This window comes from Streptomyces sp. NPDC029526, from assembly GCF_040637405.1.
GTDB lineage: Bacteria > Actinomycetota > Actinomycetes > Streptomycetales > Streptomycetaceae > Streptomyces.
Genome location: NZ_JBEZWE010000006.1, coordinates 229,704 through 287,374, shown reverse-complemented (window position 1 = coordinate 287,374; position 57,671 = coordinate 229,704). Strand labels below are relative to the sequence as shown.

48 protein-coding genes and 2 pseudogenes (2 of these 50 cut by a window edge) are annotated in these 57,671 nt (G+C 73.2%); 33 read left to right on the top strand and 17 right to left on the bottom strand.

Annotated features, from left to right (window positions below; translation table 11 throughout):
- Positions 1–211 carry the start of an ATP-dependent DNA ligase gene (locus AB0F01_RS17425; protein WP_362095860.1) on the bottom strand. 857 nt of this gene lie to the left of the window's left edge, so 211 of the gene's 1,068 nt are visible here — the first part of the coding sequence; its start codon is at positions 209–211; its stop codon lies beyond the left edge, outside the window.
- A 74-nt stretch (positions 212–285) separates the two neighbouring features.
- Between AB0F01_RS17425 and ligD the strand changes: the two genes are divergently transcribed.
- Positions 286–1,308 (top strand): non-homologous end-joining DNA ligase, encoded by a 1,023-nt coding sequence (ligD, locus tag AB0F01_RS17420; RefSeq protein WP_362095858.1) that lies wholly within the window; start codon positions 286–288, stop codon positions 1,306–1,308.
- 24 nt (positions 1,309–1,332) lie between these two features.
- Here ligD and AB0F01_RS17415 read toward each other — a convergent pair whose 3' ends face one another.
- Together AB0F01_RS17415 and AB0F01_RS17410 are read right to left on the bottom strand one after the other, a co-directional pair.
- Complete coding sequence (locus AB0F01_RS17415) at positions 1,333–3,549, bottom strand: family 16 glycoside hydrolase (protein ID WP_362095855.1); 2,217 nt, start codon at positions 3,547–3,549, stop codon at positions 1,333–1,335.
- Positions 3,546–5,942 carry a ThuA domain-containing protein gene (locus AB0F01_RS17410; protein ID WP_362096053.1) on the bottom strand — a complete coding sequence of 799 codons (2,397 nt, stop codon included), beginning with the start codon at positions 5,940–5,942 and terminating at the stop codon, positions 3,546–3,548. The genes AB0F01_RS17415 and AB0F01_RS17410 overlap by 4 nt, the downstream gene beginning before the upstream one ends.
- Positions 5,943–6,276: 334 nt before the next feature.
- On the opposite strand from AB0F01_RS17410, the gene AB0F01_RS17405 reads away from it, so the two are divergent.
- The 4 genes from AB0F01_RS17405 (at position 6,277) to AB0F01_RS17390 (ending at position 9,922) form a co-directional block, all read left to right on the top strand.
- Positions 6,277–7,464, top strand: a complete 1,188-nt coding sequence (locus AB0F01_RS17405) for a multicopper oxidase domain-containing protein (RefSeq protein WP_362095852.1) — start codon at positions 6,277–6,279, stop codon at positions 7,462–7,464.
- A gap of 158 nt (positions 7,465–7,622) precedes the next feature.
- On the top strand, positions 7,623–8,678 hold the full coding sequence (locus AB0F01_RS17400; RefSeq protein ID WP_362095849.1) for a LacI family DNA-binding transcriptional regulator: 1,056 nt from the start codon (positions 7,623–7,625) through the stop codon (positions 8,676–8,678).
- A gap of 105 nt (positions 8,679–8,783) precedes the next feature.
- A complete protein-coding gene (locus AB0F01_RS17395) occupies positions 8,784–9,581 on the top strand; it encodes a VOC family protein (protein WP_362095847.1) in 798 nt (265 codons plus the stop codon).
- A 95-nt stretch (positions 9,582–9,676) separates the two neighbouring features.
- Complete coding sequence (locus AB0F01_RS17390; RefSeq protein ID WP_362095844.1) at positions 9,677–9,922, top strand: WhiB family transcriptional regulator; 246 nt, start codon at positions 9,677–9,679, stop codon at positions 9,920–9,922.
- A 187-nt stretch (positions 9,923–10,109) separates the two neighbouring features.
- Here AB0F01_RS17390 and AB0F01_RS17385 read toward each other — a convergent pair whose 3' ends face one another.
- From AB0F01_RS17385 to AB0F01_RS17370, 4 genes are all read right to left on the bottom strand, one after another.
- On the bottom strand, positions 10,110–11,084 hold the full coding sequence (locus AB0F01_RS17385) for an acyl-ACP desaturase (protein WP_362095841.1): 975 nt from the start codon (positions 11,082–11,084) through the stop codon (positions 10,110–10,112).
- 236 nt (positions 11,085–11,320) lie between these two features.
- Entirely contained in the window at positions 11,321–12,097 is a 777-nt protein-coding gene (ddaH, locus tag AB0F01_RS17380; protein ID WP_362095838.1) for a dimethylargininase, read from the bottom strand.
- 192 nt (positions 12,098–12,289) lie between these two features.
- Complete coding sequence (locus AB0F01_RS17375; protein ID WP_362095835.1) at positions 12,290–14,596, bottom strand: excinuclease ABC subunit UvrA; 2,307 nt, start codon at positions 14,594–14,596, stop codon at positions 12,290–12,292.
- Positions 14,597–14,606: 10 nt separating this feature from the next.
- Positions 14,607–16,232, bottom strand: a complete 1,626-nt coding sequence (locus AB0F01_RS17370) for an ATP-binding cassette domain-containing protein (RefSeq protein WP_362095832.1) — start codon at positions 16,230–16,232, stop codon at positions 14,607–14,609.
- A gap of 388 nt (positions 16,233–16,620) precedes the next feature.
- Between AB0F01_RS17370 and AB0F01_RS17365 the strand changes: the two genes are divergently transcribed.
- Complete coding sequence (locus AB0F01_RS17365; protein WP_362095829.1) at positions 16,621–17,316, top strand: GPP34 family phosphoprotein; 696 nt, start codon at positions 16,621–16,623, stop codon at positions 17,314–17,316.
- 547 nt (positions 17,317–17,863) lie between these two features.
- On the opposite strand, the gene AB0F01_RS17360 is transcribed toward AB0F01_RS17365, so the two are convergent.
- Complete coding sequence (locus AB0F01_RS17360; protein ID WP_362095826.1) at positions 17,864–18,280, bottom strand: SsgA family sporulation/cell division regulator; 417 nt, start codon at positions 18,278–18,280, stop codon at positions 17,864–17,866.
- Positions 18,281–18,762: 482 nt separating this feature from the next.
- On the opposite strand from AB0F01_RS17360, the gene AB0F01_RS17355 reads away from it, so the two are divergent.
- Together AB0F01_RS17355 and AB0F01_RS17350 are read left to right on the top strand one after the other, a co-directional pair.
- On the top strand, positions 18,763–19,086 hold the full coding sequence (locus AB0F01_RS17355) for a plasmid stabilization protein (RefSeq protein ID WP_362095824.1): 324 nt from the start codon (positions 18,763–18,765) through the stop codon (positions 19,084–19,086).
- Between the two features lie 126 nt (positions 19,087–19,212).
- Positions 19,213–19,914 (top strand): endonuclease V, encoded by a 702-nt coding sequence (locus AB0F01_RS17350; protein WP_362095822.1) that lies wholly within the window; start codon positions 19,213–19,215, stop codon positions 19,912–19,914.
- Positions 19,915–20,120: 206 nt separating this feature from the next.
- Here AB0F01_RS17350 and AB0F01_RS17345 read toward each other — a convergent pair whose 3' ends face one another.
- Positions 20,121–21,299 (bottom strand): saccharopine dehydrogenase NADP-binding domain-containing protein, encoded by a 1,179-nt coding sequence (locus tag AB0F01_RS17345; RefSeq protein ID WP_362095819.1) that lies wholly within the window; start codon positions 21,297–21,299, stop codon positions 20,121–20,123.
- 110 nt (positions 21,300–21,409) lie between these two features.
- Between AB0F01_RS17345 and AB0F01_RS17340 the strand changes: the two genes are divergently transcribed.
- The 4 genes from AB0F01_RS17340 (at position 21,410) to AB0F01_RS17325 (ending at position 26,528) form a co-directional block, all read left to right on the top strand.
- Positions 21,410–21,820, top strand: a complete 411-nt coding sequence (locus AB0F01_RS17340; RefSeq protein ID WP_362095816.1) for an MmcQ/YjbR family DNA-binding protein — start codon at positions 21,410–21,412, stop codon at positions 21,818–21,820.
- Positions 21,821–21,929: 109 nt separating this feature from the next.
- The gene (locus AB0F01_RS17335) at positions 21,930–23,090 is read left to right on the top strand and encodes a CaiB/BaiF CoA-transferase family protein (RefSeq protein ID WP_362095813.1); all 1,161 of its coding nucleotides are present in this window, start codon (positions 21,930–21,932) and stop codon (positions 23,088–23,090) included.
- On the top strand, positions 23,087–24,301 hold the full coding sequence (locus tag AB0F01_RS17330; RefSeq protein WP_362095810.1) for an acetyl-CoA C-acetyltransferase: 1,215 nt from the start codon (positions 23,087–23,089) through the stop codon (positions 24,299–24,301). Before AB0F01_RS17335 ends, AB0F01_RS17330 begins: the two co-directional genes overlap by 4 nt.
- Positions 24,302–24,350: 49 nt before the next feature.
- On the top strand, positions 24,351–26,528 hold the full coding sequence (locus AB0F01_RS17325) for a 3-hydroxyacyl-CoA dehydrogenase NAD-binding domain-containing protein (protein ID WP_362095807.1): 2,178 nt from the start codon (positions 24,351–24,353) through the stop codon (positions 26,526–26,528).
- Between the two features lie 108 nt (positions 26,529–26,636).
- Here AB0F01_RS17325 and AB0F01_RS17320 read toward each other — a convergent pair whose 3' ends face one another.
- Positions 26,637–27,377, bottom strand: coding sequence for a MerR family transcriptional regulator (locus tag AB0F01_RS17320; RefSeq protein WP_362095804.1), 741 nt, complete (start codon positions 27,375–27,377; stop codon positions 26,637–26,639).
- A 191-nt stretch (positions 27,378–27,568) separates the two neighbouring features.
- Here AB0F01_RS17320 and AB0F01_RS17315 point away from each other — a divergent pair, with 191 nt between their 5' ends.
- Positions 27,569–29,293, top strand: a complete 1,725-nt coding sequence (locus AB0F01_RS17315) for a BCCT family transporter (RefSeq protein ID WP_362095801.1) — start codon at positions 27,569–27,571, stop codon at positions 29,291–29,293.
- A gap of 81 nt (positions 29,294–29,374) precedes the next feature.
- Here the strand turns inward: AB0F01_RS17315 and AB0F01_RS17310 are convergent, their stop codons facing one another.
- From AB0F01_RS17310 to AB0F01_RS17300, 3 genes are all read right to left on the bottom strand, one after another.
- A complete protein-coding gene (locus tag AB0F01_RS17310) occupies positions 29,375–31,762 on the bottom strand; it encodes a Tex family protein (RefSeq protein WP_362095799.1) in 2,388 nt (795 codons plus the stop codon).
- A 135-nt stretch (positions 31,763–31,897) separates the two neighbouring features.
- Positions 31,898–32,023: an LPFR motif small protein gene (locus tag AB0F01_RS17305; protein WP_362095796.1), complete on the bottom strand. Its 126-nt coding sequence runs from the start codon at positions 32,021–32,023 to the stop codon at positions 31,898–31,900.
- Between the two features lie 53 nt (positions 32,024–32,076).
- Positions 32,077–32,946, bottom strand: coding sequence for a hypothetical protein (locus AB0F01_RS17300; RefSeq protein ID WP_362095793.1), 870 nt, complete (start codon positions 32,944–32,946; stop codon positions 32,077–32,079).
- A 137-nt stretch (positions 32,947–33,083) separates the two neighbouring features.
- On the opposite strand from AB0F01_RS17300, the pseudogene AB0F01_RS17295 reads away from it, so the two are divergent.
- A pseudogene (locus AB0F01_RS17295) lies at positions 33,084–33,197 on the top strand (DJ-1/PfpI family protein); the annotation flags it as partial.
- Between the two features lie 111 nt (positions 33,198–33,308).
- On the opposite strand, the gene AB0F01_RS17290 reads toward AB0F01_RS17295, so the two are convergent.
- On the bottom strand, positions 33,309–34,061 hold the full coding sequence (locus tag AB0F01_RS17290) for an enoyl-CoA hydratase-related protein (protein WP_362095790.1): 753 nt from the start codon (positions 34,059–34,061) through the stop codon (positions 33,309–33,311).
- A 139-nt stretch (positions 34,062–34,200) separates the two neighbouring features.
- Between AB0F01_RS17290 and AB0F01_RS17285 the strand changes: the two are divergent.
- Both AB0F01_RS17285 and AB0F01_RS17280 read left to right on the top strand, forming a co-directional pair.
- A pseudogene (locus AB0F01_RS17285) lies at positions 34,201–34,764 on the top strand (DUF308 domain-containing protein); the annotation flags it as partial.
- Between the two features lie 441 nt (positions 34,765–35,205).
- Positions 35,206–35,721 (top strand): ATP-binding protein, encoded by a 516-nt coding sequence (locus tag AB0F01_RS17280; RefSeq protein ID WP_362096050.1) that lies wholly within the window; start codon positions 35,206–35,208, stop codon positions 35,719–35,721.
- Positions 35,722–35,925: 204 nt separating this feature from the next.
- Here the strand turns inward: AB0F01_RS17280 and idi are convergent, their stop codons facing one another.
- The 3 genes from idi to galE form a co-directional block, all read right to left on the bottom strand.
- Positions 35,926–36,519, bottom strand: coding sequence for an isopentenyl-diphosphate Delta-isomerase (idi, locus tag AB0F01_RS17275; RefSeq protein WP_362095787.1), 594 nt, complete (start codon positions 36,517–36,519; stop codon positions 35,926–35,928).
- Between the two features lie 447 nt (positions 36,520–36,966).
- Positions 36,967–37,905, bottom strand: a complete 939-nt coding sequence (locus AB0F01_RS17270) for a cation diffusion facilitator family transporter (protein WP_362095785.1) — start codon at positions 37,903–37,905, stop codon at positions 36,967–36,969.
- Positions 37,906–38,127: 222 nt separating this feature from the next.
- Entirely contained in the window at positions 38,128–39,099 is a 972-nt protein-coding gene (galE, locus tag AB0F01_RS17265) for a UDP-glucose 4-epimerase GalE (protein ID WP_362095782.1), read from the bottom strand.
- 294 nt (positions 39,100–39,393) lie between these two features.
- Here galE and AB0F01_RS17260 point away from each other — a divergent pair, with 294 nt between their 5' ends.
- The 17 genes from AB0F01_RS17260 to dxs form a co-directional block, all read left to right on the top strand.
- On the top strand, positions 39,394–41,271 hold the full coding sequence (locus tag AB0F01_RS17260; RefSeq protein WP_362095780.1) for a DUF5941 domain-containing protein: 1,878 nt from the start codon (positions 39,394–39,396) through the stop codon (positions 41,269–41,271).
- Positions 41,268–42,020 carry a phosphocholine cytidylyltransferase family protein gene (locus tag AB0F01_RS17255; protein ID WP_362095777.1) on the top strand — a complete coding sequence of 251 codons (753 nt, stop codon included), beginning with the start codon at positions 41,268–41,270 and terminating at the stop codon, positions 42,018–42,020. The genes AB0F01_RS17260 and AB0F01_RS17255 overlap by 4 nt, the downstream gene beginning before the upstream one ends.
- Complete coding sequence (locus tag AB0F01_RS17250; RefSeq protein WP_362095774.1) at positions 42,008–43,069, top strand: iron-containing alcohol dehydrogenase family protein; 1,062 nt, start codon at positions 42,008–42,010, stop codon at positions 43,067–43,069. The genes AB0F01_RS17255 and AB0F01_RS17250 overlap by 13 nt, the downstream gene beginning before the upstream one ends.
- Positions 43,047–43,826: a CDP-alcohol phosphatidyltransferase family protein gene (locus AB0F01_RS17245; protein WP_362095771.1), complete on the top strand. Its 780-nt coding sequence runs from the start codon at positions 43,047–43,049 to the stop codon at positions 43,824–43,826. Before AB0F01_RS17250 ends, AB0F01_RS17245 begins: the two co-directional genes overlap by 23 nt.
- A complete protein-coding gene (locus AB0F01_RS17240; RefSeq protein WP_362095768.1) occupies positions 43,823–44,713 on the top strand; it encodes a glycosyltransferase in 891 nt (296 codons plus the stop codon). Before AB0F01_RS17245 ends, AB0F01_RS17240 begins: the two co-directional genes overlap by 4 nt.
- Before the next feature lie 96 nt (positions 44,714–44,809).
- Complete coding sequence (locus AB0F01_RS17235) at positions 44,810–45,745, top strand: ABC transporter permease (protein ID WP_362095765.1); 936 nt, start codon at positions 44,810–44,812, stop codon at positions 45,743–45,745.
- Entirely contained in the window at positions 45,738–46,526 is a 789-nt protein-coding gene (locus AB0F01_RS17230; RefSeq protein ID WP_362095762.1) for an ABC transporter ATP-binding protein, read from the top strand. The genes AB0F01_RS17235 and AB0F01_RS17230 overlap by 8 nt, the downstream gene beginning before the upstream one ends.
- 357 nt (positions 46,527–46,883) lie before the next feature.
- On the top strand, positions 46,884–47,783 hold the full coding sequence (gene hpnC / locus AB0F01_RS17225) for a squalene synthase HpnC (RefSeq protein WP_362095759.1): 900 nt from the start codon (positions 46,884–46,886) through the stop codon (positions 47,781–47,783).
- Complete coding sequence (hpnD, locus tag AB0F01_RS17220; RefSeq protein WP_362095756.1) at positions 47,780–48,730, top strand: presqualene diphosphate synthase HpnD; 951 nt, start codon at positions 47,780–47,782, stop codon at positions 48,728–48,730. Before hpnC ends, hpnD begins: the two co-directional genes overlap by 4 nt.
- Complete coding sequence (locus AB0F01_RS17215) at positions 48,727–48,870, top strand: DUF6380 family protein (RefSeq protein WP_362095753.1); 144 nt, start codon at positions 48,727–48,729, stop codon at positions 48,868–48,870. The genes hpnD and AB0F01_RS17215 overlap by 4 nt, the downstream gene beginning before the upstream one ends.
- Entirely contained in the window at positions 48,867–50,291 is a 1,425-nt protein-coding gene (gene hpnE / locus AB0F01_RS17210; RefSeq protein WP_362095750.1) for a hydroxysqualene dehydroxylase HpnE, read from the top strand. The genes AB0F01_RS17215 and hpnE overlap by 4 nt, the downstream gene beginning before the upstream one ends.
- 71 nt (positions 50,292–50,362) lie before the next feature.
- A complete protein-coding gene (locus tag AB0F01_RS17205; protein ID WP_362096047.1) occupies positions 50,363–51,427 on the top strand; it encodes a polyprenyl synthetase family protein in 1,065 nt (354 codons plus the stop codon).
- A gap of 119 nt (positions 51,428–51,546) precedes the next feature.
- Positions 51,547–53,694: a squalene--hopene cyclase gene (gene shc, locus AB0F01_RS17200; protein ID WP_362095747.1), complete on the top strand. Its 2,148-nt coding sequence runs from the start codon at positions 51,547–51,549 to the stop codon at positions 53,692–53,694.
- Positions 53,694–54,335, top strand: coding sequence for a 1-hydroxy-2-methyl-2-butenyl 4-diphosphate reductase (locus AB0F01_RS17195; protein WP_362095744.1), 642 nt, complete (start codon positions 53,694–53,696; stop codon positions 54,333–54,335). Before shc ends, AB0F01_RS17195 begins: the two co-directional genes overlap by 1 nt.
- A gap of 5 nt (positions 54,336–54,340) precedes the next feature.
- Entirely contained in the window at positions 54,341–55,363 is a 1,023-nt protein-coding gene (gene hpnH / locus AB0F01_RS17190; RefSeq protein WP_362095741.1) for an adenosyl-hopene transferase HpnH, read from the top strand.
- 5 nt (positions 55,364–55,368) lie between these two features.
- Complete coding sequence (gene ispG, locus AB0F01_RS17185) at positions 55,369–56,523, top strand: flavodoxin-dependent (E)-4-hydroxy-3-methylbut-2-enyl-diphosphate synthase (protein ID WP_362095738.1); 1,155 nt, start codon at positions 55,369–55,371, stop codon at positions 56,521–56,523.
- A gap of 37 nt (positions 56,524–56,560) precedes the next feature.
- On the top strand, positions 56,561–57,671 hold the 5' portion of the coding sequence (gene dxs, locus AB0F01_RS17180; RefSeq protein ID WP_362095735.1) for a 1-deoxy-D-xylulose-5-phosphate synthase. The gene runs 884 nt beyond the window's last position; only the first 1,111 of its 1,995 coding nucleotides appear in the window; it begins with the start codon at positions 56,561–56,563; its stop codon lies beyond the right edge, outside the window.

The window sequence follows — 57,671 nt, the reverse complement described above, 5'->3', positions numbered from 1 at the left end:
CGGGCAGCCGCTCCCGCACGGCCGCCACCACCTCGGGGAAGTACCTGGTCAGCGGCTTGCCGGTGCGGCTGCCGAGCTCCACCTCGTCCCCGTCGCGGAACACGATCGCCCGGAAGCCGTCCCACTTCGCCTCGTACTGCATGCCCGGCGGGATCTTCGCCACGGACTTGGCGAGCATCGGCTTCACGGGCGGCATCACGGGAAGATCCATGCCCCGATTCTGCGCGTTCCGTCCCGTTGCCGCCCGGTGTGCGAGGTGTGCGTGCAGCCCTTAGCGTGGCTCGCATGGCGGAAGCGGTGGAACTGGACGTGGCCGGCCGGACCGTACGGGTGTCCAGCCCGGACAAGATCTTCTTCCCGGAACCCGGCTACACCAAGCTGGACGTGGCCCGCTACTACCAGGCGGTCGCCCCCGGCCTGCTGCGCGCCCTGCGCAACCGCCCGACCACGCTCCAGCGCTACCCGGACGGCATCGACGGCGAGTGGTTCTACCAGAAGCGCGCCCCCAAGGGCATGCCCGACTGGATCCCCACCGCGCACATCACCTTCCCCAGCGGCCGCAGCGCCGACGAGATGTGCCCCACCGAGGAGGGCGCCGTGGTCTGGGCGGCGCAGTACGGCACACTCACCTTCCACCCGTGGCCGGTGCGCCGGGACGACGTGGACCACCCCGACGAACTGCGCATCGACCTCGACCCGCAGCCCGGCACCGACTACGACGACGCCGTCCGCGCCGCCCATGAACTGCGGGCCGTGCTGGAGGAGTTCGGCCTGCGCGGCTGGACCAAGACCTCCGGCGGCCGGGGCCTGCACGTCTTCGTGCCGATCGAGCCGCGCTGGACCTTCACCCAGGTCCGCCGCGCCGCCATCGCCGTCGGCCGGGAGCTGGAGCGCCGGATGCCCGAGCAGGTCACCATCAAGTGGTGGAAGGAGGAGCGCGGCGAACGCATCTTCGTCGACTACAACCAGACCGCCCGCGACCGCACCATCGCCTCCGCCTACTCCGTGCGGCCCCGCCCGCACGCGCCCGTCTCGGCGCCGCTGCGCTGGGAGGAGGTCGGCACCGCGCGCCCGGAGGACTTCGACCTCGTGACGATGCCCGCGCGCTTCGCCGAACTCGGCGACGTGCACGCGGACATGGACGACCACGCGTTCTCGCTGGAGCCCCTGCTGGAACTCGCCCGGCGCGACGAGCAGGACCACGGGCTGGCCGACCTGCCGTACCCGCCGGAGTACCCGAAGATGCCCGGCGAGCCGAGCCGGGTCCAGCCGAGCCGGGCCAGGAAGCCGAAACCCACGGCCACCTGACGCCGACCCGGCCGGACCGGTGGATCAGGACAGGTCCTTGATCCTGATGTCGCGGTACGAGACCACGTCACCGGTGCCGTGCACCTGGAGCCCGATGTAGCCGGAGGCGAACCGCCGCCCGTCGGTGCCCGGGTCGTCCGAGCGCGGCGGGGTGAAGTCCTGGCCGCCGGTGTTGTGGAACTCGTTGATCAGCACACCGTTGCGGTAGACCGAGTAGTGCTGGTCCACCACGCGGATCTCGTAGTCGTTCCAGGTGCCCTTCTGTGTGACGCCCGCCCCGGCGAGGCCCACCCGGTCGAAACCGTAGACCGAGCCCGTCTTGTACATGTCGCCGGTGGGGGAGTCGAACACCTGGATCTCGTGCCCGTACTTGATGGCCGCCCACTCGGGGCGCGGCTCCTCCGGGTGGTCGTGGATCTGCGGGAACCGTACGAACACACCGGAGTTGGCGTTCTGGCCGCCCGGCGCGTCGTCACGCCACTGGAGCTTCAGCGAGAAGTCGCCGTACTTCCGCTCGGGGAACCACAGCATGCCGAGCCCGCCCCGGGTGGTGCCCGAGGTGATGGAGCCGTCCTCGTTCAGCGCGAACGAACCGCCGCCCACGTGCTGCCACTTGGCGAAGGACGCCTCGGTGCCGTCGAGGATCGTCCGGTAGCCGTCGGTCTGGCCGGGCGTGCCGATGCCCGACTGCCGGGCGGCCTGGTTCACGGCCCGGTACTCGCGCTGGTCGACGACCCCTTCCTTCTTCAGGCGGTCCAGGACGGTCCGCACGTGCTTGAGGAACAGCGCGTGCGAGGTCCATTCCTTCTCGTCCTCGATCAGCTCGCCGATCCGGCACCGGTTGTCGGTGACCCGGTTGGGCACGCCGGTGTCGACCGTGCCGACGAACACCGTCCGCCGCTCGTCGTACTCCGGGCAGTTGGGCGCGGGCACGCCGCCGCCCGCCACCACCGTGAAGCCCACCGAGAGTGCCTCGGAGGTGTTGCCCGCCTTGTCCGTCGCCCGGTAGGCCACGGTGTGCCGGCCGGCCCGGTCGACCAGGACCGGCCGGGAGTAGGCGAGGTACGGGCCGCCGTCGAGCGAGTACTCGATCCCGGCGACGCCGGAACCGCCCTCGTCGGTGGCGCTGACCGTGACCCGCGCGCTGCCCACGTAGGCGCCGTCGGAGTTCCTGGTGCCCTCGACGCCCACTCCGGTCACCGGGGGCGTGGTGTCCTGCGGGGGAGCGGCGACGACCGTGAATTCCACGCTCTTCATGGCGGCAACGTTGCCCGCCCGGTCGGTGGCGCGGTAGCGGACGGTGTGCGTGCCGACCCGGTGCACCATGACCGGGCCGGTGTACGTCTGCCAGGCGCCGTCGCCGATCGCGTACTCGATGGTGTTGACGCCGGAACCGGTGTCGGAGGCGGAGACGGTCACCGTCGCCATGTCGACGTAGGCGCCGTCCTGGTTCCGTTCACCGTCCACGGTCGCCGACGTCTCGGGCGCCGTGGTGTCGTCGGTCGGCGGGGCGACGACGGTGAAGGCGACGCTCCCGGGCTCGGAGACGTTGCCCGCCCTGTCCAGTGCCCGGTAGCGCACCGTGTGGTCGCCCACCTGGTCGATCACCACCGGCGCGGTGTACGGCTGCCAGGTCTCGTCGTCGCCGACCGCGTACTCGATGCGCTCGACGCCGGAGCCCTCGTCGGTGGCCGCCAGCACGACGCTCGCCGAACCCACGTACTGACCATCGGCGTTGCGGGTGCCGGTCACCTCGGCGGTGGCCTCGGGCGCGGTGGTGTCGTCCTCGCCGCCGCCCTCGGTCACCACCAGGATGCCCTGCATCTCGCCGTGGCCGGGGATCGTGCAGTGGTAGAAGTAGCGGCCCGGGGTGAGGGTCACCTCCGCGGTGTGCCGGCCTCCCTGGGCGTCCCCCGGGTTGGCCAGGATGTTCAGCTGGACGTCGTTGTTGAACTCCGGGTCGGACGTGACGAACGTCAGGGTGTGCGGCATGCCGGTGGTGTTGCCGGTGGCCGCGCTGTTCTCGAAGACGATCGTCGCCCTGCCCGCCACCGCGGTCGTCGGCGCCGACAGGTACTTGTCGATGTCGTTGCCCGCGGTCCAGGTGAGGACCTGCTCCGCGGCCCGCGCCCCGCCCGTGCCGCGGCCGTCGGCCACGGAGGCGGTCTGCAGGCCGAGCGCCATCAGCAGGGCGGCCAACAGGGCCGCCCACAGGCGCCGTTGTCGTGTCACCGGTGTCATCCGGTCCTCCTCGCGAGATCGCCGGCGGCCGGGGTCGGCCCGCCACCGGTGTAGGTGACCCGCCACAGCGCCGACCTGGCGTCCGAGGTGAAGAAGCCGCGGCCGTAGTCGAGGACGTACAGGGCGCCGTCCGGACCGAACTTCCAGTCCATGAGGTTCTTGATGCCGTCGTTGCCGACCGGCACGATCTTCTTCAGCGATTCCGCGTGCACCGGAAGCCCGCCGCTCCCGACCGTCTTCGGGTCCAGGAGCACCGCGTGGCGCGGCTGGTCGGCGTCGTAGAAGTCGCCGACGAACCACGTGCCGTCCCAGTACGCGGGCCACTTGACGGCGCTGTCGCTGCGGGCGTCGAAGCGGTACACCGGACCGTTCATCGCGGCCTGGCCGCCGCCCTTGAGCCAGGGCAGCCCGTAGGTGGCCTCGTCGGCCTTGTAGGAGGGCACGCCGTTCGCGTCGCGCGGGAAGTCGGGGGCGCCGCCCTGGGGCGAGTACCAGATGGTGTTGGGGGTCACCGGCGGGAGGTTGACCAGGCCGTCGTTGTTCGGCGACTCGTTCTTCGGCCGGTCGCAGTCGTACCAGCCCAGCGGCTGGGACGGGTCCGGCAGGTTGCGGTCCCGGTAGGGCTGCTTGTTGCCCATGCAGTACGGCCAGCCGTGGTTGCCCGCCTTCGTGATGGCGGCGAAGGTGTCGTACTTGGCCGGCCCCCATGTGGTCGACGGCTGCCCGGCGTCCGGGCCGACCCAGCCGGCGTACAGCACGTCGGTCGCCGGGTCGACGGAGATCCGCGCCGGGTTGCGCACGCCCATCACGTAGATCTCGCCGCGGGTCTTCCCACCGCCCTCGGCGGTCTCCTCACCGGTGAAGAGGTTGCCCTCCGGCAGGGTGTACGTGCCGTCCGGCTCCGGGTGGATGCGCAGGATCTTGCCGTTGAGGTTGTTGGTGTTGCCGGCGGTGCGGCGCGCGTCCGCGAAGGAGACGCCCTTGTACTGCGGCTCCGGGTTGTTGCCGGAGTAACCGCCGCTGAATCCGCTGGAGTTGTTGTCCCCGGTGGCGATGTAGAGGTTGCCCTTCGAGTCCCAGGCCATGCCGCCGCCCGCGTGGCAGCAACTGTGGATCTGCACCGGCCACTTCAGCAGCACCTTCTCGCTGCCGGGCAGCAGCCTGTCCGTCTCCCGGTCCAGCGTGAACCGGGAGACGCGCCGCTCGGCCATGCGGGTGTCGCGGTCGATCTCCGAGTGGGGTGTGTAGTGCAGGTACACCCACCCGTTGCGCGCGAACCCGGGGTCCAGCTCGATGCCGAGCAGACCCTCCTCGTTCTTGCGCAGCTCGTCGCCACCGCCCTTGTTGCCGAACACGTCGAGCGCCCCGGCGAGGGTGACCTTCCCGGTCTTCGGATCGTAGACGTGGATCTCGCCCCGGCCCTTGCCGATGTCCGGGTCGTTCCAGTCGGTGACGACCGGGCGGGAGGAGTCGGCGCCGCCGCGGCCGATGTAGAACACGCGGCCGTCGGGGGCGGTGACCAGGCCGTGCGGCTCGCCGATCTGGTCGTTCTTCCCCGGTTGGTTGGGTTCGGTGAGCCGCTCCGCCTCGTAGTTGCCGTCGATCGTCGCCTTGCAGTCGGCCTGCACCAGTCGGGTGGCCCACAGCAGGGCCCCGCGCAGGTGGTCGCGGAAGTCGGTCTCGTCGTAGGACGACACGGTGCCGCCCATGCCGGTGTAGAAGGACCGGCCGCCGTCGTAGTCCCGGCACCAGCTGACGGGGTGGTCCGCGCCGTGGGCGCCGGCCCCGGGCTGGTACGTCGACTCCCGTACGCGGGCGACCGTGTGGACGTCACCCGAGGGGTTCTTCGCCCAGTTCAGCCACTTGTCCGGCCGCTTCCACTCCAGCGGCAGGTCCTTCGTCGCCGGGTGCCGGCGGTCGCCGACCTCGACGGTCGCCCGCTGCACCCGGTCCGGGGAGGCCGCCGGACGGGCGCCGATCAGCCCGGTGAACCAGTCCGAGTACGGCTCGGCGCGCGCCGCGTCGTGGATGCCGACGAACCCGCCGCCGGCCTCCATGTACGCCTCCAGACCGGCCTCCTGGTCCGGGTCGAGGACGTCACCGCCGCCGGTCAGGAACACGACGGCGTTGAAGCGGCTCAGCCGCTTGTCGTTGGTGAAGACGGCGGCATTGTCGGTCGCGGTCACCGAGAAGCGCTGCTCGGCGGGGCCGGTCAGCCCGATCCGCTCGATGGCCGCGATCCCGGCGTTCACCACCGGTGACTCCTCGCCGCCCGCGGCGGAGCCGTGGAACAGCAGCACCCGCACGTCGGCGCCGCCGGGCGGCGACGTGATGGACATCGTTGTCACGGACGGATCCGTGTCCGGGCGCGCAGTCGCCGCGGGGCCGGACATCAGCCCGGCGGCCACGACCCCCGCGGTGACGGTGGCCGCCCAGGCCCGCCGTCTCCTCCGTGCGGCCCGCGTCGTGTTCTGGCCTGTGGTGTTCAACCCGCGTAAGACGTCAGGTTGTTGGTGCGAGGGGAACCGCATGTGGTCACCCACCCCTCCTCGGTCGCAGCAACGGCGTCAAGGAAGCTAGACCTCTTTGCCTCACCCGCCAATACCTATGGCCGCAACGAAACGAACTTTGTCCTGAGTGTGGATAAACGGCGGGGCGGTCAGTACGGTTTCACAGGTTCATGACAGCCACGGGCCCAACGCACGCCCGCATCCAGGGGAGTTCGGCATGGACAGACGCGGCTTCAACCGACGGGTACTGCTGGGCGGAGCGGCCGTCGCGACATCGTTGTCGCTGGCACCCGAGGCCGCCGTCGCGGCCGGTCCGGTGCGCACCGCGCCCGCCGGGGGAGAGGTCCGGCGCATGAAGATGTACGCCGAGCGCCTGCCCGGCGGGCAGATGGGCTACGGCCTGGAGAAGGGCAAGGCGTCCGTCCCCGGCCCGCTGATCGAGCTCAACGAGGGCGACACGCTGCACGTCGAGTTCGAGAACACCATGGACGTCCCCGTCAGCCTGCACGTCCACGGCCTGGACTACGAGATCTCCAGCGACGGCACCAGGCAGAACAAGAGCGACGTCCCGCCGGGCGGCACCCGCACCTACACCTGGCGCACCCACCGCCCCGGCCGGCGCTCCGACGGCACCTGGCGGTCCGGCAGCGCCGGCTACTGGCACTACCACGACCATGTCGTCGGCACCGAACACGGCACGGGCGGCATCCGCAACGGGCTCTACGGCGCGGTGATCGTGCGCCGCAAGGGCGACGTCCTGCCCGACCGGACGCACACCATCGTCTTCAACGACATGACCATCAACAACCGGCCCGCGCACACCGGTCCGAACGTCGAGGCCACCGTGGGCGACCGCGTGGAGATCGTCATGATCACGCACGGCGAGTTCTACCACACGTTCCACATGCACGGGCACCGCTGGGCCGACAACCGCACCGGCATCCTGACCGGCCCCGACGACCCCAGCCGGGTCATCGACAACAAGATCTGCGGACCGGCGGACTCCTTCGGCTTTCAGATCATCGCCGGCGAGGGCGTCGGCGCGGGGGCCTGGATGTACCACTGCCACGTCCAGAGCCACTCCGACATGGGCATGGTCGGCCTGTTCCTGGTGAAGAAGCCGGACGGCACCATCCCCGGGTACGACCCGGACCACCCCCACCACGACGGCTCGGGCGCGACGAAGCAGGGCGCCGACGGCCCCGGGGGCGGCCCGGGAGCGGAGAAGTCGTCCGCGCGGGACGCGGACGGCGGGCCCCCGCCCACCGGGCCCCTGGACACCGGGTCTCCGGACACCGGGTCTCCGGACACCGGGTCCCCGGCAGCGGAGAAGACCGCCGGACCCCCGGCCGCGGAGAAGGCCGGCTCCGGGGCGAAGGCGGCCGAGGCCCATCACCACCACTGACGGCGCCGTCGCTCCCCTCGCCGCCCGTGACGGGCCCGTCACCGTCCCAGCCGGGTCCCGTCGGTCCCACCGCCGGTGTCCCGGCCCAAGGAAGCGCTCTCGCCCGCCCGCGCACCGGGGCTATCCTGTCCCGGAGCCGCAGGTGAGGAGCCCCAGACGTGACGGAGACTGTGCCGCGCCCCACGCTGGAGGCCGTGGCCGCCCGGGCCGGGGTCTCCCGGGCCACCGTGTCCCGGGTGGTCAACGGCGGCGACGGCGTCCGGGAACCGCTGGCCGAACGGGTGCGGCAGGCCGTGGAGGAACTCGGCTACGTGCCCAACCAGGCGGCCCGGAGCCTGGTGACCAAACGCCACGACGCCGTGGCCGTGATCGTCGCCGAACCCGAGACCCGCGTCTTCTCCGACCCGTTCTTCGCCCGGCAGTTGCGCGGCATCAGCAAGGAGCTGACCGCCCACGACAACCAGTTGGTCCTGCTGCTCACCGAGGGCCGCCACGACCACGCCCGGGTCGGCCGCTACCTGGCGGGCGGGCACGTCGACGGAGCACTGGTGTTCTCCCTGCACCTGGCCGACCCGCTGCCGGAACTGATCCAGCGCGCGGGCCTCCCCACCGTGTTCGGCGGCCGTCCCGGCTGGACCGGCGGGCGCGGCGCCGACGACGTGCGGTACGTGGACAGCGACAACCGCGGCGGGGCCCGGGACGCCGTGCGCCACCTGCTCGGCCTCGGCCGCGAGCACGTCGCGCACATCACCGGCCCCCTGGACCAGACCTCGGCGGCGGACCGGCTGGCCGGCTACCGGGACGTCATGGCGGGCGCCGACCCGCTCCTCGTCGCGGAGGGCGACTTCACGGCCGGCGGCGGCGAACGCGCGATGCGCGAGCTGCTGGACCGACGGCCCTCGCTGGACGCGGTGTTCGCCGCCAACGACCTCACCGCCGCTGGCGCCCTGCGGGCCCTGCGCGAGCACGGGCGCCGGGTGCCGGACGACGTCGCCGTGGTCGGCTTCGACGACATGCTCCCCGTCGCCGAACAGACCGACCCGCCGCTCACCACGGTCCGCCAGGACATCGAGGAGATGGGCCGGCTCATGGCCCGCCTGCTCCTGCGCGACCTGGACCGCGGGACCCCGGAGGCGGAGGCGGAGGCGGAGGCCGGCGGTTCCCCCGCCGGCGTGGTCCTCCCGACCACCCTGGTCCGGCGGGCATCGGCCTGACCCTCGGGCCGCTCCGACCGGCCTCCGGCCGCGTCCCCACGGCCGTTGTCAGTGGGGGGTGGAAGACTCGGCGGAGTCGGTGACGAGACCGCCCGGAGGAGACCGATGCTCACCACCCGCTTCGTCGACGGCGCCCCCGACTGGATCGAGGTCGCCGCCCCCGACACCGACGGCGTCACGTCCTTCTACGGGCGGTTGTTCGGCTGGACGTACCGATCCGCGGGACCCGAGGGCGGTGGTTACGGCTTCTTCGAACGGGACGGCGGGATCGTCGCGGCCGCCACCCGCGTCCCGCCCGGCCAGGGGCCGCCCGCGTGGACCGTCTACTTCCAGACCTCCGACGCGGACGCCACGGCCGAGGCGGTCCGGGCGGCGGGCGGCGGTGTCACCTCCCCGCCCGAGCAGGTGATGAGCCAGGGGCGGTCCGCGATCCTCACCGACACCGCCGGGGTGCCCTTCGGCGTCTGGCAGCCCGAGCGGCGCATCGGCCTGGACCGGGCCGGGGACGTGGGCTCGCTGTGCTGGGCCGAACTGCACACCCCGGACGTCGCGCGCGCCGCCGCCTTCTTCCACCGGGTCCTCGGCTGGGAGACGACCGGGGTGACGTTCCCGGGCGGGGTCTACACGTCCGTCAACCCGGCGGGCACGGGCGAGGACGGCGCGTTCGGCGGCCTGGTCCCGCTGGCCGACGACCCCGAGGACGCGCGGTCCGGTGCCCGGGCCCACTGGCTCCCCTACTTCGGCGTCGACGACCCGGACGCGGTGGTCGCCGAGGCCACCGCCCTGGGCGGCCGGGTACGGATGCCGGCCACCTCGATCCCCGGCGTCGGCCGCCTGGCCCGCCTGGAGGACCCGTACGGCGCGGTGTTCGCCGTGCTCCGGGGGGACCCGGGGGAGCGGTGACCCGGTGGCGGGTGCCGGGCAGACCCGCCCCTCGCCGTCCCGGCGTTGATCCGGCGTTGAGCGAACGTTTCGCGCCGCGGGAGACGCTTCTGGCCATGCACACCGAAACGTTCCCGGCGCCCGACCTCACCTGGCAGGAGGAGGCGCTGTGCGCCCAGACCGGGGGAGACTTCTTCTTCCCCGAGCCCGGCAGCTCGGTCCGCGACGCCAAGCGGATCTGCGGGATGTGTCCCATCCGTGCCGCCTGCCTGGAGTACGCCCTGACGCACGACATGCGCTTCGGGGTCTGGGGCGGGCTGTCGGAGAAGGAGCGGCTGTCGCTGCGCCGCACCTCCCGGTAGGCCGCCGCGGCACCTCCCGGTAGGCCACAGCCCCTTCCGGCAGGCCGCAGCCCGTCCTTGCGGGCCGCAGCCCCTTCCGGCAGGCCGCGCAGTGCTCTGCCGGTGGGTCCGTGCACAAGCCGGGAGGTCCGGCGCGCGCCTGGCGGGAGGCGCGCGCCGGACCTCCCGGAGGAACGTGGTGCGGCGGTCAGCCGGCGGCGCGGGCCGCCATGCGGGCCTTGCGGGCGGCCAGCTTCTCGTCGAACTTCGCGGCTTCGGCGTCCAGGCCGTTCATGAACAGTCCCAACTCCTCCTGAGCCTTCAGGCCCTCCGGGCCCAGACCGTCGATCTCCATGACCTTCAGGAAGCGCAGCACCGGCTGCAGGACGTCGTCGTGGTGGATGCGGAGGTTGTAGACCTCGCCGATCGCCATCTGCGCGGCGGCGCGCTCGAAGCCGGGGATGCCGTGGCCGGGCATGCGGAAGTTCACGACCACGTCGCGGACCGCCATCATGGTCAGGTCGGGGGCGATCTCGAAGGCGGCCGCGAGCAGGTTGCGGTAGAAGACCATGTGCAGGTTCTCGTCGGTCGCGATGCGCGCCAGCATGCGGTCGCAGACCGGGTCCCCCGACTGGTGGCCGGTGTTGCGGTGGGAGATGCGGGTGGCCAGCTCCTGGAAGGAGACGTAGGCGACCGAGTGCAGCATCGAGTGCCGGTTGTCCGACTCGAAGCCCTCGCTCATGTGCGCCATGCGGAACTGCTCCAGCTTGTCCGGGTCCACCGCGCGCGAGGCGAGCAGGTAGTCCCGCATCACGATGCCGTGGCGGCCCTCCTCCGCGGTCCAGCGGTGCACCCAGGTGCCCCAGGCGCCGTCGCGGCCGAACAGGGTGGCGATCTCGTGGTGGTAGCTGGGGAGGTTGTCCTCGGTCAGCAGGTTCACCACCAGGGCGATGCGGCCGACCTCGGTGACCTTGGACTGCTCCTTGTCCCAGGCCTCGCCGTCCTCGAAGAAGCCGGGGAAGTTGCGGGCGTCGCTGAAGGGGACGTACTCGTGCGGCATCCAGTCCTTGGCGACCTTCAGATGCCGGTTGAGTTCCTTCTCGACCACTTCCTCCAGGGCGTACAGCAGCCGTGCGTCCGTCCATCCGGTCGAACTGGCGAGGTGGGGAGAAGTAAGCGTCACGGGGACTCCAGGGGGACGGGGGTGGGACGGGATCCGGCGAGCGGTGCCGGAACCTACGGCATCGTAGGCTACGAATCCGTAGGTTACGAAACCGTAGGTTAAGTGCGCCGTAAAGCCCCCCGGCCAGAGGGAAGAGGACGGCCGCGGGCGGCCGCGGTGGCGCGGCCCGAGTCCCCCCGGCCGCGCGGCCCATGCCGGTGTCCCGGCGGGGCGGTCCGCCGGCCGGCCGCAGCCGGTCAGGCGTACAGGTCCCGCAACCGGACGGACAGGCAGGTGACGCAGCCCTCCAGCTTCTCGAACTCGCCGATGTCCACCAGGACCGGCGCGTACCCGAGATCCGCGTACAGTTCCGCGGTCTTCGGGGCGCTCGCCGCCATCAGCAGCCGGTCCCCGCCGAGGAGCACGACGTGGGCCCCCGACGGCTCCGGCACGGGCAGGAACCGGGGGAACAGCGACGGCACGTCCACCGTCGGCAGGTGGCCGACGACCGTGCCGTCCGGCAGCGCCGTGACCGCCGACTTCAGGTGCAGCACGCTGCTCACCGGCACGGACACCACCCGCGCGCCGAGCGGCTCGAAAGCGGCCCGCAGCTGCTGCACCCCGGCCGCGTTGGTCCGCCCGCCCCGGCCGACGTAGACCGTGTCACCGATCTTCAGCACGTCGCCGCCGTCCAGGGTGCCCGGCTCCCACACCCAGTTCACCGAGCAGCCCAGCGCGGCCACGGCCTCCTCGATCCCGGCCGTCTCGGGGCGCCGCGACTCGGCGCCGGGACGGGCGATCAGCGCCACGTTCCGGAACATCACCACGGTGTCCTCGACGAACACCGCGTCCGGGCAGTCGTCGGCCGGGTCCACCTCCACCGTCTCCCAGCCGTGGTCGAGCAGCGCCTCCGTGTACGCCTCCCACTGCTCCAGCGCGCGGCCGGCGTCGACCGGCTCGCGTTCGATGTGCGTGACCAGCCCTTCGGCGAGCCGGGGACCGGGACGGCGGACGAGGGCCTTCTTGCTGGACACGGGCGGGACTCCGAATCGGACGGGGCTGTGGGACCACGGGCCGGGGGAGCCGCGCGGCACACGCGGACGCCCCCGGCCGTCGGCGGACCATCATGCAGGGCGAATCGGGGCAGGACCACCCCTGACGGCGATGAGATGTACCACCGGTAACGCGGTGTCCGCGCGGTCGTCCGGCCGGCCGGAGGCGGGCGGTCAGCGCCCCCGCACCACCCGGCGCAGGTGCTCCCCGGTGAACGTGCCGTCGGCGCGCAGGAGTTGCGCGGGCGTGCCCTCGAAGACCACCCGGCCGCCCTCCCGGCCGCCGCCCGGACCGAGGTCCACGACCCAGTCGGCGCGGGCGACGACGTCCAGATTGTGTTCCACCACCACGACGGTGTTCCCCCGGTCCACCAGCCGGTCCAGCAGGGTGACGAGACCGTCCACGTCCGCCATGTGCAGGCCGGTCGTCGGCTCGTCCAGGACGTAGACCACGCCCGTGCGGTGCAGCCGGGTGGCCAGCTTGATCCGCTGGCGTTCCCCGCCGGACAGCGTGGACAGCGGCTGTCCGAGCGTGAGGTAGGTCAGCCCGACGTCCCGCAGGGCGCGCAGGCGCCGGCCGATGGCCGGGTCGTCGAAGAAGCCGAGCGCCTCGTCGGCCGTCATGTCCAGCACGTCGGCCACGGACCGCCCGGCGACGGTGAGCGCGAGGACCTCGTCGCCGAAACGCCGGCCCGCGCAGTCCGGGCAGGTCGTGGTCACCGGGTCCATGAACGCCAGGTCCGTCCGGATCGTCCCCCGGCCCTCGCAGGCCGCGCACGCCCCCGCGGAGTTGAAGCTGAACAGTCCCGGGTCCCGGCCGGTCTCCCGGGCGAAAAGGCCGCGCACCGTGTCCATGACCCCGAGGTAGGTGGCCGGGGTGGACCGGGCCGAGATGCCGATCGAGGACTGGTCCACCACGACGGCGTCCTCGTGCGCCGCGGTGAACTCGGCGACCAGCGTGCTCTTGCCGGACCCGGCGACCCCGGTCACCGCGGTGAGGACCCCGGCGGGGAACCGTACCGTCAGCGAGCGCAGATTGTGCCGGTCGGCGTCCTTCACCCACAGCGCGCCCGACGGTTCCCGCACCACCTCCTTGACCGTCGGCCGCCGCCCCAGGCACCGCCCGGTGACGGTGTCCGCCGCGGCCAGGGCGTCCGGGGTCCCCTCGAAGACGACCCGGCCGCCGCCCGCGCCCGCGCCCGGCCCCATGTCGACGACGTGGTCGGCCAGCGCGATCACGTCCGGGTCGTGCTCGACGACCAGGACCGTGTTGCCCTGGTCGCGCAGCCGCAGCAGCAGGTCGCCGAGCCGGTGCACGTCCCGCGGATGCAGCCCGACGGTGGGCTCGTCGAAGATGTACGTCATCCCGGACAGGCTCGACCCGAGGTGCCGCACCGTCTTCAGCCGCTGGCCCTCGCCCCCGGACAGGGTGGCCGTCTCCCGGTCCAGGCTGAGGTAGCCGAGACCGATCGCCTCGATGCGCTCCAGCGCCGTGACGGCGGCCCGGGCGACCGGTGCGGCGACCGGGTCGTCGATCCCGCGCAGCACCGGGATCAGGTCGCCGACCTGCATCCGGGTGCAGTCGGCGATGGACAGTCCGCCCACCCGGGTCGCCAGCGCCGCCGCGTTCAGCCGGGCGCCGCCGCAGTCCGGGCAGGTGCCCTCGGTCAGGAACCGCCGCACCGTGTCACGGGTCCGGGGGCTCATCGCGGCCAGGTCCCGCTTGAGGTACAGACGCTCGAACCGGTCGGCGAGCCCTTCGTACTCGGTGGTCCAGGTGCCGCCCGTGCCCCGCACGGTGACCTTGCTGCCCGGCCGTCCCCGCATCAGGAAGTCCCTCTCGGCCGCGGTGAACGCGCGCACCGGTTTGTGCGGGTCCAGGTCGTCGCTGTTGGTGTACGCCTGCCCCTGCCAGGTCCCCGGCGCGAACGGCGGGAAGCGGACCGCGCCGCCGGCGAGTGAGAGGTCCCGGTCGAGGATGCGGTCCCAGTCGGGCGCCACCGTCCGGCCCAGCCCGTCGCAGCGGGGGCACATCCCGGCCGGGTCGTTGAACGAGTACGCCGTCGCCGGACCGGCGCTCGGCGTACCGTGCCGGGAGAACAGCACCCGGATCACGGCGTACACGTCCGTCATGGTCCCCACCGTCGACCGGGAGTGACCGCCGACCGGCCGCTGGTCGACGACGATCGCGGGCGTCAGGTCCTCCAGGGCGTCCGCGTGCGGCCGCTCGTACTTCGGCAGCCGGTTGCGGACGAACGAGGTGTACGTCTCGTTCAGCTGCCGCTGCGACTCGACCGCGAGGGTGTCGAAGACGACGGACGACTTCCCCGATCCCGAGACGCCGGTGAACACGGTCAGCCGGCCCTTCGGGATACGGAGGGAGACGTCCTGGAGGTTGTTCTCCCTGGCCCCGACGAGGGTGAGGAAACCCCCGCAGTGACAGGACCCGGTGGAACGTTCGCGTGTGCTGTTCGGCCTCATGCCGCCGACGCTAGGCGGGATACCCGACAGCCTCTGACGTGATTTCCTTCAGCTCTCCCTCCTCCATCAGCATCCACCGGGTGATGCCGACCGACCTGAGGAAGCGCAGGTCGTGGCTGGCCACGATGAGCGCCCCCTCGTACGACTCCAGCGCGGTGGTGAGCTGCCGGACGCTCGCCATGTCCAGGTTGTTGGTGGGTTCGTCCAGCATCAGCAGCTGCGGCGCGGGCTCCGCGAGCATCAGTGCGGCGAGCGCGGCGCGGAACCGCTCGCCGCCGGACAGCGTGGCCGCCGGCTGGTCGGCCCGGCCGCCCCGGAACAGGAAGCGGGCGAGCCGCGCCCGGATCCGGTTGTCGGTGGCCTCGGGAGCGAACCGGGCCACGTTCTGCGCGACCGTCAGCTCCCCGTCGAGGACGTCCAGCCGCTGCGGCAGGAACCGCAGCGGGACGTGGGCCGTCGTCTCGCCCGCCACCGGGGCCAGCTCCCCGGCGACCGTGCGCAGCAGGGTCGTCTTGCCCGCCCCGTTGCGCCCGACCAGCGCGACCCGCTCCGGACCGCGCAGCTGGACCTCGCCCCTCACCCGGGAGCCGTACGCCAGCTCCAGGTCCCGCAGGGTCAGCACGGTGCGCCCCGGCGGGACCGCCGTGTACGGCAGCTCCACCCGGATCTCGTCGTCGTCCCGCACGGCCTCCGCCGCCTCGTCGAGGCGCTCCTTCGCCTGGGCCAGCCGCTCCTCGTGCAGGATCCGGTGCTTGCCCGCCGACTCCTGCGCCGCCCGCTTGCGGGCCCCCATCACGATCTTCGGCTCGCGCTTGGTGTCCCACATCTTCTGCCCGTACCGTTTGCGGCGGGCCAGTTTGACCTGGGCGTCGGCCAGTTCGCGCTTCTGCTTGCGCACGTCCGACTCGGCGACCCGCATCATCCGTTCGGCCGCCTCCTGCTCCACGGCCAGGGCTTCCTGGTAGGCGGCGTGGTTGCCGCCGTACCAGACGATCCGGCCGGAGCGCAGATCGGCGATCTGGTCGACCAGTTCCAGCAGTTCGCGGTCGTGGCTGACCACGACCATGACCCCGGACCAGTCCCGCACCGCCCGGTACAGCCGTCTGCGGGCGTACAGGTCCAGGTTGTTCGTGGGCTCGTCCAGCAGCAGCACGTCCGGCCGGCGCAGCAGCAGCGCGGCCAGCCGCAGCAGCACCGACTCGCCGCCGGACACCTCGCCGACGGTCCGGTCCAGGCCGAGGTGCCCCAGGCCCAGCTCGCCGAGGGTCGCCAGGGCACGCTCCTCCACGTCCCAGTCGTCGCCGACGGTCTCGAAGTGCTCCTCGGCGGCGTCACCGGCCTCGATCGCGTGCAGCGCGGCCCGGCGCGCGGCGACACCGAGGGCCTCGTCGACGCGGAGCGTCGTGTCGAGGGTGACGTTCTGCGGCAGATGGCCCACCTCGCCGACGGCCCGGACGGCGCCGCCGACGGGTGCCAGTTCGCCGGCCATCAGCTTCAACAGGGTGGACTTGCCGGACCCGTTGACGCCGACGAGCCCGGTGCGGCCGGGGCCGAAGGCGGCGTCCAGCCCGTCGAAGACCGGGGTGCCGTCGGGCCACGAGTAGGACAGGGAGGTGAGAGTGAGAGAAGAAGACATACGGGTCTCCGGGGTTGCTCGATGCGGTCGGGGGCACACGCGTATCGAGACACCGCGGGGCGACGACCGGAAGCACCGGACACCCGGGAGGAAGGACGGGCCGAGAAGGACAACCCGGTTCCCTGGGGACGGCTCGAACGCCGAGGTCGCACGCAGCGCACACCCGCACGGGGTGTGACGCGGTGTCCCAGAACCTCAGACGAGCAACGTCCCTCTCCCTTCGACGGCAACAGATCCACGTCACACCGTAGGAACGGCCGTGGCGGCCGTCAACGCGTTTTCCGCCGCCGTCCCGCTGAGCCCGTCCCCCTGTGCCACCGTCCCCGTGTCCCCCCGTCCCCCTGTCCCTCCGTCCGAGTGCCCCGACCCGTCCGTCCGAGGAGGCCCCGTGCCCAACGGTCCGCTCACGTTGCCGGCCCGGCTGTTCCTGCTGGCCTGGGACACCGACCGGCTCACCGTCGACGAACCGGCCCGCCTGCCGCCCCTGGTCCGGGCCGGCGCCCTCGCGGAGCTGGCCCGGCGCGGACTGCTGGTCGACGACGACGGCATCGTCACGCCCGTCGGCCTGGACGCCCGCACGGGTGACGCCGTGCTCGACGGGCTCCTGGAAGTGGTCAGCGAGTCCTGCCCGCACCGGTGGAAGACCTGGGTGACGCTCAGGGCCCGCCACACCTGCGACGCGGTGCGCGAGCAACTGGTGGCCGAGGGCCTGCTGAGGGCCCGGCGGCGACGAGTGCTGGGGGTCTTCCCGTCGGTCGAGTACGCCCTCGCCGGCGTCGCCCGCGCCGCCGCCCTGCAGGAACGGGTCCGGACCGTGCTCGACGGCCGGGAACCGGCGGGGGACACCTCGCCCGCGGACGCGGTCGCCGCCCTCCTGGGCGCCGCGGCCGGGCTGCCTACGCTGCGGACCGCCGGCGACCGGGCCGGCCGGGAGCGGCGGGTGGAGGAGCTGCTGGCCGGGCTGACCGCACCGGGGGCCGCTCAGGCGGGCACCGGGACGGGCCCGGCCCTCGGGGAGATCGTGCGCGCACTGCGGTCGGCGGCCTCCACGGCCCCCGCCCCCTCCCTCAGCACAGGACGCTGACGCCGCGCGTCCCGGGAGGCGGACGCCCTCGCGCACCGGGGAGCCACGGGGCCGCCCGGCGTGCGGTGGCGGTGAGGCACCCTTTGCCTCGGCCGCCGTCTACCGGGGCCGTTGTGCGCCGGGTAGCTGTCCGTCGGGGCCGTCGTTCGCCGGGGCGTCCGTCCGCCCTCGCCTCGGGGCCGCCATCAGCCATCCATCGGGGCGGCCCTCCGCCGACGGTCGCCGGGGAGGTCACCGCCGGGACGTACGGCTTCCGCCCGCCACCTGTCACCCGGACGCATCCGCCGGGCACCCGGACCGCCACCCGGGCTCGGGCTCACGCCCAGCCGCCGGGCCCCACCCGAGCCGCCGGGCTCCGCGCGGCCGGCCGTCCGTCCGTCGCTACGGCGAGCACGGCGTAACGGCGAACCGCAGCCGTGCGCACCACGGTGCGCACCGCCGTGTGCGCGGTGGTGCACTTCCGGCCGCGGGACAGGACCGCCGCGAGGCTCGCGCCCCGGCCGCCTCCCGCCGGGCCGCCCTGGCTCCCGGTTCCGCGAGCTGCGCCTCAGCAGGCGTCGCGCATCAGTTCCGCGAGGCCGTGGTCCAGGTCGAGCTGGAGGTGCTCCCGGCCGGCCGGCACGAGTTCGCTCGTGGCCTGCAGGAACCGCCGCACGTCACCCGAGCGCACGTGCACCACGGCGGTGCCCTCCGGGGCGTGGAACTCCAGCACCGTGCGGTCGTAGCCGTAGGGCCGTACCCGGACGTCCCCGTGACCCTCCGGGCCCTGGAGCCCCGCGGCGAGGAGCTCGCGGGAGAAGGTCCAGCACACGTCGACGCCTTCCAGCGTGGCGGGCGCCGGGAAGGTCATCCGGACGGCGAACGGGTCGCTGCGGTCGTAGTGCAGCATGGCGGGGATGTTCGGCATCCGTGGCGCGGCGGCGACGAGTCGGGCCTCGACGGGTTGCTCGATGACGGTGGACAACGCCTTGCTCCCTCGTGACGGCTGGGCGGGCTTCCGGGGCGGATCGGGCCGGCTACTGGAAGAGACGACGGAATCAGCCAATCCGTGCACACCGGAACCGAGTGACCTCTGTCACCGCCTTCATGCACTCGAGTGACACGGCTCTCGCCCGGCGGGCGAGCACGCCCCACGCCGTACGTCCGCCGGAGGTCCTCCTGGAACCGTCAGCCCACCTCCGGCCCGCCGCTCCGTGCTGAACGCACCGGCGGTGACACCGCCACGGAGCCGGACAGCCGTGACCCGGGCGGAGCGGGGTACCCGTGGCCCGAGAACCAGAAGGCCCCGATGGGCCCGATGGACCCGACGGGCCCCGCCGGGATCCGTAGGGATTCGACGGGACCTGGACGGATCCGAGGGGATTCGACGGAGGGTCGCACAAGGGTCCGAAGAAGCCGGACGGGACTCGAAGGGGCCCGGAAGGACCCGGAAGGAAGGGAGCGGAGATGCCACGCGGTTCCAGCCCCAAGCGGGAGCGCCAGTACGAGCACATCAAGGAGAGCGCGGAGGACCGGGGCGAGAGCACCGGCCGCGCCAAGGAGATCGCCGCGCGGACGGTCAACAAGGAACGCGCCCGCTCCGGCGAGTCGAAGACCGCCAGCCGCACCTCCACCGAGGACATGTCGTCCGGCAAGCGGGGTGGTCAGCGTTCCGGGAAGGGCTCCCAGGGCCCCACCTACGACCAGCTGTACGAGGAGGCCAAGCGGCGCAACGTGGAAGGCCGTTCGAGCATGAACAAGAGCCAGTTGCAGCGGGCCCTCGACAAGTGACCCCTCAAGCCGGCCCTCGACCAGTGAGCCCCGGGCCGACGGTCGGCAGGTGACCCCGCGGCGGGGTGCCCGGAGCCCTCCGGGCACCCCCGCCGCGTGCGGGCGACGGTCTAGGCTGACGCCATCATGACGACGGTTCACCTCCCGCCCGGCTGGCCCACCACCGAGGACGAGGCGCGCGCGGTCCAGGACGCGCTGCGCACGCGGGTGGTGCGCGACGAGCCGGGCCCGCCGCCCGGCACCGGCCGGGTCACCGGGGTGGACGTGGCCTACGACGACGCCCGGGACGTGGTCGCGGCGGCGGCCGTGGTCCTGGACGCCGCGACCCTCGACGTCGTCGCCGAGGCCACGGCCGTCGGCCAGGTCGCCTTCCCCTACGTTCCCGGCCTCCTGGCCTTCCGTGAACTCCCCGCGGTCCTCGCCGCGTTGGACGCCCTGCCCGTTCCGCCCGGCCTGGTGGTGTGCGACGGCTACGGCCTCGCCCACCCCCGCCGCTTCGGTCTCGCCGCCCACCTGGGCGTACTCACCGGGCTGCCGGCCATCGGCGTCGCGAAGAACCCGTTCACCTTCACCCACGCCGACCCGGCCGCCCCGCGCGGCAGCAGCAGCCCGCTGCTCGACGGTGCCGAGGAGGTGGGCCGCGCCCTGCGCACCCGGGACGGTGTCAAACCGGTCTACGTCTCGGTCGGCCACCGGGTGGACCTGGACAACGCCTGCGCCCACACCCTGGCGCTGACCCCCGCCTACCGTCTCCCGGAGACCACCCGGCGGGCGGACGCCCTGTGCCGCCGGGCGCTGGCACGGGCGCGGGACACCGCGGGCGCGTAGCGTTCCGGCCGGCGGCGGACCCCGGTGCGCGACCGCGGACGGGTGATCCGAGGCCGCCCTGCCGCCGGGGAGGGGACGATGCGGGGTGCATGGGGGCCGAGGGCGGTCGCCGCACGGTGGCGTCCCGCGCCGGCCTCTCCGCCTCAGCGTGTGTCGGCGGACGAGGCGGTCGCCCCACGGTGGCGTCCCGCGCCGCCCCTCCGTCGTCAGCGTGTGTCGGCGACGCGGAAGCGGATGCCCGCCGCGGTCAGCCGCTCGATCAGCGCGTCGCCCATCGCCACGGCTGTCGTGACCTGCCCCGACGTGGGCGGCAGGTCGTCCAGGGCCAGGCTGAGCGCGCCCTCGGCGAGCATCTTCGCCGTCTCGTCGTAGCCCGGGTCGCCGCCCGACACCTCCGTGCAGACCCGCCGTCCGCCGCCCTCGCCGACGAAGCGGACGCGGAACCAGCTGCGGGCCCGCTTCCGCTCGCTCGGCCCGTCGCCCGGTGCGAGCCGGGCGGACAGCAGCCGCCGCGCCGGCGCCACCTGGGCCGCCGCGGCCAGCGCGCCCACCGCCGCCACCCCGCCCAGCGCGACGGGCAGGTGCCGCACCGCCGCGTAGTGCCGGTAGCGGAAGTCGGGGCCGTAGACGCCGAGGGCCTTGGCCGAACGGCGGACGACCTGGGCGTCGATGGTGGGCAGCGGCAGCGCCCACGCGTCCACCTCCGGGGCGTAGCGCGGCCCACCGGTGGGGGCGGACACCCGGCGGTCCACCAGGCGGGGCTCGTGGCGCCGCCGGTCCCGGGCCGCCGCCCGCAGCTGCCGGTGCCGGGACATCTGGTGGAGGGCGGAGGCGAAGGTGCCGCCGGAGAAGGCCGCGTCGGCGGTCACGAAGCCGTCGACGGTCAGCGGCACTCCCTGCGGCAGCCGGCGCACGGTGAAGTACGCCCCCAGGTCGTGCGGCACGGAGTCGAAGCCGCAGGCGTGCACCAGCCGGGCCCCGGTCTCCCGCGCCCGCGTGTCGTACCGCACGTACATCAGGTCCACGAACTCGGGCTCACCGGTCAGGTCGACGTAGTCGGTGCCCAGGTCCGCGCAGGCGGCGACCAGTTCCTCGCCGTACCGGATGTAGGGGCCGACCGTGGTGGCGACCACGTGCGCCTGCTCGGCGAGCGCGCGCAGCGACGCCGGATCGGACACGTCGGCCCGCAGCAGTCCGGGACGGGCGGCACCGGGCAGGCCGTCCCGCAGGCGTTCCAGCTTCTCCTCGCTGCGGCCGGCGACGGCCCAGCGCAGCCCGTCGGGGGCGTGGGCGGCGAGGTACTCCGCGGTCAGTCTCCCGACGAAGCCGGTGGCCCCGAAGAGGACGATGTCGTACGGACGGTCGGTCCTGTTCAGCCTGCTCATGACACCCCTTGGTCGTGCAGCACACCCCTTGCCCGTGCAGCCGCGCCGCTGTCGGTGGCCGAGGCTAGCGTGTGGAGGGCGGAAGACGAGGACGAGCCCGGAGGAAGCCGATGGCCGTGTCCAGGAACGCCCTGAAGAAGTGGGACAAGGTGCGCGCGTACGCCCTGGGGCTGCCGGAGGCGGCCGAGGAGCACCCGTGGGGGGAGAGCGTCGCCAAGGTCAACAAGAAGGTGTTCGTCTTCCTCGGCGTGAACGACGGCAGCCACCCCTTCGGCGTGACCGTGAAGCTGACCGACGAGACGGCCCACGCGCACGCCCTGGCCTGCCCCGGCGCCGAGCCGGCCGGCTACGGCCTGGGCCGGTCCGGCTGGGTCCGGGTGCCGCTGGAGCCGGTGGGCGCCCCGTCGGCGGAGGTGCTCTGCGACTGGGTGGAGGAGAGCTACCGCACCATCGCGCCGAAGCGCCTGGCCGCGCTCCTGGACGACGGCCGGGCCGGGCGCGGGGGCGCTGCCCCGGCGTAGAGTTTCTAAGCGCTTGCTCGTCCGGTCTTGTGCCGGGTGGAACGTGTTCTTAACATCACGGGTGTCACATCGGTCGTGTCATGGACGGCCACGGACTGCTGGGGGCTCGATGACGGAGGCGACGACGCCGGGGCACGGCCCGCTCAGCGGGGTGCGCGTGGTCGAACTGGCCGGCATCGGTCCCGGGCCCTTCGCCGCCATGCTCCTCGCCGACCTGGGGGCCGACGTCGTCCGCGTGGACCGGCCCGGCGGCCCCGGCCTGGGCATCGACCCGGCGTACGACGTCACCAACCGCAACAAGCGCTCCGTCATCGTCGACCTGAAGGCCCCCGACGGGCCCGGCCGGGTGCTCGACCTGGCCGCCCGCGCCGACATCCTCATCGAGGGCTTCCGCCCCGGGGTCGCCGAACGCCTCGGCGTCGGCCCCGCCGACTGCCACGCCCGCAACCCGCGCCTGGTCTACGGCCGGATGACCGGCTGGGGTCAGGACGGCCCCCTCGCCGACCGCGCGGGCCACGACATCGCCTACATCGCCCTCACCGGCACGCTCGGCATGACCGGCGACCCCGACCGGCCCCCGTCCGCCCCCGCCAACCTGCTCGGCGACTACGCGGGCGGCTCCCTCTACCTGGCCCTCGGCGTCCTCGCGGCCCTGCACCACGCGCGGGCCACCGGCAGCGGCCAGGTCGTCGACGCCGCCATCGTCGACGGCACCGCCCACCTCTCCTCGATGATCCACGGCATGCTGGCCGCCGGAGCCTGGCAGGACCGGCGCGGCGCCAACCTCCTCGACGGCGGCTGCCCGTACTACGGCACCTACGAGACCGCCGACGGCCGGCACATGGCGGTCGGCGCGCTGGAACCGCGGTTCTACGCCGAGTTCCTGCGCCTCCTCGGCGTCGACGACGAGCCCGGGGCACGGACCGACCCCACCCGCTGGCCCGCCCTGCGCGAGCGGGTCGCCGCCCGCTTCCGGACGCGCACCCGCGAGGAGTGGACGGCCGTCTTCGGGGGCTCCGACGCCTGCGTCGCGCCCGTCCTCTCCCTCACCGAAGCCCCCCGCCACCCGCACCTGGCGGCCCGCGGCACCTTCACCGACAGCGGGGGCCTCACCCAGCCCGCACCGGCACCGCGGTTCTCCGCCACCCCCACCACCGTCCGCACCGGGCCCGCCCGGCCGGGCGCCGACACCGAGGGCGTGGCCCACGACTGGGACGTCCCCCGACTGCTGCCCCCGCCCTCGAACCCTCAGCGAAAGGCCTCCCCGTGAGCACCGAAGCGTACGTCTACGACGCGATCCGCACTCCGCGCGGACGCGGCAAGGCAAGCGGCGCCCTGCACGGCACCAAGCCCATCGACCTGGTCGTGGGGCTGATCCACGAGCTCCGTGACCGCTTCCCGGGCCTGGACCCGGCCGCCGTCGACGACATCGTCCTCGGTGTGGTCAGCCCGGTCGGCGACCAGGGCTCCGACATCGCCCGTACCGCGGCCATCGCCGCCGGACTGCCCGACACGGTCGCCGGCGTGCAGGAGAACCGCTTCTGTGCCTCCGGTCTGGAGGCGGTCAACCTGGCCGCCGCCAAGGTCCGTTCCGGCTGGGAGGACCTGGTCCTCGCGGGCGGCGTCGAGTCCATGTCCCGGGTGCCGATGGCCTCCGACGGCGGTGCCTGGTTCAACGACCCGATGACCAACTTCGCCGTCAACTTCGTCCCGCAGGGCATCGGCGCCGACCTGATCGCCACTATCGAGGGCTTCTCCCGGCGCGACGTCGACGAGTACGCGGCCCTCTCCCAGGAGCGCGCGGCGACCGCCTGGAAGGAGAACCGCTTCGCGCGGTCCGTCGTCCCCGTCCGGGACCGCAGCGGCCTGGTCGTCCTCGACCACGACGAGCACCTGCGCCCCGGCACCACCGCCGACTCCCTCGCCCAGCTCAAGCCGTCCTTCGCGGACATCGGCGACCTGGGCGGCTTCGACGCGGTCGCGCTGCAGAAGTACCACTGGGTGGAGAGGATCGACCACGTCCACCACGCGGGCAACTCCTCCGGCATCGTCGACGGCGCCGCCCTCGTCGCCATCGGCTCCAAGGAGGCCGGGGAGCGGGCCGGGCTCACGCCCCGCGCCCGCATCGTCTCCGCCGCCGTGTCCGGCTCCGAGCCCACCATCATGCTGACCGGGCCCGCGCCGGCCACCCGCAAGGCGCTGGCCAAGGCGGGGCTGACCATCGACGACATCGACCTGGTGGAGATCAACGAGGCGTTCGCGGCGGTGGTGCTGCGCTTCGTGAAGGACATGGGCCTGTCGCTGGACAAGGTCAACGTCAACGGCGGCGCCATCGCGCTGGGTCACCCGCTGGGCGCGACCGGCGCGATGATCCTCGGCACCCTCGTCGACGAACTGGAGCGCCAGGACAAGCGCTACGGACTGGCCACCCTGTGCGTCGGCGGCGGCATGGGCATCGCCACCGTCGTCGAACGCCTCTGACCCCCAGCGCCCGCCCGCGCCCTCCTACGCAGACCCCGGAGACCCCCTCATGACCCCGAGCACCACCATCCGCTGGGAACAGGACCGCAGCGGTGTCGTCACCCTCGTCCTCGACGACCCCGACCAGTCCGCGAACACCATGAACCAGGCGTTCCGCGACTCCCTCGCCGTGATCACCGACCGCCTGGAGGCCGAGAAGGACTCCCTCCGCGGCGTCATCCTCACCTCCGCCAAGAAGACCTTCTTCGCCGGCGGCGACCTGCGCGACCTGATCCGGGTCACCCCCGAGAGGGCGCAGGAGCTGTTCGACAGCAGCATGGCCATCAAGCGGCAGCTGCGCCGCATCGAGACCCTCGGCAAGCCCGTCGTCGCCGCCCTCAACGGAGCAGCCCTCGGCGGCGGTTACGAGATCGCCCTGGCCTGCCACCACCGCATCGCGCTCGACGCCCCCGGCTCCCGGATCGGCTGCCCCGAGGTCACCCTCGGCCTGCTCCCCGGGGGCGGCGGCATCGTCCGCACCGTGCGCATGCTCGGCATCGCCGACGCCCTGCTCAAGGTCCTCCTCCAGGGCACCCAGTACAGCCCCCGGCGCGCCCTGGAGAACGGCCTGGTCGACGACGTCGCCGAGACCCCCGAGGAACTCCTCGCCAAGGCCCGCGCCTTCATCGACGCCCACCCCGAGTCCGCCCAGCCCTGGGACCGGCCCGGCCACCGCATCCCCGGCGGCACCCCGTCGAACCCGAAGTTCGCCGCCAACCTGCCCGCCTTCCCCGCCACCCTGCGCAAGCAGACCAACGGCGCCCCCTACCCGGCGCCGCGCAACATCCTCGCCGCCGCCGTCGAGGGCGCCCAGGTCGACTTCGAGACCGCCCAGGCCATCGAGTCCCGCTACTTCGTCGACCTGGCCGTGGGACAGACCGCGAAGAACATGATCCAGGCGTTCTTCTTCGACCTCCAGGCCGTCAACTCCGGCGCCAACCGCCCGAGCGGCATCGAGTCCCGCCCGGTGCGCCGGGTCGCCGTCCTCGGCGCCGGGATGATGGGCGCCGGCATCGCCTACTCCTGCGCCCGCGCCGGCATCGACGTCGTCCTCAAGGACGTCTCCCTGGAGGCGGCCGTCAAGGGCAAGGGCTACTCCGAGAAGCTCTGCGCCAAGGCCGTCGCCAAGGGCCGCACCAGCCAGGAGAAGGCGGACGCCCTGCTCGCCCGCATCACCCCCACCGCCGAGGCGGCCGACCTGGCCGGCTGCGACGCGGTGATCGAGGCGGTCTTCGAGGACACCGCCCTCAAGCACAAGGTGTTCCAGGAGATCCAGGACGTCGTCGCCCCCGACGCCCTGCTCTGCTCCAACACCTCCACGCTGCCCATCACCGCCCTCGCCGAGGGCGTCGAGCGCCAGGACGACTTCATCGGCCTGCACTTCTTCTCACCCGTCGACAAGATGCCGCTGGTCGAGATCATCAAGGGCGAACGCACCGGCGACGAGGCGCTGGCCCGCGCCTTCGACCTGGTCCGGCAGATCCGCAAGACCCCCATCGTGGTCAACGACTCGCGGGGCTTCTTCACCTCCCGGGTCATCGGCCACTTCATCGACGAGGGCGTCGCCATGGTCGGCGAGGGCATCGAACCCGCCTCCGTCGAGCAGGCCGCCGCCCAGGCCGGCTACCCCGCCAAGGTGCTCTCCCTGATGGACGAGCTGACCCTCACCCTCCCGCGCAGGATCCGCCAGGAGACCCGGCGGGCCGTCGAGGAGGCCGGCGGCACCTGGACCCCGCACCCCGCCGAGACCGTCGTCGACCGCATGGTGGACGAGTTCGGGCGCACCGGGCGCAGCGGGGGCGCCGGCTTCTACGAGTACGGCGAGGACGGCCGGCGCGGAGCGCTGTGGCCGGGCCTGCGCGAGCACTTCACCCGCCCGGGGCACGAGATCCCCTTCCGGGACATGCAGGAACGCATGCTGTTCGCCGAGGCGCTGGACACCGTGCGGCTGCTGGAGGAGGGCGTGCTGACCTCCGTCGCCGACGCCAACATCGGTTCGATCCTGGGCATCGGCTTCCCGGGCTGGACCGGCGGCGTGCTCCAGTACGTCAACGGCTACGAAGGCGGGCTGCCCGGCTTCGTGGCCCGCGCCCGGGAGCTCGCCGACCGCTACGGCGAGCGCTTCACCCCGCCGGCGCTGCTGGTGGAGAAGGCCGAGCGCGGCGAGGTGTTCACGGACGCCCGCTGAGCCGGCCCGGCACCTCACGTCCCCGCGGTCCCCGTACCGACGCGCACGCCGGTACGGGGACGTGGCCGTCGGGGTGAGCGGGCCCGCGGTCCCCGCCCGGCCGCGCCGTCAGCCCTCGTCGATCCACTCCCGCAGCTCCTCCCGCAGGGACCGCTGGAAGGAGGTCAGCAGGGCCTGCACCACGAGCGGGTGCATGTGGGCGGACAGGGACCGCACGTCCCGCGCCTCCCGCTCGGCGACCGCGTCCCGCAGCAGCCCCGACAGTGCGCGGGCGGCGGCGCGGGAGTGCTCCACGAGCACGGCGCGGGCCTCCCGGACCGTCTCCTCCGCCAGCGGCACGTCCAGCAGCTCCACGCCGAGCCGCAGCAGACCGGTGTCCACCCGGAAGGCGTCGCCGTCCGGTTCGGCCACCCCCACCGCCGCCAGGCGCCGCACGTCCTCGTCCGACAGCGCGCGCCCCGCACGCCGTTCCAGCTCCGCCCGGGACACCGTCTCCACCGCGTCCGGCGCCCAGGACGCCACCACCGCCCGCTGCAGCGACAATTCCCGCGCGCTCAGGTCCGCCGGCAGCCGGCTCAGGTACCGCTCGATGGCCGCCAGCGTCATGCCCTGGCGCTGCAACTCCTCGATGAGCGCCAGCCGCGCCAGGTGTTCGCCGCCGTACCGGCCCACCCGGCGCGGCCCGATCGCGGGCGGCGGCAGCAGGCCCCGGGTGCCGTAGAAGCGGACCGTGCGCACGGTCACGCCCGCCCGCGCCGCCAGTTCGTCGACCGTCAGGGCCGGTTCCTCGCTGTCCGGGCCCGGGGCCGCTGCGGCACCCCTGCGGGGCCCCTCGGTGTCGGTCGTCATGGGCAGCAGTATCGCCGTCCCGCGCCCACCGGGGCACCCGGGGCACCCGGCCCGAGGGGGGCCCGAGTGCCGCCCGTGCCCACAGTGAGACCGAAGCGTGCTGTGGATGAGGTGAATATCGCGTCGGGAGTGGTAGGGGCATGGCGGGAGGGGCATACGCTGCCCCATCGGCTGGATGAAAGGTGCCGCCTGTGACGCACGACCAACAGAAGGACAAGGAGACCCCGGCCGGTCCGCTGCTGCCGGGATCGGAGGCGGGACTGCCCGGCAGGGGGCGACCGCGGACCGACCGGGTCGTGTTCGGGGTCACCGCGGTGCTCACCCTGGCGTTCGTCGTCTGGGGCGCGGTGTGGACCGACTCCCTCCAGGACGTCTCCGGCAGCGCGCTGAGCGGGCTGATGCACAACGGCGGCTGGGCCTTCATGCTGGCCGCGTCCGGCTTCGTCGTGTTCGCCCTGTGGCTCGCGGCGAGCCGTTACGGCAGGATCCGCCTGGGTGCGGAGGGCGAGGAACCCGAGTTCCGCACCGTTTCCTGGGTCGCCATGATGTTCAGCGCGGGCATGGGCATCGGCCTGATGTTCTACGGCGTCAGCGAGCCGCTGGCGCACTACGTGGACCCCCCGCCGGGCACCGGTCCGGCCGACTCCGGCCAGCGCATGGAGGTCGCCATGGCGACCACCCTGTTCCACTGGACGCTCCACCCCTGGGCGATCTACGCCGTGGTCGGACTGGCCATCGCCTACAGCACCTTCCGCCGGCGCCGCCGGCAGACCATCAGCGCCGTGTTCACGCCGCTGATCGGGGAGAAGGCGTCGAACGGCGTCGGCGGCCGGGTCATCGACATGCTCGCCATCATCGCCACCATCTTCGGTTCGGCGGCCTCGCTCGGGCTGGGCGCGCTGCAGATCGGATCCGGTGTGCAGGAACTCGGGTGGATGGAGAAGGTCAGCACGGGGCTGCTGGTCAGCATCATCGCCGTGCTGACCGCCGCCTTCGTCGCGTCCGCGGTCTCCGGCGTCGAGAAGGGCATCCAGTGGCTGTCCAACACCAACATGGTGCTGGCCCTGGTGCTCGCCCTGTTCGTGTTCGCCGCCGGGCCCACGATCATCGTGCTCGACCTGATCCCCACCTCCGTCTTCTCCTACCTGGGCGAGCTGCCCCAGCTGGCCGGCCGCACCGAGGCCGCCGGCGGAGACGGCGTCGCGGACTGGCTGGGCAGCTGGACCGTCTTCTACTGGGCGTGGTGGATCTCCTGGACGCCCTTCGTCGGCATGTTCATCGCCCGCATCAGCCGGGGCCGGACGATCCGTCAGTTCGTCGGCGGCGTCATCCTGGTGCCCAGCACCGTCAGTCTCATCTGGTTCGCGGTCTTCGGCGGCTCGGCGATGAAGCTGCAGGAGCAGGGCCGGCTCGCGGACGAATCGACGCCCGAGGGCCAGCTGTTCGCGGTGCTCAACGAGTTCCCGATCGCCACCGCCGCCAGCCTGCTGGTGATGATCCTCGTCGGCATCTTCTTCGTGTCGGGCGCCGACGCCGCCTCGGTGGTCATGGGCACCCTCTCGCAGCGCGGCTCCCTCGAACCGAGCCGCCTGGTCGTGGTGTTCTGGGGCGTGGCCACCGGTGCGGTCGCCGCGATCATGCTGCTGGTGGGCAGCGGTCAGGGCGACGCGCTGACCGGTCTGCAGAACCTCACCATCCTCGCGGCGGCACCGTTCGTGGTCGTCATGATCTTCATGTGCGTGGCCCTCATGCGCGACCTGCGCCGCGACCCGCTCATCGTGCGCGGCGAGATGGGTTCCGAGGCGGTCGACCTGGCCGTCATCGAGGGGCACCGCAAGTACGACGGCGAGTTCGAACTCCGCATCGGCCCCGGCCGCGGCACCGACGTGGAGGGCGACCCCATCGGCAAGCACTGACCGAGCAGGCGAGAGGCCCCGGGGGGCGGCGCACCGCGCCGCCCCCCGGGGCCTTTCCGCCGCGACCGCCCGGCGGACGCGTCAGCGGCCGCCCCGCTTCGGGTCGACGAGACCCGCGCGGCGCAGGGCGTCGGCCATCGCGCTGTTCGCCGGCGGCGTCGCCTGATGACGTCCGCCGCCCCCGCCTCCGCCTCCGCCACCGCGGCGGCCCTGGCGCTGCTGCGGCGGACGCCCGCCGCGCTGCCGGCGCTCACCGCCGCCCTGCCGCTCCTGCTGTCCCTGAGGCGCCGCCTCGTCGTCCAGGCGCAGCGTCAGCGAGATCCGCTTGCGCGGGATGTCCACGTCGAGGACCTTCACCTTGACGATGTCACCCGGCTTCACCACGTCCCGGGGGTCCTTGACGAACGTCTTCGACATCGCGGAGACGTGCACCAGGCCGTCCTGGTGGACCCCGACGTCCACGAAGGCGCCGAAGGCGGCCACGTTGGTCACCACGCCCTCCAGGACCATCCCGGAGGACAGGTCGGAGATCTTCTCCACGCCCTCCTTGAACGCCGCCGTCCGGAACGCCGGACGCGGGTCGCGCCCCGGCTTCTCCAGCTCCTTCAGGATGTCGCCGACGGTCGGCAGACCGAACGTCTCGTCCACGAAGTCCTCGGCGCGCAGCGAGCGCAGCACCCCCGTGTTGCCGACGAGCGAGCCGACCTCCTGGCCGGTCGCCCGCACCATGCGCCGCACCACCGGATACGCCTCCGGGTGCACGCTGGAGGCGTCCAGCGGGTCCTCACCGCCGCGGATCCGCAGGAAGCCCGCGCACTGCTCGTACGCCTTCGGACCCAGCCGCGGCACCTTCTTCAGCTCGGCGCGCGAACGGAACGGGCCGTTGCCGTCCCGGTGGGCGACGATGTTCTCGGCGAGCCCGGACGTGATGCCCGAGACCCGGGCGAGCAGCGGAGCCGACGCCGTGTTGACGTCCACGCCCACGCCGTTCACGCAGTCCTCCACCACCGCGTCCAGCGAGCGCGACAGCTTCACCTCGGACAGGTCGTGCTGGTACTGGCCGACCCCGATCGACTTCGGGTCGATCTTCACCAGCTCGGCCAGCGGGTCCTGCAGCCGCCGCGCGATCGACACCGCGCCGCGCAGGGACACGTCCATGTCCGGCAGTTCCTGCGAGGCGAAGGCGGAGGCGGAGTACACCGACGCCCCGGCCTCCGACACCATCACCTTCGTCAGCTTCAACTCGGGGTGCTTGGCGATGAGTTCACCGGCCAGCTTGTCGGTCTCCCGGGAGGCGGTGCCGTTGCCGATCGCGATCAGCTCGACCGCGTGCTCCTTCGCCAGCCGCGCCAGTCTCGCGATCGCCTCGTCCCACCGGTTCGCCGGGACGTGCGGGTGGATGACGTCGGTGGCCACGACCTTGCCGGTCGCGTCGACCACGGCGACCTTCACGCCTGTACGGAAACCGGGGTCCAGGCCGAGCGTCGCCCGGGTGCCCGCCGGGGCGGCCAGCAGCAGGTCGCGCAGGTTGGCGGCGAAGACCCGCACCGCCTCGTCCTCGGCGGCCGTGCGCAGCCGGAGCCGGATGTCGATGCCGAGGTGCACCAGGATCCGGGTGCGCCAGGCCCAGCGGACCGTGTCCAGCAGCCACCTGTCGCCCGGGCGCCCCCGGTCGGCGATGCCGAACCGGTGCGCCACGACGCCCTCGTAGGAGGATGGGCCGTCCGTGGGCTCCTCCGGCTCCAGGACGAGGTCCAGGACCTCCTCCTTCTCGCCGCGCAGCATCGCCAGGACCCGGTGCGAGGGCAGGTCGGTGAACGGCTCGGCGAAGTCGAAGTAGTCGGCGAACTTGGCGCCCGCCTCCTCCTTGCCCTCCCGCACCTTGGCGGACAGCCGTCCGCGCACCCACATGCGTTCACGCAGCTCGCCGATCAGGTCGGCGTCCTCGGAGAACTTCTCGGTGAGGATCGCCCGCGCGCCGTCCAGCGCGGCCTGCGGATCGGCGACGCCCTTGTCCGCGTCCACGAACGCGGCGGCCGCGGCCAGGGGTTCGACGCCCGGGTCGCCGAGCAGTCCGGCCGCCAGCGGCTCCAGCCCGGCCTCCCGGGCGATCTGCGCCTTGGTGCGCCGCTTGGGCTTGTACGGCAGGTAGACGTCCTCCAAGCGCGCCTTCGTCTCGGCGCCCCGGATACGGGCCTCCAGCTCCTCGGTGAGCTTGCCCTGCTCGCGCACCGACTCCAAGATCGCGGTGCGCCGCTCCTCCAGCTCCCTCAGATAGCGCAGCCGCTCCTCGACGGCACGCAGCTGCGCGTCGTCGAGCATCTCGGTCGCTTCCTTGCGGTAGCGGGCGATGAAGGGCACCGTCGAACCGCCGTCGAGCAGCTCCACAGCGGCTCTGACCTGCCGTTCCCGTACGCCGAGCTCCTCGGCGATCCTGCCTTCGATGGACCCTGTGGGGGGTGTCGTCACGATCCCGTACCGCCTTATCCGTTCCGGCTTGCGCGGCAATTCTGACAGGCCGCACGGACAGTCGCGGGACCAGGGAGCCCCGAGTCCCCGGGCGGCGCGGAGCGGCGGCGCCGCCCCGCGTCCGGGGACCCGGGCTCAGGCGCGCCGGGTGCTGCTCGACGCGCCGCCGAACAGGCGGGCGACGGCGCGGAACGGCAGGGTCACGACCGTGGCGATCGCGCCGCCGATCTGGCGCAGGACATCTGCGATGGCTCGGAACACTGGATTCCCCTTTCGTGCTCCCGACGGGCGTGCCGGGAGACCTGCGGGTACCCTCAGCCCCTGCCGACCATGCCCGCCGGGAACGCACCGGCCGCCAGCGCCCGGCCGGCCGGCTCCGAGGCCAGCTCGGTGAGGCGCGCGACGCCCGCCGCTCCCAGGTGCTCGTACGGCGCCCGGTCCAGCCGGTCCGTCTCGGCCTCCAGCTCCCGGCGCAGCGCCACCCCGGCGTCCGTCAGGCCCCCCTCGCCGTCCAGCAGCCCGCGCGCCCGCAGCCGCTCCGCGGCCGCGTCCCAGTCCTCGCGCTGCCAGCCACGGGTGCCGAGCGCCCACTGCGGGGCCATGCCCTTGCCCGTCGCCGTGTGGCTGACCAGGGCCTCCAACGGGTCCAGCTCCGCGGCGAGCAGGGCGGCGAGGTGACCGTCACCGCGGTGCTCGCGCAGCAGGGTCGCCGCGTGCCAGAGCGCCAGATGCGGCTCCTCGGGCACCGGCAGCCCGGCGTGCGCCGCGTACAGCGGACGCGCGACGGGCGTGCACGCCTCCGCGGCACGCAGCGCCAGCTCCGCCGCCTCGGCCACCTCCTTCGCGGCCACCGCCTCCTCGCCCAGCAGCCGCCGCAGCGTCGCGTCCACCGCCCGCGTGCGCGCCGCGAGGACGACGGCGGGGGCGGCGGTCTCCCAGACGGCGGGCACGTGCCGGGCGACCAGTTCCGGCCGGAAGTTGAAGAAGGTGGCGGTCACCACCGGCGCCGCCACCGGCCCCATGGCCGCCGCCCGCACCGCGAAGTAGGCCGCCCGCGGATCCCCGACCCCCACGGCGGCCAGCTCCCGCTCCAGGTCGGGGGAGAAGTAGTGCGTCGAGTGCAGGACGTTGAGCAGGTTGTGGCAGCGCCGTCCGGCGCGCTCGGGCAGGGATGAGGTCGTCATACCCGAACGTTACCGACTGGTCGGTACGCCCGTCCCGCCCGGTACCGGGATGGCAGGAAAGGTGGGCTGCTCGTCCTTGCGGCCATCACGGGCGGCACGTACGTCACGGCGGCCGAGACCCTTCGGTGTCAGTTGGGCGGCTGATGGTGGAGTACGACTCGCAGCCGCCGTACGACGCCGGGTCCCCCGAGAAGGCACCGGCGCCCCTCGTCGACCGCCTGCGCGCCCGGAGCCGCTTTTTGCTCCAGTGAGACGGGACCGGTGAGACGGGACCCCTGCTTCGGTGGGACGGGACCCCTGCTCCGGTGAGGCGCGGGCCGCGTGGACCCTCCGGGGTGAGCCGGAGGGCGGGCACCCTCGGCTCAACCGGCGGACGCCGCCCAGGTGAAGCGCGGCGGGCGGCGCTCCAGGAACGCGGTCACACCCTCCGCCGTGTCCCCGCTCCCGAGGGCCTGCGCCTCCCAGTGCGCGTCCCGGTCGGTGCGGCCGTCCGCGAACTCCTTCGCCGCGGCCTGCGTCAGCTGCGAACGGGAGGCCAGGATCGCGGCGAACTCCGCCACCCGCCGGTCCAGTTCGTCCGGCGGCAGCACCTCGTCGGCCAGCCCGGTGCGCAGCGCCCGTCCGGCGTCGATCAACTCACCCGAGAACAGCAGGTACTTGGCGGTGGCCGGGCCCACCAGCGACACCAGCCGCCGGGTGGAGGACGCCGGGTACACGATGCCCAGCTTCGCGGGTGTCACCCCGAACGCGGCCCCCTCCTCGGCGAACCGCAGGTCGCAGGCGGCCGCCAGCTGGCAGCCACCGCCCACGCAGTGGCCCCGCACCGCGGCCAGCGTCGGCTTGGGGAAGGCGGCGAGGGCCTCCTCGGCCTCCACCGCGAGCCGCTGCGCCTCACGCGGCGACCCCTGGAGCGAGGAGATGTCCGCCCCGGCGCAGAACGTACCGCCCGCGCCGGTGAGCACCAGGACCCGCACGGCGGGGTCGTCGGCCAGTGAACGCAGCAGCGGCGGCAGGGCGGCCCACATGTCCGCCGTCATGGCGTTGCGCTTGGCCGGGTTGCTGATGACGACCGTGGCGACCGCGTCGGTGACGCCGTGCAGTAGCTGCTGCTCCATGCGCCGGATGCTAACCGCCCGGGTCCATCGCCGCGGACGGCGCCCCTGGTGAGCGGCCCGGCCCGACCGGAGTACGGCGGTGTTACGACCCCCGGACGAAGGGGGACCAGGAGGGAGGAGGGGGACCGAGGAGGCGAACATGGTCAAGTCCACCACCCCGCACGACGAGGCCGCCAAACTGAGCCGGGGCTTCGGCTGGCTCGCGGTGCTCGGTGTGGTCCTGGTCGTCGCGGGCCTGGTCGGCCTCGTGTACACCGGGGTCGCCACGCTCACGTCGATGCTGCTGTTCGGATGGCTGCTGCTGGTCGGCGGCGTGGTCGGTCTGCTGCACGCGGTGCAGGCCCGGCACACCAACTTCTTCTGGCTCGGCGTGGTCGTCGCCGCGCTGAACATCGCCGCCGGCGTGGTGATCCTCCGGACGCCCGAGGCCGCGGCCGAGGCGCTGACCATGTTCGCCGCGCTGCTCTTCCTGACCGGCGGGGTCTTCCGGATGGTCGGCAGTCTCGTGGTGCGCGGGCCGCAGTTCGGCTGGACCCTCGTCCAGGGCGCCTTCGGCCTGCTGCTCGGCATCCTCGTCCTGGCCTCCTGGCCGAGCAGCAGCCAGTACGTCATCGGGACGTTCTTCTCACTGGCCCTGCTCTTCGACGGGCTGGGCCTGATCGCCACCGGGTACGGGGGTCGCCGCATCGTCGGCATGGTCTCCGGGCGGCTGGCCGGGGCGCAGGGCGGCGACGCGGCCTCCGGTGGTCACGCGGGAGCCAACGGTGCTGCCGGTGCGGGTGGGCCTGCCGGTTCGGGTGGGCCTGTCGGTTCGGGCGGTAGCCCGGACGGCTCAGGTGGCACCGGCGGCTCCGCTGCTCCCGAGGGTCCTGGTGGTTCCAGGGGCTCGGACGGCCCCGGCGGCTCCGCGGCCGAGGGACGGCCCCCTGGGCCCGAGGCGCCTCCCGTCAAACCCGTACAACCCGAATAGTTCCCCAAGACGCCGCGAGGCGGGCAGGAACGATCGCTTGTGTGAGCGGTTCGAGCCGATCCGGTCACGCATGCTCGATATGCGCTGACTTCTGTTCAGCACTTCGGTGTGGAGTGGCGCGTTACCAACACTCGACGTGTGGCGACAATCGAGCGCGAGGGTGGCGACCGGTCGATGGACGATCAAGGGCGCGGGTCCGACCCACGCCCGCAGGGCGCGGACGGTCCCGCCGACACCGGGACCGCCGGGCCGCTGCCGTACGAAGGCGTGTGGCGGTTCACCGCCCCCGCCGTCGACGCCTCGGTCCCGCAGGCACGCCGCGCCGTGCGGGACCTGCTGCTGCGGCAGGGGGTCCCGGTCACCGACGACGTCGCCCACGGCCTGCTGCTGATCGTCTCGGAACTGGTCACCAACGCGGTGCGGCATGCCGCCCTGCTGTCCCCGACGCTCGCCGTCGAGGTCGCCGTCGGCGCCGAGTGGGTGCGGGTGGCCGTCGAGGACAACCACCCCTACCGCCCGACCGCCCTGGAGACGGACCACGCCCGCACCGGCGGCCGGGGCCTGTTGCTGGTCCGGGAGATCACCCGCGAGGCGGGCGGCGCGTGCGACGTCGAGCACACGGCGAGCGGCGGCAAGGTGATCTGGGTCGCCCTGCCGCTCAAGCCCGCTGCCCCGGCCCGGAGCACCTGACCCGCACGTCCGACCGGCACATCTGAGTGGCGCGATCGAACGACGCGTTCGGCAGGCGTGTACGGTCGGCGCGTCCGGCGGCGCTCCCGGCCGGCGTGCCGGCCCGGCCGGGCCGGACCCCTACGGGCCCGGCCCGTCGGACGCGTCGGCGCTCGTCACCGCCCTGTGGCGGGGCTCGTCACCCGTGCGCCTCCGGGGCGCCGGTCACCAGCCCGCCGAGGACCCCGTCAGCTCGCGCACCGCCGGGCGCGCCGCGTCCAGCACCGTCATGAACCACGCCGAGAACGTGTCGCGGCCGTGCCGCTCGGTCAGCTCGTCCGGGGTGACGAACACCGTCGACGCCACTTCCTCCGGGTCGGGGCGCAGCGCCGACTGGACCATGCCGACGAACAGGTGGTTGAACTCCTGCTCCACCAGGCCCGACGCCGGGTCGGGGTGGTTGTAGCGGACCGTGCCCGCCTCCGCGAGCAGCGTGGGGGAGACGCCCAGCTCCTCGTAGGTGCGCCGGGCGGCGGCGGCGAACGGTGCCTCGCCCGGGTAGGGGTGGCCGCAGCAGCTGTTGGACCACACGCCGGGGGAGTGGTACTTGCCCAGCGCCCGCTGCTGCAGCAGCAGCCGGCCCCGCTCGTCGAACAGGAACACCGAGAACGCCCGGTGCAGCCGGCCCGGTGGCTGATGGGCGGAGAGCTTCTCCGCGGTGCCGATCGTCTCGCCGTTCTCGTCGACCAGCTCCAGCAGAATCGCCTCAGAGGTGCCGTTCGACGCGTCGTGCGTCGCGGTGGCAGGTGTGATCGGCATACCCATCCTTCACTCGGTCTTCGCGCCCCAAGTCTGCCGTACCGGTCCGGCGCTCCGGCACTCGACGCACGCCCCGCATGTCCCGGCCGGTGCACGGTCGGGCCGGAAGGGGCCCCGGTGGCGATCGTGCCCGTGTCCGAGGGCGCGGAACCGCGCCTTCGGGGGTGGTGCGGAAGACAGCCCCCGCGCCGGGCGGCGCCCCACGCGCCCCTGCCGCCTCAGCGGCGGAGCCGTCCCCGGATCGCCGGACCGCGTCCCCGTGACGGACCCGCCCCGGGTCGCCGATCCGCCTCAGCGTGCAGGCCCGCGCCCCGGGCTGTCGATCCGCGCCTCAGCGGCGGGTCCGCCCCCGGGCTGTCGATCCGCGTTTCAGCGGGCAGGCCCGCCCCCAGGTCACCGATCCGCGCCCCAGCGCGCAGACCCGCCCCCGAGCTGTCGAACCCCGCCTCAGTGGCAGAGCCGCGCCTCGTGCTCCGCGTGGCCGCGCGGCTCCAGCTGGAAGGTGCAGTGCTCCACGTCGAAGTGGTCGCCGAGGCAGCCCTGCAGCTCGTGCAGCATCTTCTCGTACCCCAGGGCGTTGAGGACCTCGGGACTGACGACCACGTGCGCCGAGAGGACCGGCATCCCCGAGGTGATCGTCCAGGCGTGCAGGTCGTGGACGTCCTCGACGCCGTCCGTGGCGAGGATGTGGGCGCGCACCTCGGCCATGTCCACCCCCTTGGGGGCGGCCTCCAGCAGCACGTCCAGCGTCTCCCGCAGCAGCTTCAGGGTGCGGGGCACGATCATCAGGGCGATCACCAGCGAGGCGATCGGGTCGGCGGCCGTCCAGCCGGTGGTGAGGATCACCACGGCCGACACGATCACCGCGACCGAGCCGAGGGCGTCCGCCGCCACCTCCAGGAAGGCGCCGCGCACGTTCAGGCTCTCCTTCTGCCCGCGCATCAGCAGCATCAGCGAGACGAGGTTGGCGACCAGGCCGATCGCACCGAACACCAGGGTCAGGCCGCCCTTGGTGCCGGCCGGGGTGACGAACCGCTCGACCGCCTCGTAGAGGACGTAGCCGCCGACGACGAGCAGCAGCACACAGTTGGCCAGGGCGGCGAGTATCTCCGCGCGGGCCAGCCCGAAGGTGCGGCGCTCGCTGGGGGGACGGCTCGCGAAGTGGATCGCCAGCAGGGCCATGCCCAGGCCCACCGCGTCCGTCGCCATGTGGGCCGCGTCGGCGACCAGGGCGAGCGAGTCGGCCATCAGTCCGCCGACGATCTGGACCACCATGACCCCGAGCGTGATCGCCAGCGCCGCGCGCAGTCTGCCGCGGTACGCCGCGCTCGCCGTGCCGCCGCCCGCCGCGCCGTGACCGTGCCCGTGAGCGTGCCCAGCCCCCATGACCAACCGTCCTTCCGTGACCCGTCCGGACCACAGTCAACTACGGGGAGGGGGTATCTGCAACGCGGCACTGAACACCGTTGTCATGTGCCGTGACCTGCGGAAATGTCGACCAGGTCACACGCGGTGCGACTTCGGCCCCGACCGCCCGGAACACCTCCCGGCGGGCGGGGCCGGAGTCGCACCGGCCGGCGTCGCGGAGCACTCGCGGGCTCCGCCGCGTCAGCCGTCGTGGTGCAGCTGCCAGCCGCGCCAGGCGGACTCGACCATCTCGCGCACCCCGCGCCGGGCCGTCCAGCCCAGCCGCTCCGCGGCCAGCGCCGCGGACGCCACCGCGCGCGGGGCGTCACCGGGCCGCCGCGCCTCCACGACCGGGGCGCGCGGGTCACCGGTCACCTCGGAGATGACCCCGATCAGCTCGCGGACCGAGACGCCCTCGCCCCGCCCCACGTTCACCGTCAGATCGCCGTCCGCGCCGCCCCCGGCCGGCCGGCGGGCCGCCGCCAGGTGGGCCTCGGCCAGGTCGGCCACGTGGATGTAGTCGCGCACGCAGGTGCCGTCCGGCGTCGGGTAGTCGTCCCCGAAGACGCGGGGGGCCTCGCCCCGGGTGAGCCGGTCGAAGACCATCGGCACGATGTTGAACACCCCCGTGTCGGCCAGCTCCGGAGCCGCCGCGCCCGCCACGTTGAAGTAGCGCAGGCACACCGTGGAGATCCCGTGCGCCCGGCCCGCCGCCCGCACCAGCCACTCCCCGGCCAGCTTGGTCTCGCCGTACGGGTTGACCGGGGCGCAGGGCGCGTCCTCCGTGATGAGGTCCACACCGGGGTCGCCGTACACCGCCGCCGACGAGGAGAACACGAAGCGGCCGACGCCCGCCTCCGCGACCGCGTCCAGCAGCGTGGCGAGACCGCCCACGTTCTCGCGGTAGTAGCGGATCGGCTGCGCCACCGACTCGGCGGCCTGCTTGCGCGCGGCCAGGTGCACCACCCCGGTCACCGCGTGCTCCGCCAGCACCCTCCTGAGCAGGGCACCGTCCAGGCAGGAACCCACGACCAGGGGGATCCGGGCGGGCAGGCGGGCCGCCACCCCGGTCGAGAGGTCGTCCAGGGCGACGACGTCCTCCCCGGCGTCGGCCATGGCCCGCGCCACATGTGCCCCGATGTAACCGGCTCCGCCGGTGATCAGCCATGTCATGGTCGACCACCCTATGCCGACCCGCCGCACCAGCCGGAGAGGGCGGGTGTCCCCTATGACCCTCAATGCCCTTTCTGCGGGCGCGGTTTGTGGGCCGGGCCCCGTATCCCCGATGATGATCGCGGCAGCGATGCCGCCCGAACCACGGAGAACCGGCCGCCGAACGGTCGGTGAACGCGGGCTTCCAGGCATCGGATAACCTCTGCCGACATGCCGCCCGCAGGCCCCCGGCACGGGCGTCCGCCATGCACGCGACCGGCGTGGACGCGTCGGCCCCTCAGGGAGTGAGTTCGGTTGTCGACCGCCATCCTCACCGGTCAACCGGTCCCCGGTTCGCCGCTCGAGGCCGAGCTGCGCTCCCTCGGGTTCGACGTGCGCGCCGCCTCCGGCCCCGGCGAGGCGGAGGCCCTGCTGGCCGCCGTGCCCGCCGACCGGCGGGTCGCCGTGGTCGACGCCCGGTTCGTGGGGCACGAGCACGCCCTGCGCCTGGGCCTGACCGACCCCCGCTTCCCGCTCGCCGCGATCCCCGGAGCCGTCACCGCCCAGCCCGCCGGCCGCCAGGCCCTCACCCGGGCCCTGGCCCGGGAGAACTCCGGCACCGACGCCCCGGCCGCGACGGACGCCCCCGGCACCGACGGCACCGACGGCGCGGCCCCGGCCCACGGGCGCACCACCCTCGCCGCCGGCCTCCCCGACCGTCTCGCCGCCGGACTGGCCGCCGAGGGCGCCGACCTCCACCGGCCCGAGCTCGGTCGCCTGGTCGCGACCGTCCCCGACGACCCGCAGGCCCGCAACGAGGCCCGGCAGGCGGTGGCCGCCGTCGACGACGAGGCGATCCGCCTGAAGTCCGCCGTCAAGGCGCGCGACGGCTTCTTCACCACCTTCTGCATCAGCCCGTACTCCCGCTACCTCGCCCGCTGGTGCGCCCGGCGCGGACTCACGCCCAACCAGGTCACCACCGCCTCGCTGCTCACGGCGCTCATAGCGGCCGGCTGCGCCGCCACCGGCACCCGCGCCGGCTTCGTCGCCGCCGGCGTCCTGCTCCTCGCCTCGTTCGTGCTGGACTGCACCGACGGCCAGCTCGCCCGCTACTCCCTGCAGTACTCCACCCTCGGCGCCTGGCTCGACGCCACCTTCGACCGCGCCAAGGAGTACGCCTACTACGCCGGTCTCGCCCTGGGCGCCGCCCGCGGCGGCGACGACGTCTGGGCACTCGCCCTCGGCGCGATGGTCCTGCAGACCTGCCGGCACGTCGTGGACTTCTCCTTCAACGAGGCCAACCACGACGCCACCGCCAACACCAGCCCCACGGCCGCCCTCTCCGACCGCCTCGACGGCCTGGGCTGGACGGTCTGGGCCCGCCGGATGATCGTGCTTCCGATCGGTGAGCGCTGGGCGATGATCGCCGTCCTCACCGCCGTCACCACCCCCCGCATCACCTTCTACGCCCTGCTCGTCGGCTGCTCCTTCGCCGCGCTCTACACCACGGCCGGCCGCGTCCTGCGCTCCCTGACCCGCAGGGCGAGCCGCACCGACCGGGCCGCCCGGGCGCTCGCCGACCTCGCCGACTCCGGACCCCTCGCCGAGGCCCTCGCGCGCCGGCTCCGCGCGCTGCCCGCCCGGGGCCCCCTGGGCTCCCGCGCCCTCGTGGCCCTGCCCGGCGCCGCGCTGGTGGTGGCCGCCGCCGCCCTGACCCCGTACGGGGGCGTGCTGCCCGTGGCCATGGCCGGCCTGTACGTCCTCACCTCGGCCGCGGCGGTCGCGCTGCCGCTCAAGGGCGCCCTCGACTGGCTCGTCCCGCCGTTCTTCCGGGCCGCCGAGTACGGCACCGTCCTGGCCCTGGCGGCCCGCGCGGAGGTGAACGGCGCCCTTCCCGCGGCCTACGGGCTGGTGGCCGCCGTCGCCTACCATCACTACGACACGGTCTACCGCATCCGCGGCAACGCGGGCGCGCCCCCGCACTGGCTGGTGCGGGCGATCGGGGGGCACGAGGGCCGCGTTCTGGCGGTCGCCGTCCTCGCCGCGCTGCTCACCGCCTCACAGTTCACGGTCGCGCTCACGGTGCTCGCCGTGGCCGTGGCCCTGCTGGTGCTCGCCGAGAGCATCCGCTTCTGGGTGACCGCCCACCGGGGCGGGGCACCCGCCGTTCACGATGAAGGAGAACCCGCATGATCGGCCTCGTGCTGGCCGCCGGCGCCGGACGGCGTCTGCGCCCCTACACCGACAGCCTTCCCAAGGCACTGGTGCCGGTGGGGCCCGCGGGCACCGAGGGCGAGCCCACGGTGCTCGACCTCACCCTCGCCAACTTCGCCGAGGTCGGCCTCACCGAGGCCGCGGTCATCGTCGGCTACCGCAAGGAGGCCGTCTACGAGCGCCGTGCGGCCCTGGAGAAGAAGTACGGCCTCAAGATCACGCTCATCGACAACGACAAGGCCGAGGAGTGGAACAACGCCTACTCCCTGTGGTGCGGCCGTGACGCCCTCAAGGACGGCGTGATCCTCGCCAACGGCGACACCGTGCACCCGGTCTCCGTCGAGAAGACGCTGCTCGCCGCCCGTGGCGGGGACAAGCGGATCATCCTCGCGCTCGACGACGTCAAGCCGCTGGCCGACGAGGAGATGAAGGTCGTCGCCGACCCCGCCAAGGGCGTGACGAAGATCACCAAGCTGATGGACCCCGCCGAGGCCACCGGCGAGTACATCGGCGTCACCCTCATCGAGGGCGACGCCGCCCCGGACCTCGTGGACGCGCTGAAGACGGTCTGGGAGACCGACCCGCAGCAGTTCTACGAGCACGGCTACCAGGAGCTCGTCAACCGGGGCTTCCGGATCGACGTGGCGCCCATCGGCGACGTCCAGTGGGTCGAGATCGACAACCACGACGACCTGGCCCGCGGACGGGAGATCGCGTGCCTGTACTGACCCGGCTCATCCCGTCCCCGCTGGTCGTCGACATCCGCCCCGGGGCCCTCGACGACCTCGGCTGCGTCCTCGCCGACGAGCGCATCGCGCAGTCCGGCCGCCTCGCCGTCGCCGTCAGCGGCGGCTCCGGCGCCCGGCTGCGCGAGCGGATCTCCGCCTCGCTGCCCGGCGCCTCCTGGTACGAGGTCGGCGGCGGCACCCTCGACGACGCGGTCCGGCTGGCGGGAGCCATGAAGGCCGGCCACTACGACGCCGTCGTGGGTCTCGGCGGCGGCAAGATCATCGACTGCGCGAAGTTCGCGGCGGCACGCGTGGGCCTGCCCCTGGTCGCCGTACCGACGAACCTCGCGCACGACGGTCTGTGCTCGCCGGTCGCCACCCTCGACAACGACGCGGGCCGCGGCTCCTACGGCGTGCCCAACCCGATCGCCGTCGTCATCGACCTCGACGTCATCCGCGAGGCCCCGGTGCGCTTCGTGCGCGCGGGGATCGGCGACGCCGTGTCCAACGTCTCCGCCGTCGCGGACTGGGAACTGGCCTGCCGCGTCAAGGGCGAGCGGATCGACGGACTCGCCGCGGCCATGGCCCGGCAGGCCGGCGAGTCCGTGCTGCGCCACCCCGGCGGCATCGCGGACAACGACTTCCTCCAGGTGCTCGCCGAGGCGCTGGTCCTCAGCGGCATCGCCATGTCGGTGTCGGGCGACTCGCGGCCGTCCTCGGGGGCCTGCCACGAGATCAACCACGCCTTCGACCTGCTCTTCCCCCAGCGCGCCGCCGCCCACGGCGAGCAGTGCGGTCTGGGCGCCGCGTTCGCGATGTACCTGCGCGGTGCGCACGAGGACGCGGCGTACATGGCCGGGGTGCTGCGCCGGCACGGGCTGCCGGTCCTGCCGGAGGACATCGGCTTCACGGCGGAGGAGTTCGTCCGGGCCGTCGAGTTCGCCCCGGAGACCCGGCCCGGCCGCTACACGATCCTCGAGCATCTCGACCTGAAGACCGAACAGATCAAGGACGTCTACACCGACTATGTCAAGGCCATCGGTAGCTGAACTCCGTCCGGTCGTGCACCCTCCGGGGATCAAGGACCGGCGCAGCGGTGAGCACTGGATGGGACGCCTCTACATGCGCGAGGTGTCCCTGCGGGTGGACCGCTACCTGGTGAACACCAGGGTCACGCCCAACCAGCTCACGTACCTGATGACCGTCTTCGGTGTCCTCGCGGCCCCGGCCCTGCTGGTGCCGGGGCTCGCGGGGGCCGTCCTAGGCGTGCTCATGGTCCAGATGTACCTGCTGCTGGACTGCGTCGACGGAGAGGTCGCCCGCTGGAAGAAGCAGTACTCCCTCGGGGGCGTCTACCTGGACCGGGTCGGCGCCTACCTGTGCGACGCGGCCGTCCTGGTCGGTCTCGGCCTGCGGGCCGCCGACCTGTGGGGCCCCGGGCGCATCGACTGGCTGTGGGCCTTCCTCGGCACCCTGGCCGCCCTCGGCGCGATCCTGATCAAGGCCGAGACCGACCTGGTCGGCGTCGCCCGCCACCAGGCCGGACTGCCGCCGGTCAAGGAGTCCGCGGCCGAGCCCCGCTCCTCCGGCATGGCGCTGGCCCGCCGGGCCGCCGCCGCGCTGAAGTTCCACCGGCTGATCCTCGGCATCGAGGCGTCGCTGCTGATCCTGGTCCTGGCGATCGCCGACGCGGTCCACGGCGACCTGTTCTTCACCCGGCTCGGCACGGCCGTCCTGGCGGGCATCGCCCTGCTGCAGACCGTGCTGCACCTGGTGTCCGTCCTGGCCTCCAGCAGGCTGCGGTGAGCGCCTTGAAGGTCGGGGCCGTCGTCATCACGATGGGCAACCGCCCCGACGAGCTGCGCGCCCTCCTCGACTCGGTCGCCCGCCAGCAGGGCGACCCGGTCCAGGTGGTCGTGGTCGGCAACGGCTCGCCCGTGCCCGACGTGACGGAGTTCTCCGACACCGTGCGCACCGTGGAACTGCCGGAGAACCTCGGCATCCCCGGTGGCCGCAACGTGGGCATCGAGGCGTTCGGGCCGGGCGGCCGGGACGTCGACATCCTGCTGTTCCTCGACGACGACGGTCTGCTGGCGCGCGAGGACACGGCCGAACTCTGCCGCGAGGCGTTCGCCGCCGACCCGGCGCTCGGCATCGTCAGCTTCCGCATCGCCGACCCGGAGACCGGTGTCACCCAGCGCCGCCACGTGCCTCGGCTGCGGGCCTCCGACCCGATGCGCTCCTCCCGCGTGACCACCTTCCTCGGCGGCGCCAACGCCGTGCGCACCCAGGTCTTCGCCGAGGTCGGCGGACTGCCGGACGAGTTCTTCTACGCGCACGAGGAGACCGACCTGGCCTGGCGGGCCCTCGACGCCGGCTGGATGATCGACTACCGGTCCGACATGGTCCTGTACCACCCGACCACCGCGCCCTCGCGGCACGCGGTCTACCACCGCATGGTGGCCCGCAACCGGGTCTGGCTGGCCCGCCGCAACCTGCCCGCGCCGCTGGTCCCGGTGTACCTGGGCGTCTGGGTGCTGCTCACCCTCGCGCGCCGCCCCTCGCGCGCGGCCCTGAGGGCCTGGTTCGGCGGGTTCCGGGAGGGCTGGGCCACCCCGTGCGGACCGCGCCGGCCCATGCGGTGGCGTACGGTCTGGCGGCTGACCCGGCTGGGCCGGCCCCCGGTGATCTGACAAGCTCGTGTGCGGGAACCACGGAGCCGCCCCCCGGCTCCCCGGCGCATGCCAGGCCCCCGGGCCGCGCATCTCGACGACGAAAGCTAGCCACTGGTGAGTGAGACAACGCACGACGGCACGGTCGCGGCCGACGCGTCCGTGCCGTCCGACGAGGGCCTCACGGCGGCGGAGCTGGCCGCCAAGCACGGGCTCTCGGTCAGCGGCGCCCGGCCGTCGCTGCCGGAGTACGTCCGTCAGCTGTGGGGGCGGCGGCACTTCATCCTGGCGTTCTCCCAGGCGAAGGTGACGGCCCAGTACAGCCAGGCCAAGCTGGGCCAGCTGTGGCAGGTGGTGACGCCCCTGCTGAACGCGGCCGTCTACTTCTTCATCTTCGGCCTGCTGCTCGGCGCCCGGCGGGGCATCCCCAGCGATGTGTACGTGCCGTTCCTGGTGACCGGCGTGTTCGTGTTCACCTTCACCCAGAGCTCGGTGCTGGCCGGGGTGCGGGCGATCTCGGGGAACCTGGGGCTGGTGCGGGCGCTGCACTTCCCGCGGGCCTCGCTGCCGGTGTCGTTCGCGCTCCAGCAGCTCCAGCAGCTGCTGTTCTCCATGATCGTGCTGGTCGTGGTGGTGGTGGCGTTCGGCTCCCTGCCGTCCTGGTCGTGGCTGCTGGTGGCGCCGGTGCTGCTGCTGCAGTTCGTCTTCAACACCGGCCTGGCCCTGATCTTCGCCCGGCTGGGCAGCCGCACCCCCGACCTCGCCCAGCTGATGCCGTTCGTGCTGCGCACCTGGATGTACGCCTCGGGCGTGATGTTCAGCATCCCGGCGATGCTGGCCGACAAGAACGTGCCCGGCTGGGTGAGCGACGTGCTCCAGTGGAACCCGGCGGCCGTCTACATGGACCTGGTCCGCTTCGCCCTGATCGACGGCTACGGTTCCTCCTACCTGCCGCCGCACGTGTGGGCCTTCGGCCTCGGCTGGGCCCTGCTGGCCGGCGGGGTCGGCTTCGTCTACTTCTGGAAGGCCGAGGAGAGGTACGGCCGTGGCTGACGACCCGACGCCGGCCCGCGTCCCCACCGTCATCGCGGACGGACTGCACATCGTCTACCGCGTGAACGCCGCGCGGGGCGGCCGGGGCAGCGCCACGGCCGCGCTGAGCCGGATCCTGCGGCGGGGCAAGGACGACTCGGCCCGCGGCGTGCGCACGGTGCACGCCGTGCGGGGGGTCTCCTTCGTCGCCTACCGGGGCGAGGCGATCGGCCTGATCGGCTCCAACGGCTCCGGCAAGTCGACCCTGCTGCGGGCCATCGCCGGGCTGCTCCCCGCCGAGGAGGGCAAGGTCTACACAGACGGCCAGCCCTCCCTGCTCGGCGTCAACGCGGCCCTGATGAACGACCTGACGGGCGAACGGAACGTCATCCTGGGCGGCCTCGCGATGGGCATGTCCCGCGAACAGATCAAGGAGCGCTACCAGGAGATCGTCGACTTCTCCGGCATCAACGAGAAGGGCGACTTCATCACCCTGCCGATGCGCACCTACTCCTCCGGCATGGCGGCCCGCCTGCGGTTCTCCATCGCCGCCGCCAAGGACCACGACGTCCTCATGATCGACGAGGCGCTGGCCACCGGTGACCGCAAGTTCCAGAAGCGGTCCGAGGCCCGCATCCGGGAGCTGCGCGAGCAGGCCGGCACGGTCTTCCTGGTCAGCCACAACAACAAGTCCATCCGTGACACCTGCGACCGCGTCCTGTGGCTGGAGCGCGGCGAGCTGCGCATGGACGGCCCGACCGACGAGGTGCTCAAGGAGTACGAGAAGTTCACGGCGAAGTGACCCGGCCCGGCCGGGGGCCGCGCGACTGTGCGGGGCGGTCCGGCGTCCGCGGAGGAGGCGTCAACTTCCCCCGCCCGACGACATCCTGACGCCCGACGGTGTGCCGGGGCGAGGGCCGGGGCACCCCGGCGCCGCGTACCGCGTTGTACGACGTAAGCTGTACCGGTCCCCAAAGGCGGCAATCAGGGCCATACTGCGCGACACCATCCCGCAGGGCCGTCCGGAGGAAGTCCGGGCGGCGTGTCCGAAATAGTGCGCATTGGGTCAACAGTGTAGAACGGGAGATGTGACGGCAATGGCTACGGAGGCTCCCCGAGTGAACGCCGAATGTGCCGTCCCCGCCCAGGGCAGCCCACGATGAACCGGACCGGCAGGGCGCGCACCGCGCCGGAACGCGCCACCCTCGACAAGGCCGCCGCGGAGAACTTCCCCGTGGCGCCGTTCTTCCTGCCCCGTCAGTGGCGCGACGACCTGATGGCGGTCTACGGATTCGCCCGTCTGGTCGACGACATCGGCGACGGCGACCTCGCCCCCGGCGGCGCCGACGCCCGCCTGCTCGGCGTCCCCGCCGACCGGGCGGAGGACCGCACGGCCCTGCTGGACGCCTTCGAGGCCGACCTGCACCGGGTGTTCGACGGCACCCCGCGCCACCCGCTGCTGCGCCGCCTGCGGCCCACGGTCCGCCGACGCGCCCTGACCCCCGAACCCTTCCTCGGCCTGATCGCCGCCAACCGCCAGGACCAGCTCGTCCGGCGCTACGAGACCTACGACGACCTGCTCGCCTACTGCGCGCTGTCGGCCAACCCCGTCGGCCGGCTGGTGCTCGCCGTGACCGGCACCGCGACCCCCGAGCGGGTCCGCCGCTCCGACGCGGTCTGCACGGCCCTGCAGATCGTCGAGCACCTCCAGGACGTCACCGAGGACCTCGGCCGGGACCGGATCTACCTCCCCGCCGACGACATGAAACGTTTCCACGTCCAGGAGGCGGACCTCGCCGCGGCCACCGCCGGTGCGTCGGTCCGTGCCCTGATCGCCCACCAGACGCAGCGCGCCCGCGACCTCCTGGACGAGGGGGACCCCCTGGTGGGCAGCGTCCACGGCCGGCTCAAGCTGCTGCTGGCCGGGTTCGTGGGAGGGGGACGGGCGGCCGTCCGCGCGATCGCCGCCGCCGAATACGACGTACTTCCCGGCCCGCCCAAGCCCGGCAGGACGCACCTGCTGCGCGAGGTGGGCCTCACTCTGCGAGGAAAGAGGTGATCCGGACCGTGGAGCCGCAAGCGTACGCGTCCCCGCCGGTCCTCGCCGCCTACCGCTACTGCGAGGCCGTCACCGGACAGCAGGCACGCAACTTCGCCTACGGCATCCGGCTGCTGCCGGCGTCGAAGCGGCGCGCGATGTCGGCGCTGTACGCGTTCTCCCGCCGGGTCGACGACATCGGCGACGGCACGCTGGCCAGGGAGGTGAAGGTCGCCCGGCTGGAGGACACCCGGGAGGTGCTCGCCCGGATCCGCCGCGGCGCGGTCGACGAGGACGACACCGACCCGGTCGCCGTGGCCCTCGCCCACGCCGCCGAGCGGTTCCCGATCCCGCTCGGCGGACTCGACGAACTCATCGACGGCGTCCAGATGGACGTCCGCGGCGCCACCTACGAGACCTGGGAGGACCTCAAGGTCTACTGCCGTTGCGTCGCCGGGGCCATCGGCCGGCTCTCCCTCGGCGTCTTCGGCACCGAGCCGGGCGCGCGCGGCGCCGAACGCGCCCCCGAGTACGCCGACACCCTCGGACTCGCCCTCCAGCTCACCAACATCCTGCGCGACGTCCGCGAGGACGCCGTCGGCGGACGCACCTACCTGCCCGCCGACGACCTCGCCAAGTTCGGCTGCTCGGCCGGGTTCGCCGCGCCCACCCCGCCGGAGGGCTCCGACTTCACCGGACTGGTGCACTTCGAGGTGCGCCGCGCCCGCGCCCTGTTCGCCGAGGGCTACCGGCTGCTGCCCATGCTCGACCGGCGCAGCGGGGCCTGCGTGGCCGCCATGGCCGGCATCTACCGCCGCCTCCTGGACCGCATCGAGCGTGACCCCGACGCCGTGCTGCGCGGCCGGGTCTCCCTCCCCGGCCGGGAGAAGGCGTACGTCGCGGTGCGCGGACTGTCCGGCCTGGACGCCCGGCACCTCACCCGGCGGGCCGTCAGGAGGCGCGCGTGACCGGCACCCCGTTCCCCGACGGCACCGCGAGGGACAAGCGGGGGGCAACCCTCCGCCGCCCGGCCGCGTCCCAGACCACGACGGCCGGCCGCGCACCGCTGAACCGGTTCACCGGCCGTCCGGGGGAGGGCGGACGATGAACCGCGTCACCAGGCCCGAAGCGGCGCAGGCACCGGACCCGGCGGCCGTACGGCACGCCGTGGTGGTCGGCGGCGGACTCGCCGGCACCACCGCGGCCCTCGCGCTCGCCGACGCGGGCGTCCGCGTCACCCTCCTGGAGGGCCGCCCCCGCCTCGGCGGGCTCGCCTTCTCCTTCCGGCGCGGCGAGCTGACGGTCGACAACGGCCAGCACGTCTACCTGCGCTGCTGCACCGCCTACCGCTGGTTCCTCGACCGCATCGGCGGCGCCGCCCTGGCCCCGCTCCAGGACCGCCTCGACGTCCCCGTCGTCGACCTGGACCGCCCCGCGGGACGCCGCCTCGGCCGGCTCCGCCGCGACCCGCTGCCCGTGCCCCTCCACCTCGGGCGCAGCCTCGCCGCCTACCCGCACCTCTCGCTCGCCGACCGGGCGCGGGTGGGCCGGGCCGCGCTCGCGCTCCAGCGGCTCGACCTCACCGACCCCGCCCTCGACACCCAGGACTTCGGCAGCTGGCTCGCCTCCCACGGCCAGTCGCCGCGCGCCGTCGAGGCCCTGTGGGACCTGGTCGGGATCGCCACCCTCAACGCCGTCGCGGGCGACTCCTCGCTCGCCCTGGCCGCGATGGTCTTCAAGACCGGCCTGCTCTCCGACCCCGGGGCCGCCGACATCGGCTGGGCCTCCGTCCCGCTCGGCGACCTGCACGACCGGCTCGCCCGCCGGGCGCTGGACACCGCCGGGGTGCGCACCGAGGTCCGCACCCGCGTCGGCGCCGTCGCCCCCCGCGACGACGGCCGGTGGACCGTGCACACCCCCGAGGGGACGGTCGAGGTCGACGCCGTCGTCCTCGCCGTCCCCCAGCGCGAGGCCCACGCCCTGCTGCCCGAGGGCGCGCTCGACGCCCCCGAGCGGCTGCTCGGCATCGACACCGCGCCGATCCTCAACGTCCACGTCGTCTACGACCGCACCGTCCTCACCCGGCCCTTCCTCGCCGCCCTCGGCACGCCCGTGCAGTGGGTCTTCGACCGCACCGCGGCCTCCGGCCTGACGAGCGGCCAGTACCTGGCGGTGTCGCAGTCGGTGGCCCAGGACGAGATCGACGCGCCGGTGTCCGTCCTGCGTGAGCGGTACCTGCCCGAGCTGGAACGGCTCCTGCCGCGCACCCGTGGAGCCGAGGTCCGGGACTTCTTCGTCACCCGCGAACGCCACGCCACGTTCGTCCCCGCCCCCGGCGTGGGACGCCTCAGGCCCGGCGCCCGCACCGAGGCACCCGGCCTGTACCTCGCCGGCGCCTGGACGGCCACCGGGTGGCCCGCGACGATGGAGGGCGCGGTCCGCAGCGGCATCGGCGCCGCCGACGCCGCGCTTCACACCCTGGGCCGGCCCCGTCCCGCCCACCTCTTCGCCCTCGAGGAGGCGGCCTGATGCTCCGGCAGAGCGGCGCGGCAGGACGCCGCACCCCCGGTACCGCAACAAGAGGAGAGACTGTGCCCACTGTGCCCCCGGCCTCGAAGGCCGCTCGCAGGACCGCGGTGGACGTGTCCGCGCTCCTGGAGCGCGGCCGGACCCTGGCCATGCCGGTGCTGCGCGCGGCCGTCGACCGTCTGGCCCCTCCCATGGACGCGGTGGCCGCCTACCACTTCGGCTGGATCGACGCCCAGGGCCGCCCCGCCGACGGCGACGGCGGCAAGGCGGTGCGCCCGGCGCTCGCCGTGCTGTCCGCAGAGGTCACCGGCGCCGCGCCGCACACCGGCGTGCCCGGCGCCGTCGCCGTCGAACTGGTCCACAACTTCTCGCTGCTGCACGACGACCTGATGGACGGCGACGAGCAGCGCCGCCACCGCGACACCGTCTGGAAGGTGCACGGGCCCGCCCAGGCCATCCTGGTCGGCGACGCCCTGTTCGCGCTGGCCAACGAGATGCTGCTGGAACTCGGGACCGTGGAGGCGGGCCGCGCCGCGCGCCGCCTGACCTCCGCCACCCGCGCCCTGATCGACGGCCAGGCCCAGGACATCTCCTACGAGCACCGCGACCGCGTCAGCGTCGAGGAGTGCCTGGAGATGGAGGGCAACAAGACCGGGGCCCTGCTCGCCTGCGCCAGCTCCATCGGGGCCGTCCTCGGCGGCGCCGACGACCGCGCCGCCGACACCCTGGAGAAGTACGGCCACCACCTCGGGCTCGCCTTCCAGGCCGTGGACGACCTCCTCGGCATCTGGGGCGACCCCGGATCCACCGGCAAGCAGACCTGGAGCGACCTGCGCCAGCGCAAGAAGTCCCTCCCGGTGGTGGCCGCCCTCGCGGCGGGCGGCCCCGCCTCCGAGCGGCTCGGCGAGATCCTCGCCGCCGACGCCGACAGCAGCGACTTCGCGAACTTCTCCGAGGAGGAGTTCGCGGCTCGCGCCGCCCTGATCGAACAGGCGGGCGGACGCGAGTGGACGGCGGAAGAGGCACGCCGTCAGCACACCACCGCCATCGAGGCCCTCGACGACGTGGACATGCCCGAGCAGGTGCGGGAACGGTTCACGGCGCTCGCGGACTTCGTCGTCGAACGGAAGAGATGATCACTATCGGTCGAATAGCCCTCGCGTAGTCGCCGGCCGGAAAGGCGGGGAGCGCACCACCGGCCGACGGCGGACCCACAGCAGACGCACGACATGCAGCACTGCACGAAGGGGAAGCCATGACAGCGACGACGGACGGAAGCACCGGGGCGGCCCTGCCGCCCCGGACCGTCGCGGCCAGCGAACACGACACCGACAACCACACCCCCGTGGCGGCCGGGGTACCCGACGTCGCCGCTCGCGCCATGCGGCGCGCCACCGACTTCCTGCTGTCCCGCCAGGACGACCAGGGCTGGTGGAAGGGCGACCTCGAGACCAACGTCACGATGGACGCCGAAGACCTCCTGCTCCGTCAGTTCCTCGGCATCCTCGACGAGGACACCACCCGCGCCGCCGCCCTCTTCATCCGCGGCGAGCAGCGCGAGGACGGCACCTGGGCCACCTTCCACGGCGGCCCCGGCGACCTGTCCACCACCATCGAGGCCTACGTCGCCCTGCGCCTGGCGGGCGACGCACCCGACGCCCCGCACCTGGCGAAGGCGTCCGAGTGGATCCGCCGGCAGGGCGGCATCGCGGCCTCCCGGGTCTTCACCCGGATCTGGCTGGCCCTCTTCGGCTGGTGGAAGTGGGAGGACCTGCCGGAACTCCCGCCCGAACTCATCTGGTTCCCGTCCTGGGTGCCGCTCAACATCTACGACTTCGGCTGCTGGGCCCGGCAGACCATCGTCCCGCTGACGATCGTCTCCGCGAAACGGCCGGTACGGCCCGCCCCGTTCCCGCTGGACGAACTGCACACCGACCCCGGCTGCCCCGACCCGCCCCGCACGCTCGCCCCGGTGACCAGCTGGGACGGCGCCTTCCAGCGACTCGACCGGGCCCTGCACACGGTGCGCAAAATCGTTCCGCGACGCCTGCGCGCGGCCGCCATGAACACCGCCGCCCGCTGGATCGTCGAACGCCAGGAGAACGACGGCTGCTGGGGCGGCATCCAGCCGCCGGCCGTCTACTCCGTGATCGCGCTGCACCTGCTGGGCTACGACCTGAAGCACCCGGTGATGCGGGCCGGCCTGGAGTCGCTGGACCGGTTCGCGGTGTGGCGCGAGGACGGGGCCCGGATGATCGAGGCGTGCCAGTCCCCGGTGTGGGACACCTGCCTCGCCACCATCGCCCTGGCCGACGCCGGCCTGCCCGCCGACCACCCCCGGCTGGTCAGGGCGGCCGACTGGATGCTCGGCGAGCAGATCGTCCGCCCCGGCGACTGGTCGGTGCGCAGACCCCACCTCCCGCCGGGCGGCTGGGCGTTCGAGTTCCACAACGACAACTACCCCGACATCGACGACACCGCCGAGGTGGTCCTCGCGCTCCGCCGGGTCAAGCACCACGACCCGGAACGCCTCGACAACGCCATCGCCCGCGGGGTGCGATGGAACCTCGGCATGCAGTCCAAGAACGGCGCCTGGGGCGCGTTCGACGTCGACAACACCAGCCCCTTCCCCAACCGGCTGCCGTTCTGCGACTTCGGCGAGGTCATCGACCCGCCGTCCGCCGACGTCACCGCGCACGTCGTGGAGATGCTCGCCGTGGAGGGCCTGGCCCACGATCCGCGCACCCGGCGCGGCATCCGCTGGCTGCTGGACGAACAGGAGCCGGACGGCTCCTGGTTCGGCCGCTGGGGCGTCAATTACCTCTACGGCACCGGCTCCGTCGTCCCCGCCCTGACCGCCGCGGGCCTCCCCACGACCCACCCGGCGATCCGGCGGGCCGTCGCCTGGCTGGAGTCGGTGCAGAACGACGACGGCGGCTGGGGCGAGGACCTGCGCTCCTACCGGGACGCCCGCGGCTGGAGCGGCCGGGGCGCCTCCACCGCCTCGCAGACCGGCTGGGCGCTGATGGCGCTGCTCGCGGCCGGCGAGCGGGAGTCCGCGGCGGTGCAGCGCGGCATCGCCTGGCTCGCGGCCACCCAGCGGGAGGACGGTTCCTGGGACGAGCCGTACTTCACCGGCACCGGCTTCCCCTGGGACTTCTCCATCAACTACCACCTCTACCGCCAGGTGTTCCCGCTCACCGCGCTGGGCCGGTACGTGAACGGGGACCCCTTCGCCAAGAAGCCGCCCCGGGCCGCCGCGTCGGCCACCGCCGCACCGGACGGCGCGGTGTCCGGCGGCGGCGTCACGCCGGTGCCCGCCGCGGCCGGCGGTGCGGTGCCCGGCGACGGCACCCCGGCGGCCGGCCCCCGGCAGTCGCTCGCCGAGGCGAAGGGAAGCTGATGACGGCCCGGCCCGGCCCGTCCCCGCTGCTGATCGCCTGCGCGCTCGGCATCGAGCAGTTCGCCCTGCGCAGGCGGTCCGGCGGTGGCGCGGGCGGGCCGGTCACCGTGCTGCGCACGGGCATGGGGCCGGACGCCGCCCAGCGCTCCGTGACCCGGGTGCTCGCCGACCCGGCCCTCGGTGGCGCCGCCGTGCTGGCCACCGGCTTCTGCGCCGGACTGGCGCCCGGCATGCACCCCGGCGACCTGGTCGTCGCCGAGGAGACCCGCGACCCGCGGGGCACCGTCCCCTGCGAGGGCACGGACCTGCTGGTCGAGCAGCTCACGCGCACCGTCCCCGGACGCACGGTGCACACCGGCCCGCTCACCGGCTCCGACCACGTCGTCCGCGGCCCCGAACGGGCCGGCCTGCTCGCGACCGGCGCGATCGCGGCGGACATGGAGTCCGCCGCCACGCTCCTGAGCGCCGTCCGCGCGGGCGCGCGCCCGGTTGCGGCCGTCCGGGTGGTCGTGGACGCTCCAGAGCATGAACTGGTCCGGATCGGCACGGTACGCGGTGGAATATCGGCTTTCCGCGTCCTTCGCTCCGTGCTTCCCGCATACCTCGAATGGCACCGTTCCCTGCTGCTCCCCCGGAGGTGAGCCAGATGGCCATGCCGCTGCGCCAGTCCATCAAGGTCGCTACATACCTGGCCGAACAGAAGCTCCGCAGGCGGGACAAGTTCCCGCTCATCGTCGAGCTGGAGCCCCTCTACGCCTGCAACCTCGCCTGTGAGGGCTGCGGCAAGATCCAGCACCCGGCCGGGGTGCTGAAGCAGCGCATGCCGGTCGCGCAGGCGGTGGGCGCGGTGCTGGAGTCCGGCGCCCCCATGGTGTCCATCGCCGGCGGCGAGCCGCTGATGCACCCTCAGATCGACGAGATCACACGGCAGTTGGTGGCCCGGCGGAAGTACGTCTTCCTATGCACCAACGCCATGCTGCTGCGCAAGAAGATGGACAAGTTCACCCCGTCGCCGTACTTCGCGTTCGCGGTGCACATCGACGGGCTGCGGGAGCGGCACGACGAGTCCGTCGCCAAGGAAGGCGTGTTCGACGAGGCCGTGGCGGCGATCAAGGAGGCCAAGCGGCGCGGCTTCCGGGTCACCACCAACTCGACCTTCTTCAACACCGACACCCCGCAGACGGTCGTCGAGGTGCTCAACTACCTCAACGACGACCTCAAGGTCGACGAAATGATGATCTCGCCCGCCTACGCCTACGAGAAGGCCCCCGACCAGGAGCACTTCCTCGGCGTGGAGCAGACCCGGGAGCTGTTCCGGAAGGCGTTCGCGGGCGGCAACCGCAGGCGCTGGCGGCTGAACCACTCCCCGCTGTTCCTCGACTTCCTCGAGGGCCGGGTCGACTTCCCGTGCACCGCCTGGGCCATCCCCAACTACTCCCTGTTCGGCTGGCAGCGCCCCTGCTACCTGATGAGCGACGGCTACGTGCCCACGTACCGGGAGCTGATCGAGGAGACCGACTGGGACAAGTACGGCCGCGGCAAGGACCCGCGGTGTGCCAACTGCATGGCGCACTGCGGCTACGAGCCCACCGCCGTGCTGGCCACCATGGGCTCCCTGAAGGAGTCGCTGCGCGCCATGCGCGAGACCGTCTCGTCGAACAGGGAGTGACGCAGATGACCGCAGTCTCCCTGGGCCTCCCCGAGGTCCCGGCCACGCTCGCCGTGCGCCGGACGAGCCGGCAGATCCAGGTCGGCTCCGTGGCGGTGGGCGGCAACGCCCCGGTATCGGTGCAGTCGATGACGACCACGCGCACCTCGGACATCGGCGCGACGCTCCAGCAGATCGCGGAGCTGACGGCGTCGGGCTGCCAGATCGTGCGGGTGGCGTGCCCGACGCAGGACGACGCGGACGCGCTGCCGGTGATCGCGAGGAAGTCGCAGATCCCGGTGATCGCCGACATCCACTTCCAGCCGAAGTACGTGTTCGCGGCGATCGAGGCCGGGTGCGCGGCGGTGCGGGTGAATCCGGGCAACATCAAGAAGTTCGACGACCAGGTCAAGGAGATCGCCAAGGCGGCGAAGGACCACGGCACCCCGATCCGGATCGGGGTGAACGCGGGGTCGCTGGACCGGCGGCTGCTGCAGAAGTACGGGAAGGCCACCCCGGAGGCGCTGGTGGAGTCGGCGCTGTGGGAGGCGTCGCTGTTCGAGGAGCACGACTTCCGCGACATCAAGATCTCGGTGAAGCACAACGACCCGGTCGTGATGGTGGATGCCTACCGGCAGCTCGCCGAGCAGTGCGACTACCCCCTGCACCTGGGTGTCACCGAGGCCGGTCCGGCCTTCCAGGGCACCATCAAGTCGGCCGTCGCCTTCGGCGCGCTGCTGTCGCAGGGCATCGGCGACACCATCCGTGTCTCCCTCTCTGCCCCGCCGGTGGAGGAGATCAAGGTCGGCATCCGGATCCTGGAGTCGCTCAACCTGCGGCAGCGGGGTCTGGAGATCGTCTCCTGCCCGTCGTGCGGGCGGGCGCAGGTGGATGTGTACAAGCTGGCCGAGGAGGTCACCGCCGGTCTGACCGGCATGGAGGTGCCGCTGCGGGTCGCGGTCATGGGCTGTGTGGTGAACGGTCCGGGTGAGGCGCGGGAGGCCGATCTGGGGGTGGCGTCGGGCAACGGCAAGGGGCAGATCTTCGTCAAGGGCGAGGTCATCAAGACGGTGCCGGAGTCGAAGATCGTCGAGACCCTGATCGAGGAGGCGATGAGGATCGCCGAACAGATGGAGAAGGACGGCGTCACGGCGGGGGAGCCGGCCGTCACCGTGAGCTGAGCACGTCGACAGCACGGCATGCGAAGGGGGCCCGACCGTGTCGATCCTGGAGAGCATCCGACAACCGCGCGACCTCACGGCGCTGTCCGCGCCGCAACTCACACAACTGTCAGCGGAGATCAGGGAGTTCCTGGTGAACGCCGTCGCCAGAACCGGCGGCCACCTGGGACCCAACCTCGGCGTGGTGGAACTCACCGTCGCGCTCCACCGGGTCTTCGAGTCACCGGCCGACCGCATCGTCTGGGACACCGGCCACCAGTCCTACGTCCACAAGCTGCTGACCGGCCGTCAGGACTTCTCCAAGCTGCGTGGCAAGGGCGGCCTGTCCGGCTACCCCTCGCGCGAGGAGTCCGTCCACGACGTCGTCGAGAACAGCCACGCCTCCACCGCCCTCGGCTGGGCCGACGGCCTCGCCAAGGCCCGCCAGGTACGGGGCGGCACCGGACACGTGGTCGCCGTGATCGGCGACGGCGCGCTCACCGGCGGCATGGCCTGGGAGGCGCTGAACAACATCGCCGCCGCCAAGGACCGCCCGCTGGTCATCGTCGTCAACGACAACGAGCGCTCCTACGCGCCGACCATCGGCGGCCTCGCCGACCACCTCGCCGCCCTGCGCACCACCGACGGCTACGAACGGATGCTGGCCTGGGGCAAGGACGTCCTCCGGCGCACCCCCGTGGTCGGCTCCACCGTGTACGAGGCGCTGCACGGTGCCAAGAAGGGCTTCAAGGACGCCTTCGCCCCGCAGGGCCTCTTCGAGGACCTGGGCCTGAAGTACCTCGGCCCCATCGACGGCCACGACATCGAGGCCGTGGAGTCGGCCCTGACGCGCGCCAAGCGCTTCGGCGGTCCGGTGATCGTGCACTGCCTCACCGAGAAGGGCCGCGGCTACGAGCCCGCCCTCGCCCACCAGGAGGACCACTTCCACACCGTCGGCGTGATGGACCCCCTCACCTGCGCGCCCCTGGCGCCGTCCGGCGGGCCGTCCTGGACGTCGGTGTTCGGCGAGGAGATGGTCCGCATCGGGGAGGACCGCGAGGACGTCGTCGCGATCACCGCCGCCATGCTGCACCCGGTCGGCCTCGGCGCCTTCGCCGCGCGTTTCCCGGACCGGGTCTGGGACGTCGGCATCGCCGAGCAGCACGCGG

What these genes read in the sequence shown, in the direction of transcription:
- AB0F01_RS17390 (WP_362095844.1), top strand. Translation starts at nt 9,677, where the DNA reads ATGCACACCGAAACGTTCCCGGCGCCCGACCTCACCTGGCAGGAGGAG.
- AB0F01_RS17350 (WP_362095822.1), top strand. Translation starts at nt 19,213, where the DNA reads ATGACGACGGTTCACCTCCCGCCCGGCTGGCCCACCACCGAGGACGAG.
- AB0F01_RS17270 (WP_362095785.1), bottom strand. Translation starts at nt 37,905, where the DNA reads ATGGGGGCTGGGCACGCTCACGGGCACGGTCACGGCGCGGCGGGCGGC.
- AB0F01_RS17300 (WP_362095793.1), bottom strand. Translation starts at nt 32,946, where the DNA reads ATGACGACCTCATCCCTGCCCGAGCGCGCCGGACGGCGCTGCCACAAC.
- AB0F01_RS17370 (WP_362095832.1), bottom strand. Translation starts at nt 16,232, where the DNA reads ATGTCTTCTTCTCTCACTCTCACCTCCCTGTCCTACTCGTGGCCCGAC.
- hpnC (WP_362095759.1), top strand. Translation starts at nt 46,884, where the DNA reads ATGAACCGGACCGGCAGGGCGCGCACCGCGCCGGAACGCGCCACCCTC.
- AB0F01_RS17395 (WP_362095847.1), top strand. Translation starts at nt 8,784, where the DNA reads ATGCTCACCACCCGCTTCGTCGACGGCGCCCCCGACTGGATCGAGGTC.
- AB0F01_RS17345 (WP_362095819.1), bottom strand. Translation starts at nt 21,299, where the DNA reads ATGAGCAGGCTGAACAGGACCGACCGTCCGTACGACATCGTCCTCTTC.
- AB0F01_RS17415 (WP_362095855.1), bottom strand. Translation starts at nt 3,549, where the DNA reads ATGACACCGGTGACACGACAACGGCGCCTGTGGGCGGCCCTGTTGGCC.
- AB0F01_RS17320 (WP_362095804.1), bottom strand. Translation starts at nt 27,377, where the DNA reads ATGACGACCGACACCGAGGGGCCCCGCAGGGGTGCCGCAGCGGCCCCG.
- AB0F01_RS17255 (WP_362095777.1), top strand. Translation starts at nt 41,268, where the DNA reads ATGATCGGCCTCGTGCTGGCCGCCGGCGCCGGACGGCGTCTGCGCCCC.
- hpnH (WP_362095741.1), top strand. Translation starts at nt 54,341, where the DNA reads ATGGCCATGCCGCTGCGCCAGTCCATCAAGGTCGCTACATACCTGGCC.
- AB0F01_RS17325 (WP_362095807.1), top strand. Translation starts at nt 24,351, where the DNA reads ATGACCCCGAGCACCACCATCCGCTGGGAACAGGACCGCAGCGGTGTC.
- AB0F01_RS17355 (WP_362095824.1), top strand. Translation starts at nt 18,763, where the DNA reads ATGCCACGCGGTTCCAGCCCCAAGCGGGAGCGCCAGTACGAGCACATC.
- shc (WP_362095747.1), top strand. Translation starts at nt 51,547, where the DNA reads ATGACAGCGACGACGGACGGAAGCACCGGGGCGGCCCTGCCGCCCCGG.
- AB0F01_RS17405 (WP_362095852.1), top strand. Translation starts at nt 6,277, where the DNA reads ATGGACAGACGCGGCTTCAACCGACGGGTACTGCTGGGCGGAGCGGCC.
- AB0F01_RS17340 (WP_362095816.1), top strand. Translation starts at nt 21,410, where the DNA reads ATGGCCGTGTCCAGGAACGCCCTGAAGAAGTGGGACAAGGTGCGCGCG.
- AB0F01_RS17375 (WP_362095835.1), bottom strand. Translation starts at nt 14,596, where the DNA reads ATGAGGCCGAACAGCACACGCGAACGTTCCACCGGGTCCTGTCACTGC.
- AB0F01_RS17290 (WP_362095790.1), bottom strand. Translation starts at nt 34,061, where the DNA reads ATGGAGCAGCAGCTACTGCACGGCGTCACCGACGCGGTCGCCACGGTC.
- hpnE (WP_362095750.1), top strand. Translation starts at nt 48,867, where the DNA reads ATGAACCGCGTCACCAGGCCCGAAGCGGCGCAGGCACCGGACCCGGCG.
- AB0F01_RS17245 (WP_362095771.1), top strand. Translation starts at nt 43,047, where the DNA reads ATGTCAAGGCCATCGGTAGCTGAACTCCGTCCGGTCGTGCACCCTCCG.
- AB0F01_RS17195 (WP_362095744.1), top strand. Translation starts at nt 53,694, where the DNA reads ATGACGGCCCGGCCCGGCCCGTCCCCGCTGCTGATCGCCTGCGCGCTC.
- ispG (WP_362095738.1), top strand. Translation starts at nt 55,369, where the DNA reads ATGACCGCAGTCTCCCTGGGCCTCCCCGAGGTCCCGGCCACGCTCGCC.
- galE (WP_362095782.1), bottom strand. Translation starts at nt 39,099, where the DNA reads ATGACATGGCTGATCACCGGCGGAGCCGGTTACATCGGGGCACATGTG.
- AB0F01_RS17280 (WP_362096050.1), top strand. Translation starts at nt 35,206, where the DNA reads ATGGACGATCAAGGGCGCGGGTCCGACCCACGCCCGCAGGGCGCGGAC.
- AB0F01_RS17410 (WP_362096053.1), bottom strand. Translation starts at nt 5,942, where the DNA reads ATGTCCGGCCCCGCGGCGACTGCGCGCCCGGACACGGATCCGTCCGTG.
- AB0F01_RS17335 (WP_362095813.1), top strand. Translation starts at nt 21,930, where the DNA reads ATGACGGAGGCGACGACGCCGGGGCACGGCCCGCTCAGCGGGGTGCGC.
- idi (WP_362095787.1), bottom strand. Translation starts at nt 36,519, where the DNA reads ATGCCGATCACACCTGCCACCGCGACGCACGACGCGTCGAACGGCACC.
- ligD (WP_362095858.1), top strand. Translation starts at nt 286, where the DNA reads ATGGCGGAAGCGGTGGAACTGGACGTGGCCGGCCGGACCGTACGGGTG.